Raw genomic sequence first — 50,495 nt, 5'->3', positions numbered from 1 at the left:
GCCCATCCCTCCGTCGCCGCCTGCCCCGACCAAACCGCCAGCCCCGCCAACGCCGCCTTGCCCACCGGTGGTATTGCCGAACCCGCCGCAGCCACCGACCCCGCCCACACCGAGCAGCCGGCCGCCGCTGCCGCCCATTCCTCCATCGCCTCCCAGGCTGGCAATGCCGCCCCCGCCGACGCCGCCGGCGCCACCCGTACCGCCGAACCACCCACCGGCGCCGCCGCCACCGCCGTGCCCGCCGATGCTGCTGCCTTGTCCGCCGACGCCCCCGGCACCGCCGGTGCCGAATAACCACGTGTTGCCGCCGGCCCCACCGACGCCGCCGACACCTGTGGGGTTGAGCCCACCGGTGCCGCCGGCGCCCCCGACGCCGAACAGGCCGCCGGCGCCCCCGGCCCCACCGGTGGTAGTTCCGGTACCGCCGCCGCCACCGTTTCCGCCGGAGCCCAACAGCAACCCGCCGGCCCCGCCGGCTCCACCGTTTTGCCCGGCCGCGCCCGACCCGCCGTTGCCGCCGTTGCCGACCAAGATTCCGCCTGCGTGTCCGGCCGCCCCGGTGCCCGGAGTTCCGTTGGCGCCGTTGGCAATCAGCGGACGCCCCAGCAGTGCCAGGGTCGGAGCATTGAGCGCATCCAGTGCCATCTGGAGGGGCGAAGCATTTGCGGCTTCGGCGTGGGCGTAGGCGACGCTGCTCGCAGCCAGGGCCTGGACCAGCTGGTCATGAAAAGCGGCAGCATGCGCACTCAGCGACTGGTAGCTGCTGGCATGTGCCTCAAAAAACGCGGTAATCGCGATCGATACTTCGTCCGCCCCGGCGGCGAGCAGTTGCGTCGTCTGGGGAGCCGCAGCCGCGGCGGCCGCGGTGATCGATGAACCGATGTTCGCGAGATTCGACGCTGCGCCAGACATCAACTCCGGGGATGCGAACAATATCGACACTATTGATCTTCCAATACACTCGTCAGTCCGCAATCGCAATTCGTGATCAGCAGCATAATTCCTTTTCGCGGCGCCCTTGACTTGAGCAAGAAATACAAGGGGTCAGCGAAAGAAAATGCACCGAATGTGAAATATTTTTCGCGCATCCATTGTTGACATGCCGCCAGCGGCGCTGAGCGCATCATGGCAGGCCGTTGGGCCCGTCTGAGCCGAGCAGCGTTCCGCCGGTACCCCCGAGGCCGGGTTCGCCACTGACCGGAGTGGCTTCACCAATGCCGCCACTGCCGCCACTGCCGCCGACGCAGGCAGCGCGAGCGGTCAGCAATTGTGTCGTCTTGGTAGCCCCAGCCGCGCTCGCTGTGGTCATCGAAGATCCGATGTGTGTTAAATCCGTTGCCACAGAGGTCATTAGCTCTGGCGACGCGATCATGTAGGACACCAGCTACCTTCCCATCCGCTTACGTCCATCACTGGACTGAGCAATCCCGCTCCGTGTCCTTGGTGGTCATCGATGCATTGGTAGGAGGTAGCCTAGGTCCGCCGCAACGCTGGGTGCGGCGAAATGTGCAGAATGTCCTGCAGCCGGAATGGGTCCCTTTAGCAACGTCGAATTTTCCTGGACGTGGGCTATTCGGGACTCTGGCAATGATTGCATCCGCAGCGGACAAGTCGCGGCAATGTGCGCTTTGTCCCCGGTGCCCGGAGACCGTCCCGGCCGCCGCGTTACGTTGGAATCATGCGGATGTTGGTAACCGGCGCCACCGGCTATGTGGGATCGCGACTGGTCACGGCGTTATTGGCGAACGGACACCAGGTCGTGGCCGCGACCCGAAATCCGGTTCGGCTCAAGCGCTTCGGCTGGTTCGGCGACGTCACACCGGTCCAGCTCGACGCGTCGAATCGGGCGTCAGTGCGGGCGGGAATGGCCGCCGCTGGCCCGGTTGACGTGGTGTATTACCTGGTCCACGCCCTAGGCCAAACCGGCTTTCGGCAGGCGGACAACGCCGCGGCAGCTAACGTCGCCAATGCGGCCAAGGAGGCCGGCGTGCGGCGCATCGTCTACCTGGGTGGCTTCGTACCCGAAGACGAGGGGCTGTCCGAGCACCTGGCCAGCCGGGCCGAAGTAGCGGAGGCGCTGACCATCGAGGACGGTCCGGAGCTGGTATGGCTGGGTGCGGCACTTATTATCGGCGCCGGGTCCACGTCTTTTGAGATGCTGCGCTACGTCGGCGACCGCTTCCCGCTCATGCCGATGCCGGCCTGGATGCACAATCCCATTGACCCGATCTCCATCCGCGACGTGTTGCACTATCTCGTTGCCGCGGCCGACGGGACGAAGGTTCCGCCGGGCGCCTACGACATCTGTGGCCCGGACACCACCTCTTATCGCGAGCTGCTGAAAAAGTATTCGCACATTTCCGGCCGCTGGCATGCCGCCTGGCGGGTGTACGGCATCGGCACCGCGGCCGCGTCGCTGTTCACGGCGGTGGCGCTGCCGGTGCCCCAGGGTCTGGCCGGGGACCTGGTGGAATCACTGGACCATCCGATGCGGGCATCGGGTAGCGGGCTGCAGGACCGAGTGCCCGACCCGCCCGGTGGCCTGCTCGGTGTCGACGACGCCATCGCCTTGGCGTTGTCGGGCAACCACGTGCCCCGGCCGGTCAATGAGCTGGCCGATCCCCATCACCTCGCCGACACCGACCCGATCTGGGCCGGCGGCGACGTGCTGCGCATCCGCCGACTCGCGGGGGCGGTGACACCGGCCGTCGCGCGGCCCACTCTAGGCTTGTTGGACATCGTGCCGGGCCCGCTTGCCGGTGCGCTGCGAACAAGTCTGGACATCCTGATCACCCTGAGCCCGAAGGTGCGCCCTGTATGAGCCAGTCCGCCGTTCCCTACCAGGCCAACGCTTTTCAAGAGCTGCGCCGTGCGCTCGTCAACGTTGCTGTGCCACACCATGAACCGCCCGCGATAGTGCTGCGCCGTCGTATCGTCGTTGCCATCACGCTGGTAGCCGGTGCCGTGTTGTTGGGCTATTCGCTGCGGCGGGAAGCCGGCGACGCCAACTTTTACTGGCTGACGCTGTTGCTCGCCGCAGTGTGGATCGTCGGCTCGTGGGCGTCGGGGCCGCTGCATCTGGGCGGCATCTGCTGGCGTGGCCGCAATCAGCGTCCGGTCATCACCGGCACCACGGTCGGGTTACTGCTCGGCGGCGTCTTTGTGCTGGGCGGTTTGATCGCCAGGGAGATTCCGCGGGTCGCCGAATTGATCACGCATGTGCTGAAATTCGCGAATCTGGGATCTTTTGAGCTGGTTGTGGCGATCACTTTGATCAACGGCCTGGCCGAGGAGATGTTCTTCCGCGGAGCGCTCTACACCGCGCTGGGCAGGCACTTCCCGGTGCTCATTTCCACCATCCTCTACATCGGCGCCACGATGGCCAGTGCCAACCCGATGCTGGGCTTCGCGGCGGTCATCTTGGGCACGGTCTGTGCGTTCGAGCGCCGGGCCACCGGCGGGATACTGGCGCCCATGCTGACCCACTTCGTCTGGGGCCTGATGATGGTGCTTGCGCTGCCCCCGCTGTTCGGAGTCTGAGCTTTCAGTCGGTGAAGACGGGGGAGCGGCGCTGCTGGAAAGCGACTGCGCCCTCGAGAAAGTCGTGTGCTCGCAATAGCGTGACCTGACCGTCGAATTCGCGCTGCAGGGTGGGTTCGAGTTCGGTAAGGGTGGCGGCGTTGATCGCGTGCTTGGTCTTGCCGAAGGCCACGGCAGGGCCGGCCAGCAATCTCGAAATCACTTGGTCCACTTCGGTTTCGAAGTCTTCGGCCGGATACACCGCACTGACCAATCCGTAGGACAGCGCCTCGGTGGCGGGCAGCCGCTCGGGCAATAGCGCCATCCGCATGGCACGGATTCGCCCGATCGCGGCCGCCACCAAGGCCGAGGCGCCGCCGTCGGGCATCAACCCGATTTTGGTGAAGGCAAGCATGAAAAATGCTTTCTCAGATGCCAATACGAGGTCGCATGCCAGTGCCAGCGAGACCCCGACGCCGGCTGCGGGTCCCTGCACGACCGCAACCACTGGATGCGGCAGCTTGGTGATCGCCCGTACCGTGCGGTTGATCTCGGTGATGGTCGCGATTCCGGTATCGCCGCCCGCAACGTCTTCGGCGCTCATGCCAGCCCCCGAGCTGAAGCCGCGCCCGGTGCCACCGATGCGCACCACTTTCACCCGCGGATCGGTGGCCGCCCATTCGATCGCGTCGGCGATTCCGGCCAGCACCGAGGTCGTGAGCGAATTCAGGCTTTCGGGACGGTCGATGGTCACCGACAGTACTGCGTCGGCCAGTCCCACCCGCAGTCCCGCAACGGGAGCCAGTGTGTCGATCCCGGATTCCAGCATGGGCCCCACCCTAGGTGACCGGGGTGCAGGGCCGACATCTGCGGCTGCGAAGATGCCAAGGGCGTCAAAGTGGACGAACGACCGAAGGGTTGCATCATGGCGGGACCGCTGACCGGACTACGTGTTGTCGAATTGGCCGGTATCGGGCCGGGCCCGCACGCGGCGATGATCCTGGGAGACCTCGGCGCCGACGTGGTCCGCATCGACCGTCCAACAAGCGGCCCCGGCGGCACATCTAAAGACGCCACGCTGCGCAACCGGCGCATCATCACCGCCAACCTCAAGTCCGACGAGGGTCGCGAACTCGTGCTCAAACTCGTCGCCAGGGCTGACGTCCTCATCGAGGGCTACCGCCCCGGCGTCACCGAGCGGCTGGGGCTGGGTCCCGAAGACTGCGCGAAAGTCAACGAACGGCTGATCTACGCGCGGATGACGGGCTGGGGCCAACACGGCCCGCGTAGCCAGCAGGCCGGCCACGACATCAACTACATCTCGCTCAACGGCATCCTGCACTCGATCGGCCGGGTCAACGAGCGCCCGGTGCCGCCGCTGAATCTGGTCGGTGACTTCGGCGGCGGCTCGATGTTCCTGCTGGTCGGCATCTTGAGCGCGCTCTGGGAACGCCAAAGCTCGGGCAAGGGCCAGGTGGTCGACGCCGCTATGGTCGACGGCTCCAGCGTGCTGATCCAGATGATGTGGGCGTTTCGGGCCACCGGCATGTGGTCTGACGTGCGCGGCACCAACATGCTCGACGGCGGCGCGCCCTACTACGACACGTACGAATGCGCCGACGGCCGCTATGTCGCCGTCGGCGCCATCGAACCGCAGTTCTATGCGGCCATGCTGTCGGGGCTGGGACTGGACGCCGCCGACCTGCCGGCCCAGAACGACGTCACCCGCTGGCCCGAACTGCGGGCCCGCCTCACCGAGACCTTCGCCAGCCGCGACCGCGATCACTGGGCCAAGGTGTTCGCCGATTCCGATGCGTGCGTGACGCCGGTGCTGGCGTTCGGTGAGGTGGAGACCGAGCCGCACATCACCGAACGCAACACCTTCTATGAGGTGAATGGCGGCTTGCAGCCGATGCCGGCCCCGCGGTTTTCGCGCACCGCACCGGGTCGGCCGCGGCCGCCGGACGCCGCGCAGACGGACATCGAGGCCGTACTCAGGGCCTGGGACCGATAGGGAGGAACCGAATGGAAATCAGGGACGCCGTAGCAGTCGTGACCGGTGGCGCATCGGGGCTGGGTCTGGCCACCACCAAGCGCCTGCTCGACGCCGGTGCGCAGGTCGTCGTGCTGGATCTGCGCGGCGAGGAGGCAGTTGCCGAACTCGGCGACCGCGCGCATTTCGCGCAGGCCGATGTCACCGACGAGGCCGCCGTCACCAGCGCGCTGGATCTCGCCGAATCGCTGGGCCCGCTGCGCATCGTCGTCAACTGCGCCGGTACCGGCAATGCCATCCGAGTGCTGAGCAAGGACGGCGTCTTCCCGTTGGCCGCATTCCGCAAGATCGTCGACATCAACCTGGTCGGCACCTTCAACGTGATTCGGCTGGGCGCCGAGCGGATTGCCAAGACCGAGCCCATCGGTGAAGAGCGCGGCGTCATCGTCAACACCGCCTCGGTGGCTGCCTTCGACGGCCAGATCGGCCAAGCGGCCTACTCGGCCTCCAAGGGCGGCGTCGTCGGCCTGACCCTGCCGGTGGCTCGCGACCTGGCCAGCAAGCTGATCCGGGTGGTCACCATCGCCCCCGGCCTGTTCGACACGCCACTGCTGGCAGGGTTGCCGGAACCGGCCAGGGAATCGCTGGGCAAGCAGGTACCGCATCCCTCTCGGTTGGGAAACCCGGACGAGTACGGGGCGCTGGCCGTGCACATCGTGGAAAACCCGATGCTCAACGGAGAGGTCATCCGGCTGGACGGTGCCATCCGGATGGCGCCTCGATAGGCCCCGAGAAGCAGAAAGCCCCCCGCATCAGCGGGGGGCTCACTCAGGCGGAGTCGTCACTATCGACGGAACCATCGCTTGAGGTCGGGTTCGGCCATGAGTAGCCGCGCAATTACGCCCATGGTGCTGCCTCAGCTTGCCGTCGGGAGCGGGTGCCAGTCTTCGAGCTGCTCGGAGCACTCACCTTCGACGAGCATGTCGCCGTGGTAGAGAGCCTCGAAGTCAGCCTTGATGACGTCGGCACTCGAGTCGTCGATCCACATGACACTGAGCGTAGGAGTCACCATTAAGGATTCAGTGAGTCACGATTCGGAAAATGATGGCAATTCTTACCGCTGGGTAGGTTGATGCCCCGCTGGTGGCAGCGAATGTGAACCGTCGAGCGTTCGCCCTCGTCGATAGGACGGGTCTGGTGTTTGACACCTGTAAGTTAGCGCTGATAAGTTATCGCGGATATGGTGCCGGCCCTCGGGCGAACGGCATCCGCGGTGGAGGGACGCAACATGCTTCAGGGGATTGCTCGATTTGCCATTGCGGCGCCGCGACGGATCATCGGGGTTGCGCTCCTGGTCTTCATAGCCGCCGCGGTCTTCGGCATCCCGGTCGCCGAGAGTCTGTCGCCCGGCGGCTTCCAAGATCCGAACTCAGAATCGGCAAAGGCCATCAAGGTCTTGACCGACAAGTTCGGGCAGAGCGGTCAGAAGATGCTCATCGTGCTGACCGCGCCGAGCGGCGTCAATAGCGACCAGGCCCGCAAAGCCGGCACCGATATCGCCGACCAGCTGCAACGATCGCCGTTGGTATTCAACGTCACCTCGGCCTGGACCGTCCCGCCGGCCGCCGCCGCCGATCTGATCAGCACCGACGGTAAATCCGGCTTGATCGTCGTCAACCTCAAGGGCGGCGAGAACGACGCCCAGAAAAATGCCAAAACCCTGGCCGACCAAGTCGCACACGACCGCGACGGCGTGACCGTACGCGCCGGTGGCGCCGCCATGGAGTACGCCCAGATCAACACGCAGAACCAGGACGACCTGCTGGTGATGGAGATGATCGCCATCCCGCTGAGCTTCCTGGTGCTGGTTTGGGTGTTCGGGGGGCTGCTGGCCGCAGCGTTGCCGATGGCGCTGGGAGCGCTGGCCATCGTGGGTTCGATGTCGGTGCTGCGTCTTATCACTTTCACCACCGAGGTCTCGATCTTCGCACTCAACCTCAGCACCGCGATGGGGCTGGCGCTGGCCATCGACTACACGTTGCTGATCATCAGCCGCTATCGCGACGAGCTGGCCGAGGGCAGTGACCCGCACCAGGCGCTCATCCGGACCATGGCCACTTCGGGGCGCACCGTGTTGTTCTCCGCGGTCACCGTGGCCTTGTCGATGTCGGCCACGGCGCTGTTCCCGATGTACTTCCTGAAGTCGTTCGCCTACGCCGGGGTGGCCACGGTGGCCTTCGTGGCAACCGCGTCCATTGTCATCACGCCGGCCGCGATCGTGTTGCTGGGTCCCCGGCTGGACTCCTTGGACGTGCGCCGGCTGGCGCGCCGGGCATTGCGCCGGCCGGACCCGGTGCACAAGCCGGTCGAGGAGCTGTTCTGGTACCGGTGCAGCAAGTTCGTGATGCGCCGCTGGCTGCCGATCGGAACCGCGGTGATCGGCGTGCTGGTGTTGCTCGGGTTGCCGTTCTTCACCGTGAAATGGGGCTTCCCGGATGACCGCGTGCTGCCGGCATCTGCGTCGTCGCACCAGGTTGGCGACATCCTGCGGGACGACTTCGCCCATGACCCCGCGACGGTGGTGCCCGTCGTCATCCCCGATGCCCGCGGTCTTGGCCCGGGCGACCTGGACGGCTACGCCGCCAATCTGTCGCGGGTGCCCGATGTGGCGTCGGTGACGGCACCGAGCGGAACCTACGTCGATGGCAACCGGGTCGGCCCTCCGGCCGCTGCCACCGGCATGGCCGACGGCAGTGCCTTTTTGACTGTCAGCAGCACCGCGCCGTTGTTCTCGCAAGCCTCCGACGCCCAGCTCAAGCGGCTGCGCGCGGTCGCGGGACCTGGCGGCCGATCCGTTGAGCTGGCCGGTGTCGCCCAAATCAACCGGGACAGCGTCGACGCGGTGATGGACCGGCTTCCGCTGGTGCTGGGGTTGATGGCCGTCATCACCTTCATCCTGCTGTTCCTGCTGACCGGCAGCGTGGTGCTGCCGGCCAAGGCATTGGTATGCAACATGCTTTCGCTGACCGCGGCGTTCGGCTCGCTGGTGTGGATCTTCCAGGACGGCCATCTCGGTGGGCTGGGCACCACTCCGAGCGGGACACTGGTGGCCAACATGCCGGTGCTGTTGTTCTGCATCGCCTTCGGGCTGTCCATGGACTATGAGGTGTTCCTGCTCTCCCGGATCCGCGAGTACTGGCTGGAGTCGGGGGCGGCGCGGCCGGCGCGAGTGAGCGCGGCCCAGGCGCATGCCGCCAACGACGAGGCCGTGGCGCACGGCGTGGCGCGCACCGGCCGGGTGATCACCGCGGCCGCATTGGTGATGTCGATGTCGTTCGCCGCGCTGATCGCCGCGCATGTGTCGTTCATGCGGATGTTCGGCCTGGGCTTGACGCTTGCCGTGGCCGCCGACGCCACACTGGTCCGGATGGTCGTGGTGCCGGCGTTCATGCATGTGATGGGCCGGTGGAATTGGTGGGCGCCCAAGCCGTTGGTGTGGCTGCATGAACGGTTCGGCATCAACGAGGGCGGCGCGTTCGACGCTTCCGCTGCCGCCGATATCCCCGCTGCCCGAGGGGTCGTCGAATCCGGCGACGACCGTCCCGTGCCCGCGGCGGTGACGCGCGATGGTTGACGTGTCGGTGGAGGGCCTTCGCCGGCAGCGTGCCCCGCGTGGGTCAGGTGATCGCCTCCGTCACGAAATCCTGGACGCCGCAACGGAATTGCTGCTGGAAACCGGCCAAGCCAGAGCCGTGTCGATCCGATCGGTGGCGCAACGGGTCGGCGTTACGTCGCCGTCGATCTACCTGCACTTCAAGGACAAAGACGCCCTTCTGGACGCGGTGTGCGCACGCTATCTGGCCAGGCTCGATCAGGCGATGGAGCAGGTGGCCATTGGGCAATCGTCCACCGTGGATGTACTGCGCGCCCAGGGGCTTGCTTATGTCCGGTTCGCCGTGCAAACCCCGGAGTTGTATCGGCTGGCCACTATGGGTGAGTGGCGGTCGGGAAGCAACGTCGATATGGCTCTGGACAGCACCGCTTTCAAGCACATGCGTGCTTCGGTGCAATCCCTGATGGACGAGGGTGTCTACCGGACCGACGACCCGACCACCATTGCCCTGGAGCTATGGACTGCCGCGCACGGCGTGGCGGCCCTGTTGATCGCCAAACCGCATCTGCCCTTCGGTGATGTCGACTCGTTCGCGGACCGGGTTCTCGGGGCAGTACTGTGTGGCCACATGGTGGCCGGGCTGGTTGGCTCGCAGGTCGGCGGTAAAGCTACTTCAGGACAGATGGTGGATTGGGTTATGGCGCATCGCGATTCGGCGGAATCCTCGGCATGACCGCCGCCACGGCGGGCACGGTCGACCACCCGTTCTTCGCCAGGATCTGGCCTGTGGTGGCCTCCCACGAAGTCAAGGCGATCCGCGAACTGCGCCGGGCGAATCTGGCGGGCCTGTCGGGCCGCGTGCTCGAAGTCGGTGCGGGTATCGGCACGAACTTCGCGATCTACCCCGAGTCCGTCGAGTGTGTCGTGGCCGTGGAGCCGGAACCGCGGCTGGCGGCCCGGGCCCTCACCGCAGTGGCCAGTGCGTCTGTTGAGGTCGCGCTGAGCGGGTTGACGGTGGAGCAGTTCAGCACCAGTGAGCCGTTCGATGCGGTGGTGTGCTCGCTGGTGCTGTGCTCGGTGAGCGATCCCGACGGGGTGCTGCGACGGCTGCATTCATTGCTTCGCCCGGGCGGGCAACTGCGTTACCTCGAGCATGTGGCCAGCCCCGGCGGTAGGGGCCGATTGCAGCGGTTGGCCGATGCCACCTTGTGGCCCAGGCTCTTCGGCAACTGTCACACGCATCGCGATACCGAGCGCTCGATCGTCGACGCCGGGTTCGAGGTGGGCGATTCGCGCCGCGAGCTGACCATGCCGGGCTGGTTGCCGTGGCCGGTCGCGGAATTGTTGCTGGGCCAGGCGTATCGGCCTTAGCTCTTTTCTTCTTTTCTGCTTTTCGCCGTGACGGCGCCCGGCGCGCGACTCGGCGGCTATTTGAGCAGGGCGGGCAGGCGCTCCAGCAGGCCAGGCAGGGCTTGGGAAGCCGACTCGCGGATGCTGAGCGTGACGCTTCTGGTCAGCGGTGTGGGCTCGGGGTTGACCTCGATCACCACGGTGCCGCGGGCCAGCGCCGCCTCGGGCAACCCGGCCGCCGGGTAGACGATCGCAGAAGTCCCGACCACCACCATCACATCGGCGGCTTCGGTCGCCTCGACGGCGTGCCGCCACGGGCCCTGGGGCAGCTGCTCACCGAACCACACGATGTCGGGACGGATCAGGCCGCCGCAGTGGCACACCGGCGGCTCCACTTCGATCGCCGGTTCGGCCATCTCGGGTAACGGCTCGTGGTAAGGCAAACCACAACGCGCACAACGAAATTCGAATAAGCTGCCGTGCAGGTGATGCACCGGAGCGCTGCCGGCCCGCTCGTGCAGGTCGTCGACATTCTGGGTGATGACGCTGACCTCGGCGTGCTGCTGCCACTGCGCGATCGCGCGGTGCCCGGCGTTGGGTTCGACGTCGGCTACCAGATAGTGGCGCCAGAGATACCAGCCCCAGACGCGCTCCGGGTTGCGCTCCCAGCCCTGGGTGCTGGACAACTCGTACGGGTCGAAGCGGGCCCACAAGCCGTTCTTGTCATCGCGGAAAGTGGGGACGCCGCTCTCCGCGGAGATTCCCGCGCCGGTGAGCACCGTGACTCGCATCCCACAAACATAGCCGGACTTAGTAGATACTGGTCATGTGGAGCTGCGCGATTTGCTACGGGTCGACGTCAAGGCCGGCAAGCCTTTGTTCGACCAGCTCAGAACCCAGGTCATCGACGGAGTCCGGGCCGGGGCGTTACCGCCCGGCACCCGGTTGCCGACGGTGCGCGACCTGGCCGGCCAGCTTGGCGTGGCCGCCAACACCGTCGCGCGGGCATACCGAGAGCTCGAGTCGGCGGCGATCGTCGAAACCCGAGGGCGGTTCGGCACTTTCATCTCGCGTTTCGACCCGACCGATGCCGCAATGGCCGCAGCGGCCAAGGAATACGTCGAAGTTGCCCGGGCGCTCGGTCTCACCAAGTCCGACGCGATGCGCTATCTCACCAGCGTGCCTGACGATTAACCGAACTCCAGCAGAGTCAGGCACGGACGCAGCGAGTCGAACACGCTCATGTGGTACAGCGTCGACAGCGCGACGTTGAAGATCAGGCCACGGCCCGCGGGCAGGCGCAAGTCGTGCGCCGCGACCACACCGGGCACCGTCTGCACCAGATCCGCGGCTTGAGCGACCGAAAGGCTGAACGGCATCGGCGGAATCTTGTAGCGCAGCGAGGTCCGGATCCCCAGCCGGCTCCACCTGCTGAACCAGGTCGGTGGCAGATCGAAAAGCATGCGGCCGCCGGGAAACGTTTTGGCGCACTGCGCGATCAGGCCCAGCGCCTGCTCGGGCTGCAGATACATCAGCAATCCCTCGGCGGTGATGAACACGCCGCCGGACGGGTCGACCGCGTCCATCCAGCTGTAGTCCAACGCCGACTGAGCGCACACCGACACCCGGGGTGACACCGGAAGCAACCGCCTTCTAATGTCGACCATCGGCGGCAAATCCACTGTCAGCCAACGGAATTGGCTGTCGGCGACGGCGGCGTCCAGGCGCCAGAAGGTGGTCTGCAGGCCTTCTGCCAGCGCCACCACAGTGGCCGTCGGATGCTGCCGCAGATAGGGCAGCATCTGATTGTCGAAGGCCAGCGCGCGCAGCGCGATGTCCTGGCGAGTCGGTCCGAACTTCGCGAAGTCGAAATCGATCGAATCGACCAGGGTTATTGCCATCGGGTCGTCGATGATCGGGTCGCTGCGGCGCGCCTCGTTGGCGCGAGCGTTGAGCGTCAGCAGGGCCGTCTCGGACACACCGGTGAGGTCGACCTTCACCGCAGCACCTTATCGAGGGTGCGCAGATTGCGGGTAGTGGTCGAGGACTTGTAGCGCTTCTTGCCCATCGTCTGCCCAATTGTGCTGTCCAGGGTGCCCCCTTTGGGCACCTGCCAATAAATGACACCCACGCCGCGGCTGATCTTCTCGTCCGGCCCGGCGGCCAGCGCCGCCAGCTCGTCGAGCACCGCGGCGTCGGTCACGAACGTGACGTATGACTGGTAGCCGTCGACCTCGCGCTCGAACGGATACGCCTCGGAGATATCGCGCACCGTAGCGATGTCGTAGGCCAGCACCCACGCGTCGTAGCCGAACCTGTCACGCAACGCGGCTTCGGCTTTCTTGCGTACCGTCGTGACCGCCGACGACGACTCCAGCAGTACGTTGCCGCTGGCCAGAATGGTGCGGACGTTGGTGAATCCGGCGTCGCTAAGTGCCGCGGCGACCTCGGCCATTTTGAGGTTGACGCCGCCGACGTTGACGCCGCGCAGGAATGCCGCGTATTGGGTCATGATCCGATTCCACTCCTCCGGTTCGACGGGGGGCAACGTAGGCTTTCCGGCATGGGACGCCAAGTCTTCGACGACAAGCTGTTGGCCGTGATCAGTGGGAACTCTCTCGGAGTCCTGGCAACCATCAAGCGGGACGGACGGCCTCAGCTGTCCAATGTGTCCTACCACTTCGACGCCCGGCACCTGACCATCCAGGTGTCGATCACCGAGCCGCGCGCCAAGACCCGCAACCTGCGCCGCGATCCGCGTGCTTCGCTGCTGGTGGACGCCGACGACGGGTGGTCGTATGCCGTTGCCGAGGGCACCGCGGAGCTGACGCCGCCTGCGGCCGCACCCGATGACGACACGGTCGAGGCACTGATCACCTTGTATCGCAATATTGCCGGCGAGCATCCCGATTGGGACGAGTACCGCGAGGCCATGGTCACCGACCGGCGCGTGCTGCTGACACTGCCGATCTCACATGTCTACGGGATGCCGCCGGGTAAGCGCTAGGCTTCCGCGTATGGCTGAGAACCCTCCAGAGGACGACAACAAGCGCAAGTTCAAGGAAGCTCTGGATCGCAAGATGGCGAAGTCGAGTGGTGGATCCGATCACAAAGACGGCGGCGGCAAGCAGTCACGGGCGCACGGTCCGGTGGAGAATCGCCGGGAATTCCGCCGTAAGAGCGGGTAACGCGCTGCGGCAGAGCTGAATTCGGTGTTGACCCGGTGCTGCAATTCAGGCCCGGCGGTACCGGCCTAGACTAGGCGGGTGCCGAAACTGCAGCTTGTCCAAGAACCGGCCGCCGACGCCCTGTTGGACTCCAACCCGTTCGCGTTGCTGGTCGGAATGTTGCTCGATCAGCAGGTGCCGATGGAGACGGCCTTCGCCGGACCCAAGAAGATCGCCGATCGGATGGGCGGCTTCGACGCCGCCGAGATCGCCGACTACGACCCGGATAAGTTTGCCGCGCTGTGCTCGGAAAGGCCTGCTATACACCGGTTTCCGGGATCGATGGCCAAGCGCATCCAAGCCCTGGCGCAGATCGTCGTGGACCGCTACAACGGGGACGCCGCCGCCTTGTGGACCGCAGGCGAGCCCGATGGCGCAGAGCTGCTGCGACGGCTCAAAGGACTACCCGGTTTCGGCGAGCAGAAGGCGCAGATCTTCCTCGCCCTGCTGGGCAAGCAATACGGCGTGAAGCCCAAGGGCTGGCAGGCCGCCGCCGGTGAATTCGGCAAACCCGGAACGTATGTCTCTGTCGCCGATATCGTCGACGCGCAGTCGTTAGGACACGTGCGGTCGTACAAGAAGCAGATGAAAGCAGCAGCTAAGGAAGCCAAGGGAAAGGCGGCAACGTGAAGACCCACATTACGTGTCCGTGCGGCGAAGCCATCGTCGGCAAGGACGAGGACGAACTGGTCGAATTGACCCAGGCTCACCTTGCCAGCGTTCATCCGGGCCTGGACTACGACCGCGACGCCATTCTCTTCATGGCTTACTAGCTCGCGAGGAAATAACTAGGGCACGACTGTCGAACCGATGGTCGGCATGAACTGGCATTGCCGATCCTTGGTGGTGACCTGCCCGAAGATCGTCGACATGATGCTGCCCGAGCCGGTGTCGGCGATCACCGTCAAGGTGGTCGGCCCTTCGGGGTTGATGTCGCCGCGCGGTTTGAGCGTCGCGCTACCCGACTTGCCAGTGGTCAGATTCACCCAGGTGACGTTCAACGGCAACCGTTGCACATCGGCGGGCCCAGGGGTCCCGACCGCGGTGAACACGTAAGCGGTCTGCCCCGGCCCAGGACCCGGCGCCGGGATAGTGGCCGGCCCCGCCACCGACAGTGCGGTGGCCAGCGAATTGTTCCCGTCCCCTAGGCAATTGCTGCCGATCGAGGGGTACATGAAGTCCTGCGTGGGCGGCGCGTCGGGGCCAAACCCCGGAGCGGGGGCCGCCGCCGGAGCCGGAGCCGGAGCAGGCGGGGCCGCCGCAGCCGGAGCAGGCGGCGCCGAAGCCGGAGCAGGCGGCGCCGCAGCCGGAGCCGGCGCAGGCGGGGCGGCCGCCGGAGCCGGAGCGGGCGCAGGCGGCGCGGCCGCCGGGGCCGGGGGAGTGAAACCACTAGGCGCCGGCGCCGGAGCGGGTGCGGCAACCGGAGGCGCGCCGGGTGCCGGCGGGCCCGCGGCGTGAGCCGGATCGACACCCGTCGGTAGGTGTGCAACCGTCCAAGGCTCCACACCCACCGGCGGTATGTGCGGAACCGGGCCGGTCTCGGGAGGGGTGACGGCGGCCGGCGGGGGAGCGGGATTGTTCGGTTCCGCGACGAACTGAGTCACCGACGAGGCGACGTTCTTGGATTCCGCCGGCGCCGACGGACTGTGCGCGAACGCTTGCGCTGCCGCCATCAGCAACTGCGTCGCCTGCGCCGGGTTACTGGCCGCTTGCTGAATTATCGGACTTAACTGGGTTAACGCCGGCAGGCCCGGTAGCTGCTGGGCGGGGTTGGGCGGCGGTGTCGCCGGGTCGGCTGCCGCGCTCGGTGAAAGTGCGAGCGCGGCAGCCGATGTGACGACGACAGCGGCCAAACCTTTGGACAGACTCCACGTGCTTGCCACGGTGTTCTCCCGGTCCTTAGGTGATCGTCGGCCTTTTAGAAACGTTTGCTCAGGGCAGTGCCGCGAGCAACGTCTGCGGCGGGTTCGACGGCGCAGCCGGAGCGGGGGCACCAGGGGCCGGCGCACCAGCGGCCGGCGCACCAGCGGTCGGCAGTCCGGGGATGGCGCCTGACGCCAGCCCCGGCAGCGCCGCCTGGGCTAGACCGGGGATCGCCGAGGCCAGTCCGGGCAGCGCCGCAGCGGGAGCCGCCGCCGGAGCCGCAGGCGCCAGCGGTGCGGTGACCCCCGGGATCGGCGTCGTCACCCCGGGAATGGCCGGAGTCGCAGGCGCGGGTGCGGCTGCGACCGGCGCGGTGAGCCCCGGGATCGGCGTGGTCACGCCCGGAATCGGCGGAACCGCCGCGGGTGCGGGTGCGGCCGGTGCGGCTGCGGCTGGCGCGGTGAGTCCGGGGATAGGCGTGTTGACGCCCGGAATGGACGGAACGGTCGCCGGTGACGGCGCAACTGCCGCGGGGGCGGCCGGTGTCAGGCCGGGCAGCACGCTGGCCAGGCCAGGTGCCGCGGGTGCCGGATCCGGCGTCCGCGGCGCCAGCGGCGGCGTGGCACCCAGGGCCGACGCGAGGTTTTGCAGGATCTGCGGCGCGTTGGCCGCCGATGCGATGAGCTGCTGCGGAATGTTGCTAACGGGATCCGCCGGCGCTGGTGCCGGGTCTGCGTGGGCGATACCGCCCGTCAGTAATGCTGCGGACGAGCCGACTAACACCGCGCCGGCGCGTACGTAGGTCCAGATGGTTGGCATGACTCTCCCTGCTTGTCGATGGCTGGTCCCCCACAGGACCTGGGGACGAAGCTATCGCGGTACAGATGTGACTCAAGTGACACGTGTGGCATTTATGTGATCGTTACCGATACGAGTGGCGGCAGTGACCAGGCCGCAACGCGCTCGCTAGAGTCGGGCAGATAAACACCACTTCACCCGCCCCGGCGGCACGCGCGGCGCCGTTGCTGCTGGTCCTCAGCATTGCCGCGCGATTCGCTTGGACCTATCTGGCTCCCCACGGCGCAAACTTCGTTGACCTGCACGTCTACCTTGGCGGCGGGGCCGCGCTCGACCATCCCGGCACGCTCTACAGCTACGTCTACGCCGACCAGACGCCCGACTTCCCGCTGCCATTCACCTATCCGCCATTCGCGGCGGTCGTCTTCTATCCGCTGCACCTGCTGCCGTTCGGCGTGGTCGCCTTTTTGTGGCAGTTGGCAACGATGGCCGCGCTGTACGGCGCGGTCCGGTTAACCCAGCGCCTGATGGGGGTCGCCAAGGACGACGGCCACCGCGCCGCGATGGTGTGGACCGCGGTTGCCATCTGGCTTGAGCCGCTGCGCAGCACGTTCGACTACGGCCAGGTCAACGTGTTGCTGATGCTCGCGGTGTTGTGGGGGGTCTACACCACGCGGTCCTGGCTGACCGGACTGCTGGTAGGCGTGGCGGCCGGAATCAAGCTGACGCCGGCGGTCGCCGGCATTTATCTCGTCGGGGTTCGGCGGTGGTGGGCCGCCGTGTTGTCCGCGGTCGCCTTCCTGGGCACCGTGGCGGTGTCGCTGGTGGTGGTGGGCGACCAAGCCCGCTACTACTTCACCGATCTGCTGGGCGACGCCCGCCGGGTCGGCCCGATCGCCACGTCGTTCAACCAATCCTGGCGCGGCGCGATCTCGCGGATTCTCGGCTACGACGCCGGTTTTGGTCCGCTGGTCCTAGCCGGGATCGCCGTCACCGCCGTGTTGGCCGTCCTGGCGTGGCGGGCCCTTGACGCATCGGATCAGCTGGGCAAGCTGCTGGTAGTCGAGATGTTCGGGCTGCTGGCCTCGCCGATCTCGTGGACACACCACTGGGTGTGGCTGGTGCCGTTGATGATTTGGCTGCTGCACGGGCCGCTGCGCGCGCGCCTCGGGGCTCGCATTCTGGGCTGGGGGTGGTTGGCGCTGACCATCGTGGGCGTCCCCTGGTTGCTGAGCTTTGCCCAACCAAACATCTGGCAGATCAGCCGGCCGTGGTATCTGGCCTGGGCCGGGCTGACCTACCTGGTGGCGACGCTAGCCACCCTGGGTTGGATCGCTACGGCAGGTATTCGCGGCGGAACAGCCGCCCATGGGTGCGGAACCAAATGACGTTGCCGACCGGGTCGCGGATGAAATTTGAGCGGGTGCCCGTCGGCTTGCCGTCGGCTGCGAGGTCGAGGCCGTAGTCCGGCCGGTAGAAGGCAAGGCCGAACGGGCTGCCTGGATCGGTGCCGCCGTCGTTCATGGCGCCATCCAATTGGCCGTTGCCCGAACGGAATTCGATGACTGCCCGCTCAAGATCGCCGGATTCGGGGACCAGTTCGGCGACGTATCGTCCTACATACGGCGCGAGGTCACTGGCGCCGAGGTGTTGTGCTGTGGCGGGCAGATTGCTCACCGCCGCGAACCGGCGCAGCGCCCAGTCGTCGGCGAACAGGTCGATCAGGAGCGCGGCCCCGCCTTCGGAATTGGTCAGCAGCGTCATGGCGAACTTCCGTTCGGGCACCATGAAAAACCCCGACCGTTGCCCGTTCCAGGTGCCGCCGTGCTGGACAATGGTCACGTTCTCCGCGGAGGGCCGCAGCATCCAGGCCACACCCATCCCGGTGAGTTCGACCTGTAATGTCCCGCCGGCGCCGGGGTTTGAACGCATCGCGGTCAGCGCTTGCCCGCTCAGCACCCGGGTCCCGTTCGGTGCGGTGCCGTCGCCGAGATGAAACCTTGCGTAGCGCAGCTGATCCCGGGCATTGGAGATCAGCCCGCCGGTGGGGTTGCAACTGCGCGGGAAGTGCCAAAAGCCGGTATCCACAACGGCTTTGCCGTCGACGACATTGTGTGCGGCTGCGACATTGAGGCCGATGATCTGGTCGGAGAAGTAGTGGGTGTGGCCCAGCTGCAGCGGATCGAGCAGCAGGTTCTGTACCGCCGTTTCGTAGGTCGACCCGGTGACGACCTCGATGATCCGGCCCGCCACCACCAAACCCGCATTGTTGTAGGCGAATACGGCCCCCGGCGGGTTCAGCTGCGGCAGCCGCGTCATCGACGCGACATAACGGCTGACCGCGTCGTCGCCGCGCCCGAAGTCCTCAACGTCGTCACCCAGCCAGCCCGGCGTGTGGTTGAGCAGCTGGCGTACCGTCACGCCGCCGCTAGCAACCGGGTCGGCGACGGCGAACTCCGGAAGATGGCGGCGCACCGGGGCATCCAGGTCGACCTTGCCCTCGTCCACCAGCCGCATCATCGTGGTGCCGGTGAAAGTCTTTGTGGTGGAACCGATCCGGAACATGGTGTCGGCGTCGACCGGTAGCGGATGGTCGACGTTGGTGACGCCGTAACCCTTGAGATATTCTCGGCCGTCGGCCCAGACGCCAACCGCGGCTCCCGGGATCCGGTAGGCCTTCATGCCCGCGGTGATCTTGCTGTCGAGCTCGTCGAACGCGGATGCGGGCTTAACCGGCTCAGCAGGTTTCGACGAACACGACGCCAGCCCAAGGGCCGCTGCCCCCGCCACGGTGCCGCTCAGCAGAGCCCGACGAGTCACCGTCACGGTGGTGGCGGGGCGATGACGTAGCGCGGCGGCTGCGTCGAGTTGATACAGCTGGTGTCGGGCTGTTGCGGGTTGTCGAAGAACGACGCGATGATGAGGGCACCGCAGTGGTCGGCGTAGATTCCGTGTGCGACACCGGGCACTGTCACCGAAATCGCATGCGGAAGATGCTGGGCCACATACTGTCCCGACGCCGCGCCGGTTTGTCCGTCATAGCTGCCCGACAGCGCCAGCGCCGGCATCGCCGCGACGCTGATCCCGCGCACCCAGTCCGAGGCCTTGGGCACGTTCCAGGCAGCGCATGCCTGCCGCAGGAACGGCAGTTGTGGCGCCTGTGCGCGCACCGAGTCGGGCAGCGCGGCGAAAGCCTGTCGGGCGGCACGCAGTTGGTCGTCGGCTGAGTCGAACGGAACCCATTCGCTGCACCAGACACTCAAGCTCAGGCCCCAGCCCATGACGCCCACCTTGGCGGGGTGTACCCAGGCCATCGCCCACTGCTTGGCGATCCGCGTTGGGTTGCCGTGCGCGAGTTCGTCGATGGCGGCGGGCAATTCGGCCGGAAAGTGGGTTCCCATCGGGACCATCCAGTTCAGCAGCGCGCCGCCGTCGAGCACAATCTTGGTGTCGCCCACGCCTTCGACGTTGACCGTGGTGGTCACCGGATGTGCCTCGAGTTCGTTGACCTGCCGGACGAAGGTGTCGGCAAGGTTGGGATAGTGCGCCTGGCAGTCCGGTTGGACCGTACACGCGCTCATCATGTTGTCGAACGCTTCCCGCGCGCTGCCCCAGGTCCAACTCGGACTCGAGATCGACGGCGGCGTCGACCCGTCCAATACCAGCGAGCGGATGGCCGGCGCGTCCAGCCGCGAGTAGATCAACGCCAGGTCGGTGCCGTAGGAGTGGGAGAACACATTCCACTGGTTGATGTGCAGCGCATTGCGCAAGTCGATCAGGTCGTAGGCGCTCTCGGTGGAGTTGAAGGCCGACAGGTCCGCGCCGCCTGCTAGCCGGTCGTGGCAGGTCCGCACCGCTTGTACGTACTCGTCTCCGGTGCTCGCCGCGTCGTAGACCAGGCCCGCCCGGCGCGCGACGAACTGATCGATCTCCGGGCAGGTCAGCGCGGGCTGCGACGAATGATTGCCGCGCTGGGCAAGCAGGATCAGATCGCGGTTGCGGTTGAGACCCACTCCCTCGGCGATCGGCGGGTCGATGATCGCGTCCTCACCGGGTCCACCGGTGAAGAAAACAATCGGCTCGGCGGCGGCCGGCTGGGTTTCCGACGGGACGATAGCGACTGCCAGCCGCAGCGTGCGCCCACCGGGCTTGCTGCGATTCTCCGGCACCACCAGCGTGGCGCAGTGCGCCGTGGCCAGCTGTGGCGAGGGCTGCGGCACCGTGGGGCAGGGGCCCGGCTGGTATTGCGCCGCTGGGTGCACGACCGTAGCAGGCGGGGCAGGCGCGGACGCCGACGGCGGCTGGGCGTTCGGCGGCGAATCGCGATGGGCGCACGCGACCCCTGTCCCTGCCATTGCCAGCGCTAGTGCCAGCGCGAACCTCACCGGGGCCGATCTGTGCAGCGCCATTGAAGGCAATGTTCACACAGGGGCCCGGGCTACGTCTCGACTATCCCGTTAATATCGCGCGCCATGTCGACGTCGTTCTGGGTGATGCCACCCTCGGAATGCGTCACCAGCGCGAAAGTTACTGTCCGCCAACGGATATCGATATCCGGGTGGTGATCTTTCTCCTCGGCGTGCTCGGCCACCCGCCGCACGGCGTCGATGCCGGCCAAAAAGGAGGGAAACTTGATCGATCGGCGCAGGGCGCCGTCGGCGCGCTGCCAGCCGCTGAGGTCGGGCAGTGCGGCGTCGACTTGCTCATCGGTTAACACAGCCATACCTCGACGGTATACCGTCACTGGGCATGCCGAACCTGATCGTCGTCGCCGGAGCGATCTTCTCCGGTGATGCGGTCCTGGTGGCGCAACGCGATCGGCCACCGGAATTGGCGGGTCGCTGGGAACTTCCCGGCGGAAAGGTCGCGCCGGGGGAGACCGAGCCCGCCGCGCTGGCCCGCGAGCTGGCCGAGGAGCTGGGTCTGCGGGTTGAGGACGTCGCGGTGGGCCAGCGTATCGGCGCCGACGTCGCATTGAGTGACACCACGACACTGCGTGCGTATCAGGTGAGCCTGCTGCGCGGCGAACCCCACCCGCACGACCATCGGGCGCTGCGGTGGGTCACCGCGGCCGAACTGCAAGACGTCGATTGGGTGCCGGCCGATCGTGCCTGGCTTGGCGATCTGGCGAAGGCAATGTGAATCCACAGGCCCTATACAGCAAATTTCCAGCGAGTTGTTGTCGCGATGCTGCATATGGCGGTGAACCATGGGGTATGAACGATCGTGCCGGTAGCTAAGCGCTGACCAGGGCAAGGAGGCCTATCGCTTGACCGTCACTCCCCACATCGGCGGACACCTCGAGGAACTGCTGGAGCGCAGCGGGCGCTTCTTCACGCCGGGCGAGTTCTCGTCCGATCTGCGCACGGTAACCCGGCGCGGCGGCCGTGAGGGTGACGTCTTCTACCGCGACCGCTGGAGTCACGACAAGGTGGTTCGCTCCACCCACGGGGTCAACTGCACCGGTTCCTGCTCGTGGAAGATCTACGTCAAGGACGGGATCATCACCTGGGAGACGCAGCAGACCGACTATCCGTCGGTGGGCCCGGACCGCCCGGAATACGAGCCGCGTGGTTGTCCCCGCGGAGCGTCGTTCTCCTGGTACAGCTATTCGCCCACCCGAGTGCGCTACCCCTATGCCCGCGGCGTGCTGATCGAGATGTTCCGCGAAGCCAAAGCCCGGCTCGGTGACCCGGTGCTGGCGTGGGCCGACATCCAGTCCGACCCGCAGCGCCGTCAGCGCTATCAGCAGGCCCGCGGCAAGGGCGGGCTGGTCCGGGTTAGCTGGGCCGAGGCCACCGAGATGATCGCCGCGGCGCATGTGCACACCATCAAGACCTACGGGCCGGACCGGGTCGCCGGCTTCACACCGATACCGGCCATGTCGATGGTCAGCCATGCCGCGGGCTCGCGGTTCATCGAGCTGATCGGCGGCGTGATGACGTCGTTCTACGACTGGTATGCCGATCTGCCGGTGGCCTCGCCGCAGGTGTTCGGTGACCAGACCGATGTTCCCGAATCCGGGGACTGGTGGGACGCGTCCTATCTCATGATGTGGGGCTCCAACGTCCCGATCACCCGCACACCCGACGCGCACTGGATGGCCGAGGCACGTTACCGGGGTTCCAAAGTGGTTGTGGTAAGCCCCGATTACGCCGACAACACCAAGTTTGCCGACGAGTGGATGCGCTGCGCGGCCGGCACCGACGCGGCCCTGGCCATGGCGATGGGCCACGTCATTCTTTCGGAATGCTATGTGCAAAAACAGGTTCCGTTCTTCGCCGACTACGTCCGCCGCTACACCGATCTGCCGTTCCTGATCAAGCTGGAACAGCGCGGCGACACGCTGGTGCCCGGAAAGTTCTTGACAGCCGCCGACATTGGCGAAGAGGTCGAGAACTCGGCATTCAAACCAGCGCTGCTGGACGAGGTCACCAACCGCGTGGTCATCCCGCACGGCTCGCTGGGTTTTCGTTTCGGCGAGGACGGCGTCGGAAAGTGGAACCTGGACCTGGGCCCGGTGATACCTGCGCTCAGTGTCGAAAAAGACGGCGGCGCGGCCGAACTCGTCGAGCTGCCCAGCTTTGACACCATCGACGGCCACGGCGAGACGGTGTCCCGCGGGGTACCGGTGCGCCATGTCGGCAAGTATCTGGTGTGCACGGTGCTCGACCTGATGCTCGCCCACTATGCGGTCCGGCGCCCCGGCCTGCCGGGCGCATGGCCCACCGGATACGACGACGCCACCCAGCAGAACACGCCGGCCTGGCAGGAGTCGATCACCGGAGTGCCGGCCGCCCAAGCCATCCGCATCGCCAAAGAATTCGCCCGCAACGCAGAGGAATCCGGCGGCCGGTCCATGGTCATCATGGGCGGCGGCATCTGCCATTGGTTCCACGGCGACGTCATCTACCGTTCGGTGTTGGCACTGCTGCTGCTGACCGGGTCGATGGGTCGTAACGGCGGCGGTTGGGCCCACTACGTCGGCCAGGAGAAGGTCCGTCCGCTGACCGGATGGCAGACAATGGCCAACGCCACGGACTGGGCGCGCCCGCCCCGCCAGGTGCCCGGCGCGTCCTACTGGTATGTCCACACCGACCAGTGGCGCTACGACGCCTACGGTGCGGACAAGTTGACCAGCCCGGTGGGCCGCGGCCGGTTCGCCGGCAAGCACACCATGGACCTGATGACCTCCGCGACGGCCATGGGCTGGAGCCCGTTCTATCCGCAGTTCGACCGGTCCAGTCTCGACGTCGCCGACGAGGCGCAGGAGGCGGGGCGCGACGTATCCGACTATGTCACCGAACAACTCGCGCAGCGCAAGCTGAAGCTGGCGATCACCGATCCGGACAACCCGGTCAACTGGCCGCGGGTGCTGACCGTCTGGCGGGCCAACCTGATCGGCTCCTCGGGCAAGGGCGGCGAGTACTTCCTGCGCCATCTGCTGGGCACCGACTCCAACGTGCAGGCCGAGCCTCCCGAGTTCGGCATCCCGGAGGGCAAGCTCGATCTGATGATGTCGATCGACTTCCGGATGACGTCCACGACGCTGGTGTCCGATGTGGTGCTGCCCGCCGCGACCTGGTACGAGAAGAACGACCTGTCCAGCACCGACATGCACCCCTACGTGCACGCGTTCAGCCCGGCCATCGACCCGCCCTGGGAAACCCGGTCGGATTTCGATGCTTTCGCCGCTATCGCCCGCACCTTCAGCGCGCTGGCCCAGCGCCACCTGGGCACCCGCTCCGATGTGGTGCTGACCGCGCTGCAGCATGACACCCCGGATGCCATGGCGTATCCCGATGGCACCGAACATGATTGGCTGCAGACCGGCGAGGTTCCGGTGCCGGGGCGCACCATGAGCAAGCTCACCGTGGTCGAGCGCGACTACGCCGCGACCTACGACAAGTGGGTGACGCTGGGGCCCCTGGTCGACAGGTTCGGGATGACGGTCAAGGGCTACACCGTGCACCCCTTCCGGGAAGTCAACGAGTTGGCCGCCAAGTTCGGCGTGATGAATTCCGGTGCGGCCGCCGGCCGTCCGGCGATCACCACCGCACGCCGGATGGCCGACACGATTCTGGCCCTCTCCGGCACGTGCAATGGCCGGCTGGCCGTCGAGGGCTTCCTCGAGCTGGAGAAGCGCACCGGACAGCGGCTGGCTCACCTCGCCGAGGGCAGCGAGGAAAAGCGCATCACCTACGCCGACACCCAGGCGCGTCCGGTGCCCGTGATCACCAGCCCGGAATGGTCGGGCAGCGAAACCGGCGGGCGCCGATACGCCCCGTTCACCATCAACATCGAGCACCTCAAGCCGTTCCACACCCTCACCGGCCGGATGCACTTCTATCTCGCCCACGACTGGATCGAGGAGCTCGGCGAGCAGCTGCCGGTCTATCGGCCGCCGCTGGACATGGCGCGCCTGTTCGACCAGCCCGAGCTCGGTCCCACTGAAGATGGAATCGGGCTGACCGTAAGGTATTTGACGCCGCATTCTAAGTGGTCGTTCCACTCCACATACCAGGACAACCTGTACATGCTGTCGTTGTTCCGCGGCGGGCCGACCATGTGGATGAGTCCGGGCGATGCGGCGAAAATCAAAGTGCGCGACAACGATTGGGTTGAGGCCGTCAATGCCAATGGCATCTACGTATGCCGCGCAATCGTCTCCCACCGCATGCCCGACGGTGTGGTGTTCGTCTACCACGTCCAGGAGCGCACCGTGGACACACCGCGTACCGAAACCAATAACAAGCGCGGCGGCAACCACAACGCCCTGACCCGAGTCCGAATCAAACCCAGCCACTTGGCCGGTGGCTACGGCCAGCACGCGTTCGCCTTCAATTACCTGGGCCCGACCGGCAACCAGCGTGATGAGGTGACGATAGTGCGCCGTCGTAGCCAGGAGGTGACTTACTGACCATGAAGGTAATGGCGCAGATGGCGATGGTGATGAACCTCGACAAATGCATTGGCTGCCACACCTGTTCGGTGACCTGCAAGCAGGCCTGGACGAATCGCGCGGGTACCGAATATGTGTGGTTCAACAACGTGGAAACCCGTCCGGGCGTGGGGTATCCGCGCACATACGAGGACCAGGATCGCTGGCGTGGGGGATGGGTGCGCGACACCAGGGGCCGGCTGCGGCTGCGTGACGGCGGACGCATGGCCAAGCTGCTGCGCATCTTCGCCAACCCCAAACTGCCCACCATGGACGACTACTACGAGCCGTGGACCTACGACTACGAAAATCTGACCCAGGCCCCCGCGGGCGACACCTTCCCGACGGCCGCGCCGAAGAGCGCGATCACCGGCGAACCGGTGAAGATCTCGTGGGGTTCGAACTGGGACGACAACCTGGCCGGCTCAACCGAAATCGTGCCGCAGGATCCGATCCTGAAGAAGGTCAGCGAGGAGGTCAAACTCAAGCTCGAAGAGACCTTCATGTTCTACCTGCCGCGGATCTGCGAGCACTGCCTCAATCCGTCGTGCGTTGCCTCGTGCCCGTCGGGTGCGATGTACAAGCGCACCGAGGACGGCATCGTGCTGGTCGATCAGGACCGCTGCCGGGGCTGGCGGATGTGCGTGTCCGGATGTCCTTACAAGAAGGTGTATTTCAACCACAAGACCGGCAAGGCCGAAAAGTGCACGCTGTGTTACCCGCGCATCGAGGTGGGGCTGCCCACGGTGTGCTCGGAAACGTGCGTTGGGCGGTTGCGCTATCTGGGGCTGGTGCTTTATGACGTAGACCGGGTGCTCGAGGCGGCCTCGGTGGAAAACGACGCCGACCTGTACGAGGCACAGCGCTCAATCCTGTTGGACCCCAACGACCCCGAGGTCATCGCCGGTGCCCGGGCGCAGGGTATCTCCGAGGAATGGATCGACGCGGCCCAGCGCTCGCCGGTGTACGCACTGATCAACACTTACAAGGTCGCCCTGCCACTGCACCCGGAATACCGGACCATGCCGATGGTGTGGTACATCCCGCCACTGTCACCGGTGGTCGACGCGGTCAGCCACGACGGACACGACGGCGAGGAACTGGGCAACCTGTTCGGTGCTCTGGAAGCGCTGCGCATCCCGATTCAGTATCTGGCCGAACTGTTCACCGCCGGCGACACCGAAGTGGTCGCCGGGGTGCTGCGCCGGTTGGCGGCCATGCGGTCCTATATGCGCGACATCAACCTGGGCCGGGAAACCCAACCGCACATCCCCGCAGCAGTCGGCATGACCGAAGAACAGATCTATGAGATGTACCGATTGCTGGCAATCGCGAAATACGAAGAGCGCTACGTGATTCCGACGGCCTACGCGGCGGAGCTGCCCGACGCCGGGATGGCCGACGAGATGGGTTGCTCGCTGTCGTTCGACGGCGGGCCGGGCATGTATGAGTCCGGTCCGTTCGGCGACGGCAGCGGTGTTCCGGTACCGGTCGCCGTGGAGACCTTCCACGCTCTGCGGCAACGCCAGACGAACTTGCTGAACTGGGACGGCAGGGGTAAGCCCGAGAGCCTGTTCCCGGAGACGAAGCGGGTCAAGCGATGAAGCTGTTGTCCCGCTCCTCCAGGCAACAGGGCGTTTTGCGGGACCGCCTGGTGTGGCAGGCGGCCTCGCTGCTGTTGGTCTACCCGGATGACGATCTGAGCCAGCGGCTGGACACTGTCGACGAATTGCTCAGGCACATCGGCGAACCGGCGGCGGCGCTGCTGGGTCAGACGTCCACGGCTCTGCGTGGGCGCGAGCCGATGGCCGCCGCGATGGACTACGTCGAGACCTTCGACATGCGCAGGCGCGCCACCATGTATCTGACGTACTGGACCGCCGGGGACACCCGTAACCGCGGGCGCGACATGCTCGCCTTCGCGACCGCCTACCGCGAAGCCGGCGCCGAGCCGCCCCACGACGAGGCCCCCGATTACCTGCCGGTCGTGCTCGAGTTCGCTGCCACCGTCGATCCCGCTGCCGGGCGGGCACTGCTCACCGAGCATCGCGTCCCGATCGATGTGCTGCGAAACGCGTTGGTCGAGGCCAACTCTGCCTACCAGCACGCCGTGGCGGCGGTCTGCCAGACACTACCGGTGGCCACCGATCAGGACGTGCGCCGGGCGCAACGCCTGGCCCAGGCCGGCCCGCCCGCGGAATCGGTTGGACTGCAACCCTTTACGCTTACCGTTCCGCCCAAACGAGGCACCACATGAAACTGATCGAAATCTTCTGGGACGACGTGCCATATGTCGTGCTGGCAATCGTGGTCGTCGGCACCTGGTGGCGCTACCGGTACGACAAGTTCGGCTGGACCACCCGTTCCTCGCAGATCTACGAGTCGCGATTGCTGTCGATCGCCAACCCGTTGTTCCATTTCGGCAGTCTGGCCGTGATCATGGGCCACGTCATGGGCCTGTTCGTTCCGGAATGGCTGACCCGTCGCATCGGCATGAGCGATCACCTCTATCACCTGCAGGCACTCATGCTCGGCATACCCGCCGGTATCGCGACCATCCTGGGCGTGGGGCTGCTGATCTACCGCCGTCGCACGCACGAAGCCGTCTACCAGGCCACCACCCGCAACGACAAGGTGATGTACGTGGTGCTGGCGTGCGCGTTGGTGGCCGGCTTGAGTTGCACACTCATCGGTGCGACGCACTTCGGCGAGCTGCACGACTACCGGCAAAAGGTGTCGATCTGGTTCCGGTCGATCTGGATTCTGGATCCGCGGGGGGATCTGATGGCCCATGCCGCGCCGTACTACCAGATCCACGTGTTGATTGCGCTGATGCTGTTTGCGCTATGGCCGTTCACTCGGCTGGTCCACGCGTTCAGCGCGCCGTTTGCCTACCTGTTTCGGCCCTACATCGTCTACCGCAGCCGCGATGTGGCCGACAAGCACCAGTTGGTCGGTTCGGCGCCGCGCCGCCGCGGCTGGTAGCCGCGCCAACCCGCACGTGCCAACGAGAGTGAAATCACGGCTTCGAGCGTGTGTTCAGGACCCGGCGAACCGCGTTTCGCCGCCCTGGAAGCACATCCGATGAGCTGCTCGGTTCGCTATTGACCGGTCCCCACTGCCACAATCACCGACGTGCCATTCCGCAATGTCGCCATCGTCGCGCACGTCGACCACGGCAAAACCACCCTGGTCGACGCCATGCTGCGCCAGTCCGGCGCCCTGCACGAACGCGGTGAAGTCCAGGAACGAGTGATGGACAGCGGCGACCTGGAGCGGGAAAAGGGCATCACGATCCTGGCCAAGAACACATCCGTGCACCGCCACGACGCCGACGGAACCGTCACGGTCATAAACGTGATCGACACCCCCGGCCACGCCGACTTCGGCGGCGAGGTGGAGCGCGGACTGTCCATGGTGGACGGGGTGTTGCTGCTGGTCGACGCCTCCGAGGGTCCGTTGCCGCAAACCCGGTTCGTGCTGCGAAAGGCCCTGACCGCACACCTGCCGGTGATCCTCGTCGTCAACAAGACCGATCGGCCCGACGCCCGCATCGCCGAGGTTGTCGATGCCAGCCACGACCTGTTGCTCGACGTAGCCTCCGATCTCGACGACGAAGCCGCCAAAGCCGCCGAGCACGCGCTGGGTCTGCCGACGCTGTATGCCTCCGGGCGCGCGGGCATCGCCAGTACCACCCAGCCGGCCGACGGCCAGGTTCCCGACGGCACCAACCTGGACCCGCTGTTCGAGGTGCTCGAAAAGTACGTACCGCCACCCAAGGGTGACCCCGAGGCGCCGCTGCAGGCGCTGGTCACCAACCTGGACGCGTCGGCATTCCTGGGCCGGCTCGCGTTGATCCGCATCTATAACGGCAAGCTGCGCAAAGGCCAGCAGGTGGCCTGGATGCGTGAGGTGGACGGTGTGCCCGTCATCACCAGCGCCAAGATCACCGAGTTGCTGGCCACCGAGGGCGTCGAACGCAGCCCCACCGAGGAAGCGGTCGCCGGCGACATCGTGGCGGTCGCGGGGCTGCCCGACATCATGATCGGCGACACCCTGGCCGACCCCGACCATGCCCACCCGCTGCCGCGCATCACCGTCGACGAACCGGCCATCTCGGTCACGATCGGCACCAACACCTCGCCGCTGGCCGGCAAGGTGTCCGGGCACAAGCTGACGGCACGCATGGTTCGCAACCGGCTGGACACCGAGTTGGTCGGCAATGTCTCGATCCGGGTCGTCGACATCGACCGGCCCGACGCCTGGGAGGTGCAGGGCCGCGGCGAGCTGGCGCTTGCGGTGCTGGTCGAGACGATGCGGCGGGAGGGTTTCGAGCTCACCGTCGGCAAGCCGCAGGTGGTCACCAAGACGATCGACGGACAGCTGCACGAGCCGTTCGAGGCGATGACGATCGACTGCCCGGACGAATTCGTCGGCGCCATCACCCAATTGATGGCCGGCCGCAAGGGCCGCATGGAAGAGATGACCAACCATGCCGCCGGCTGGGTCCGGATGGATTTCATCGTGCCCAGCCGCGGCCTGATCGGCTTCCGCACCGACTTCCTCACCATCACGCGCGGCACCGGCATCGCCAACGCGGTGTTCGACGGCTACCGGCCGTGGGCGGGGGAGATCCGCGCCCGGCACACCGGGTCACTGGTGTCGGATCGCGCCGGCGTCATCACGCCGTTCGCCCTGCTGCAACTTGCCGACCGCGGCCAGTTCTTCGTCGAACCAGGCCAGGACACCTACGAGGGCATGGTCGTCGGGATCAACCCGCGGGCCGAGGATCTCGACGTCAACGTCACCCGGGAGAAGAAGCTGACCAACATGCGGTCCTCGACCGCCGATGTGATGGAGACGCTGGCCAAGGCGCTTGAGCTCGACCTGGAGCAGGCCATGGAATTCTGCGCGGCTGACGAGTGCGTCGAGGTGACGCCCGAGATCGTCCGGGTCCGGAAGGTCGAACTCGATGCCACCTCGCGAGCCCGCAGCCGGGCTCGTGCCAAGGCCCGGGGTTAGCCTGAGTACCGTGCCGAGCCCAGTCCGTCGCGTCTGTGTGACGGCCGGCGCGCTGGTCTCGGTGCTGGGCATGGCGCTGTCGGCGTGTACCGTCAGCCCGCCGCCGGCCCCGCAGAGCACCGACACCCCGCACAACACACCACCGCCGCCGCCGCACCCGACCCAGATCATCATGGGCATCGACTCGATCGGCGCCGGGTTCAACCCGCATCTGCTGTCGGATCTGTCGCCGGTGAACGCCGCGATCAGCGCGCTGGTGTTACCCAGCGCGTTCCGGCCGGTGCCCGATCCCACTTCGTCGACCGGTTCGCGCTGGGAGCTGGACCCAACTTTGCTGGTATCGGCCGACGTGACCAGTGAAAGCCCGTTCACCGTGACGTACAAGATCCGGCCCGAGGCGCAATGGACCGACAACGCCCCCATCGCTGCCGATGACTTCTGGTACCTGTGGCGGCAAATGGTGAGCCAGCCCGGAGTCGTCGACCCGGCCGGCTACGACCTGATCACCAACGTCCAGTCGCTCGAGGGCGGCAAGCAGGCCGTCGTGACCTTCGCCCAGCCCTACCCGGCCTGGCGGGAGTTGTTCAGCAACATCCTGCCGGCCCACATCATCAAGGACGCCCCGGGCGGTTTCGCGGCCGGGCTGGCCCGGGCGCTGCCGGTCACCGGCGGTCAGTTCCGGGTGGAGAACATCGACCCGCAGCGCGACGAGATCCTGATCGCGCGCAACGACCGCTACTGGGGACCGCCCGCCAAACCCGCACTCATCCAATTTCGCCGGGCGGGAGCACCGGCCGCGCTGGCCGATTCGGTGCGCAACGGCGACACCCAGGTGGCCCAGGTGCACGGCGGCTCGGCCGCCTTCGCGCAGTTGTCGGCCATTCCCGACGTGCGGACCGCGCGGATCGTGACGCCGCGGGTCATGCAGCTCACCTTGCGGGCAAACGAGCCGAAGCTGGCCGACACCCAGGTCCGCAAGGCGATTCTGGGCTTGCTCGACGTCGACCTGCTTGCCGCTGTGGGTGCCGGCAGCGACAACACCGTCACCTTGGACCAGGCGCAGATACGTGCACCCAGCGACCCCGGTTACGTGCCCACGTCACCGCCGGCAATCGGCACGACCGTGGCGCTGGGCCTGCTCGAGGCGTCGGGATATCAAATCGAGAGCAACACCTCGGCCTCGCCGGCGCCCCCCGGACCTGGTTCGACCACCACGCCGGTGAGCACGGGGCCGCCGGAGGTGATCCGCGGCCGGATCAGTAAAGACGGCAAACAGCTGTCCCTGGTCATCGGCGTCGCCGCCAACGACCCGACGTCGGTGGCCGTCGCCAACACCGCCGCCGACCAGTTGCGCAACGTCGGCATCGCCGCCAGCGTGCTGGCATTGGACCCGGTAGCGCTCTACCGCGACGCGCTCAACGACCACAGCGTGGACGCCATAGTCGGATGGCATCAGGCCGGCGGAAACCTGGCCACCTCACTGGCGTCGCGCTACGGCTGCCCCGCGTTGCAGCCGACGACGCTGACGCCCACCGGCACCCTGACACCCAACGGACCCGCCGGGCCTGCTAGTCCTTCGCCCACACCGGCGGCCACCCAGCCGCCGGCAACCACCCCCACGTCCACCCAGCCCAGCCGCGCGCCCGATCCCGGCGCCCTGGTGCTGGCGCCGTCGAATCTGACCGGAATCTGCGACCGCAGCATTCAGTCCAACATCGATGCCGCACTCAACGGCAGCAAGAACATCAACGACGTGATCACCGCGGTCGAGCCGCGGCTGTGGAACATGTCGACGGTGCTGCCGATTTTGCAGGACACCACGATCGTCGCGGCCGGGCCGAGCGTGCAGAACGTCAGCCTCTCGGGGGCGGTGCCGGTCGGCATCGTCGGCGACGCCGGCGACTGGGTGAAGACCGGGCCATAACGCCCCTAATTGGCCGGGTGCCAAATTGTTATCAAATTGAGGTTTGGGAAGGCCCGGGCCGGTCTATTTCTCGCGGTACCCCGGTTCAGGGTCGGGCCTGATCGGGTCGGGGAAGCCAAGTAATGGACCGGTTGGGGAAGGGCCCGAAATGTCCTTTGTATTTGCAGTGCCTGAATTCATGGCGTCAGCCGCAGCAGACTTAACGGGAATTGGTTCAACGGTGAGCGCCGCCAACGCCGCCGCAGCGGGGTCGACAACCAGCGTGTTGGCCGCGGGCGCCGACGATGTGTCAGCCGCCATCGCAGCAATGTTCGGGGCCCACGGGCAGGCCTATCAGGCGCTTAGCGCCCAGGCAGAGCAGTTCCATGCCGAGTTTGTAAAGGCGATGAATTCGGCCACGGCAGCATATGCCGGTGCCGAGGCGGCCAATTTGCAGGCGATCCTGGGCGGGAGCCTCGCGACCAATCTTGTCAATGCAGAGCTTGCGTTCAACGGATCCCTGGTTGCCAGCGAGACAGCGCTGGGGCAGGCGGTGGGCGCCGTCAGCGGCGGTGTCAACGGTGGCGTTGCCGGCCTGCTCAACAGCGGCTTCAACACTTTCAACCAGGCCGTTGGCACGGGCGAACAATTTGTGAATACCCTTGTCGGAGCGCCGGTTCCGGCCAACTTCAACAGCAGCCTGGCGCTTGGCGGTTCATTCCAGACCGGCCAAACGCTGGTGGGCAGCTTCAACGGCGCTCTCAACGGGTTGGGCACTCAGCTCAGTGGCGCGCTGTCGGGGAACCTCGGTGGTGGTGTCGCGGCCCTTTCCGCATTAATCCCAAGCGGTGGCTCGTTGATGGGCAACATCAACGCCGGGCTATCTGGCCTGAGCGGCAGCCTCGGGGCCACGATTCCGGCATGGGCGGGCAGTTTCAATGCCGACCTGACGGCGCTCGGTGCGCAGGTCAACGCCGCTGTCAGCGGTGCGGCGAACGGTAATTTCTCCGGGCTGCGCGCGCTGGTGGACACCGCGGCCGCGCTGCCGAACGTTAGCGTGACGCAGCTGGGCCAGTTCCAAAGCGGCATGTTGACCGGACTGGTCAATGCCGAGTTGGGGTTCAACCAGGCTTTGGTCGCCAATGAGCTGGCTCTGGAAACAGCGTTGTTCGGCTCTGGCACCGCCCTCAACGGTGCGGTGAATCATGGCTTCAGCGCCGCCAACTTGCTCTTAGGCACGGGTGAGCAATTAGTCAACGCCGTGGTGGGTGCACCGGCACCGGCAAGTTTTGCAGGCAGCTTGATCGTCGGCGGATCGCTCGAGGGCGGCGTCCCAACCGGTGGCCTGGTGGGTGTCGCGCAGCAGCTGCTGTCGCTCAATGCGGCATTGGGTGGGCCGGCCATCGATGCGTCATTGCTGCAGCAGCTCGGTCTAACCCCGGCGGGCCTGGCCGGAATGCTCAATAGTCAGCTGGCGTTCAACGCGAATCTGGTGGCCACCGAAATGGCTTTGCAGCAAGGCATTTTCGGCACCAACAGTGCTCTCAACGGCACGGTCAACCATGCGTTCAACATGGTCAACTTTGCGATAGGTGCGGGCGAGCAAACCGTCAACGCCCTATTAGGTGTTCCCACGCCGGCAACCTTCACCGACAGCCTGTTCGTCACCGGCGGCGGCGATGTCTTCGGTGGTGTAACGACCGGTGGTTTGTTGGGGGCCCTGGAGCAGAAGTTCTTGATGGATGGGGCGTTCCTCAGCATGTTCGGGGTTCCCGTCCAATGGGCACTTGACGGCAATCTTGAGGCGATGCTGACCGGGACGGCCACCGGCGGCGGTGGCACCGTGGGCGGCGAGACCGGCGGCGGCACAGTAGGCGGGGAGGTCGGCGGCGGCACCGGCGGCGAGGTCGGCGGCGGGACCAACTAATCGACGAGGGTCAATTGGCTTGTGCCGCTGATTCTTTCGGGGGGATCACGGTGTCGACGATGAGCGCGAGTTCGCGGCGGTTGGGTGGCACACCGGTGAGCATGAATTGCTGGTTGATCAGCGCGGGCCCGATGCGCGATGTCAAGGAGGTCACCGTCGCCGGGTGGAGGTCGCCCTGTTGAACCGCGCTCTGCAGGATCGACTCCACGATCTTCACGCGCGGGGCCACCACGGCGTCGGCGAAGATGGCCCGCAGTTCCGGCTCGTGCAGCAGCTGGCTGACGATGACCAGCGCCGGAAAATCGGTCTTGCCGGCCAGCACATCTCGGTGCGCGGTAAACACCGCAAGCAGATTTTCCCGCGCTGAGCGGCTGGCGCGCGGTTCGGGCAGTGGCGGCACGGCGTGCAGCAGCGCGGCCAGCACTAGGTCATGCTTGCTGGCCCAACGCCGGTACAGCGCGGCCTTGCCGGTCTGGGCGCGCGCCGCGATGCCCTCCATGGTCAGTCCGCCGTACCCGACCGAAGCCAGCTCGGCTAACGTGGCTGCATAGAGCGCGCGTTCGAGCACTTCGCCTCGCCGGCGGCTGCGGTTCGGGTTGGATATAGTCTGCGAGGGCTGCGCCATTGGCCAATAGTAGCCGGTAACGTTCCTATTCGTTGCGACTCGGGATAACTGATCCGACCGCTGGCCAAGTTGACTGTCTCTATCGCCGGGCTTGTGCTTGCCCAGCTTCGCGGCACCGACAATTTGCCGACGGTACCCGCCCGCCCCAGCGCCGCGGTCACCGGAGCCGCGGTCATCGGAGTGGCGGTCACCCGAGTCGCGGTCACCGGAGTCGCGGCGTTGCTCAAGCGCTCCAACATATTTCCGACGTTCTTGCCACCGAGCGCCGCGGTGATGTACGTCGCCGGAATCGTGGCGATCCGCACCCCCAACAACGGCAGGCTTGCGATCTCCATCGCGCTGATCGATACGTGGCCCGCCGGCGCGGCGAACGGCGTCAGGGTGGACGCGGCTGCCGATGCTCCCGCGTAGCCGTACATCGCGGCGGCGTCCTGGGCCCACATCTGCCCGTACTGCGCCTCGGTCGCTGCGATCGCCGGTGTGTTCTGACCCAGAAAATTGGTGGCCACCAACGTCATCAGGACTGCACGGTTGGCGGCGATCAGCGGCGGGGGCACCGTCATCGCGAACGCCGTTTCGTAGGCCGTGGCGGCGGCCCGGGCCGCGGTTGCGGTGTGCTCGGCCAGCGCGGCGGCGGTGGTCGTCCAAGCCACCTGGCCGGCGGCCGCGGCGGCCATCGCCGCCGCCGACAATCCTTGCCAGGCCGAGTCCGTCAGGCCAGAGATCACCGCGGTAAACGAGGCGGCCGCCCGATACAACTCGGCGGACATCTCATCCCAGGCGGCCGCGGCGGCCAGCATCGGGCCGGAGCCGGGGCCGGCGTACATCCTGGCGGAGTTGATCTCTGGGGGCAGTGCTGCGAAATCCATTGCGGTACCGTCCCTTAACCAATGGCGGCGGCGTTGGCGGCCTCGGTCGCGAGGTATGCATCCGCGCCGGCGACCAAGGTCGCGACGAACCTCTCGTGAATCGCCTTGGCCTGCGCGGCAACCGCCTGGAACGTCGCCGCATGTGCGGCGAACTGCGCCGCGGTCACTGCCGACACCTCATCGGCCGCCGCGGGAAGCAATCCCGTCGTCGGGGGCAGCGTGGCGGAATTCTGGGTGCGCATCGCCGAACCGATCGCGCGTAGGTCGGCGGCGGCCTCCGCCATGATCTCGGGCTGGGTAATAACGAATGGCATGCTTGCCTCGCCTCCATATTGTAGACGGTAACGTTCACTATATGCAGGCTAGCGCAACCCGGTGAATTAGTAAACGAAATCGTCTACTAAGGCCGAATTTTCCAGCCGTCCCGCCGCGGCGGGTAGGGTGCGTCCATGTCTGAGACGCCGCGGCTGCTATTCGTGCACGCACACCCGGACGACGAGAGTCTCAGCAACGGCGCCAGCATCGCCCACTACACTGCGCGCGGCGCAGAAGTCCACGTCGTCACCTGCACGCTGGGCGAGGAGGGCGAGGTGATCGGGGAGCGCTGGGCCCAGCTGGCGGTCGATCATGCCGACCAGCTCGGCGGCTACCGGATCGCCGAGCTCACCGCGGCGTTGCACGCATTGGGCGTCAGTGGACCCGTATATCTGGGCGGCGCGGGCCGCTGGCGCGACTCCGGCATGGCCGGTACCGAGCAGCGCAGCCGGCGCAGGTTCGTCGACGCTGACGAATCCGAGGCCGTCGGCGCGCTGGTCGCGATCATCCGCGAACTGCGACCACACGTCGTGGTGACCTACGACCCGAACGGCGGCTACGGCCATCCCGACCACATTCACACCCACGCCATCACCACGGCTGCAGTCGCCGCCGCCGGCCGTGGCACCGGCGATTTCCCGGGCGAGCCGTGGGCCGTACCGAAGTTCTACTGGACCGTCCTGGCCCTGAGCTCAGTGGTTTCGGGCGTGCGTGCGCTGGGTCCTGACGATCTGCGACCCGACTGGATGCTGCCGCCCGAGGAGATCCCCTTCGCCTACTCCGACGAGGACATCACTGCCGTCGTCGCAGCCGACGCGGCTGCCCATGCCGCCAAAGTCGCGGCGCTGGCCGCACACGCGACCCAGGTCGTCGTGGGACCGACCGGCCGGGCGTGCGCGCTGTCGAACAACCTGGCCCTGCCCATCGGTGCGCAGGAACACTACGTTCTGGTCGCAGGCGCGGCGGGCGATCGTGACGAACGCGGTTGGGAGACGGATCTGCTCGCCGGTCTGGGCTTCACCGCGTCCGGCGCATAGGCTGATGATGGCTTCAAATCAGGCAGGCAATCAGGCAGGCACGGAAGGAAACTTGCATGGACCCCGACCTGGACCCCAACCTGCAGCACTGGCAGGACCGGCTAGACAGCCTGCAGTGGGTTCTCGGCTCGATACTTTCGCAGATCGACAGCGTCCCAACCTGACCGAAACGACATGGCACGCGCCGGCCGGTGAAGAGACCGGCGCGACAGATCCCGCAATTCGGTTTGTTGTCCTGGCGCTGTTAGCCGTCGACGGTGTGCTGTCGGCATTGGCCGGGGCGTTGCTGATGCCTTCCTATATCGGCTCTATCCCCTTTCCGATAAGCGCGTTGATCAGCGGCCTGGTGAACGCCGCCCTCGTGTGGGCCGCCGCGCGATGGACGAAATCCCCGCGGGTGGCCGCGCTGCCCTTGTGGACCTGGCTGTTGACTGTCGCGGGCATGAGTTTGGGCGGTCCCGGCGACGACGTCATCCTGGGTGGCCACGGAGTGATGGCCTACGGCGCGCTGATGCTCATCGTGCTGGGAGTGGCGCCGCCGGCCTGGGTACTGTGGCGGCATCGCCACCACGGCTGAAGGCCGGCTAGGGAAGCGGCGGCCACGGCGGCAGGAAGCCGCGCAGCCAGTAGTACTCGTTGTAGATGAATTGGTTAACCGACTGCGTGGTGGCCGACCAGAAATTGCTCAGCCCCGAAGCGAAGGTGATCTGCCCACTCAGCCAGTCAAGCGTATTGAACAGGCCGCTTTGGACCATGGGCTCGAACAGGTTGTAGAAGATGTTGATCTGCGGTGCCAAGATGCCGATATAGGGCACCCAGCCGGCAGCCCAGGCGGCGAGTTCGAAGCCGTACTGCACGTACGGCTCGGCGAACAGGTAGAAGTTCTCGATGGCGGTCGCCAGCGTGACGGGGATGACCGCCGCGGGTGCCGCCGCCGCGCTGCCGGCGGCGCCCGCAATGGGACTCAGCAACCCGCTCGATGCCGCGAGGGCGCCGATCCCCCCGGTGGGCGCGAGCGCCAGCGGGCTGGGCCCAAGGGCCGCCGCGACCGCACTCTGAACTCGCGCGACGGCATTGGAGGCACTGCCCACGGCGCCGTTCACGGCGGCCAGCGGCTGGCCGAGCAGCGCGGCGGCCGGCGACTTTGCCGCGCTGGCCAGGGCGTTCGCCGCGCCGGCCTCGGCGGAGGCATACGAGTTCGCGCCCGCGTTCAGGGCCGCCACAAACTGGTCGTGAAACGTCGCCAGCTTGGCGCTGATCTGCTGGTAACCCTGGCCGTGGGCCGACAAGAGGGCTGCGACCTGCGTCGAAACGCTGTCAGCGGCCGATGCCAGGACTCCGGTGGTCGGGACTGAGGCCGCAGCATTCGCCGCGGTGATGCCTGAACCGATACCGGCTATGTCAGACGCTGCCGCCGCCAGTGCTTCCGGCGTGGCGAACATGAACGACATCGGTGTAGACCCCCTGCTTAATACTGCACGGCTGCCGGAGATCGTATCGCGATCAGCGGCTTCGCGTGCCCGTACTGGCGCAGGATGGTCGATCGCGTGTTGCCGGCGGCCGGACGCTACTGTTGCCCGTATGGCACCAAAGGTTGCCGCTGTCTCACATGGTGAGACGCGCGGATGAAACCAGGTCGCGGGGAAGTTACAGCAGCGTGCCTGTGAAAGCAGAGCGATCAGAGCATGGCGCGTTGCGACGGGTGCTACGGCGGGCCCGTGACGGCGTCGCACTCAATATCGACGAGGCGGCCCTGGCGATGACCGCGCGCAGTGACGACCTGGCCGACCTGTGTGCCAGCGCAGCGCGGGTGCGCGACGCGGGCCTCGAGTCCGCCGGCCGGCACGGTCCGCACGGCCGCTTGCCGATCACCTACTCGCGCAAGGTCTTCATTCCCATCACCCATCTGTGTCGTGACAATTGCCACTACTGCACGTTCGTCACGGTGCCGGGCAAGCTGCGCGCCCGGGGAGTCGGCATGTATATGGAGCCCGACGAGCTACTCGATGTAGCTCGGCGGGGAGCCGAACTCGGTTGCAAGGAAGCACTATTCACTCTCGGTGACCGGCCCGAGGATAGATGGCCGGAGGCCCGGGAATGGCTTGGCCAACGCGGCTACGACTCCACGCTGTCCTATGTGCGGGCCATGGCGATCCGGGTCCTCGAGGAGACCGGATTACTGCCGCACCTGAACCCGGGAGTGATGAGCTGGTCGGAGATGTCGCGGCTCAAGCCGGTGGCGCCGTCGATGGGCATGATGCTGGAGACGACGTCGCGACGGCTGTTCGAGACGAAGGGTCTTGCCCACTACGGTAGTCCGGACAAGGATCCGGCGGTGCGGTTGCGCGCACTGACCGATGCCGGCCGGCTGTCCATACCGTTCACCACCGGCCTGCTGGTCGGTATCGGCGAGACGCTGGCCGAACGTGCCGACACCTTGCACGCGATTCGCAAGTCGCACAAGGAGTTCGGCCACATTCAAGAAGTGATCGTGCAGAACTTCCGGGCCAAGGAGAACACGGCCATGGCGGCGGTGCCGGACACCGGAATCGAGGACTATCTCGCCACGGTGGCGGTGGCGCGGCTGGTGCTGGGCCCCGGCATGCGGATTCAGGCGCCCCCGAACCTGGTGGCGCGCGACGAGTGCCTGGCGCTGATCGGCGCCGGCGTCGACGACTGGGGTGGTGTGTCACCGCTGACGCCCGATCACGTCAATCCCGAACGGCCCTGGCCGGCGCTGGCTGATCTGGCAGCCGTCACAGCCGAGGCCGGTTACGAACTGGTGCAGCGGCTGACGGCGCAGCCCAAGTACGTGCAGGCGGGTGCGGCCTGGATCGACCCGCGGGTGCGCGGACATGTCGTGGCACTTGCCGATCCGGCTACCGGCTTTGCCCGCGACATCAACCCGGTGGGCCTGCCCTGGCAGGAACCCGACGAGGTCGGTTCGGCGGGGCGGGTTGATCTCAACGCCGCAATCGACACCGAGGGCCGCAACACCGAAGCCCGCAGCGACCTCGAAAGTGCCTTCGGGGATTGGGAATCGATCCGTTCCCAAGTGCACGAGCTGGCGGCGCGGGCACCCGAGCGCATCGACACCGATGTGCTGGCCGCGCTTCGTTCGGCCGAACGCGACCCGGCGGGCTGCACCGACGACGAGTATCTGGCGTTGGCCACGGCCGACGGTGCAGCCCTGGAAGCTGTTACCGCGCTGGCCGATTCGCTGCGCCGCGAGGCGGTGGGCGACGAGGTGACCTTTGTGGTCAACCGCAACATCAACTTCACCAACATCTGCTACACCGGTTGCCGGTTCTGTGCCTTCGCCCAGCGCAAGGGTGACGCCGACGCGTACTCGCTGTCGGCCGCCGAGGTCGGCGACCGGGCGTGGGAGGCGCATGTCGCCGGTGCCACCGAGGTGTGCATGCAGGGCGGGATCGACCCCGAGCTGCCGGTGACCGGCTACGCCGATCTGGTGCGTGCGGTCAAGGCGCGGGTGCCCTCGATGCACGTGCACGCGTTCTCCCCAATGGAGGTCGCCAACGGGGTGACCAAGAGCGGGCTGAGCATCCGCGAGTGGCTGATCAGCCTGCGGGAAGCCGGGCTGGACACGATCCCGGGCACCGCCGCCGAGATTTTGGACGACGAGGTGCGCTGGGTGCTCACCAAGGGCAAGCTGCCGACATCGCTGTGGATCGAGATCGTGACGACCGCACACGAGGTGGGCCTGCGGTCGTCGTCGACGATGATGTACGGCCATGTCGACAGCCCCCGGCACTGGATCGGGCATCTGAACGTGCTGCGCGGTATCCAGGACCGAACCGGCGGCTTCACCGAGTTCGTGCCGTTGCCTTTCGTTCACCAGAATTCGCCGTTGTATCTGGCGGGTGCGGCGCGGCCCGGGCCGACGCATCGCGACAACCGGGCCGTACATGCCCTGGCGCGAATCATGTTGCACGGCCGCATCTCCCACATCCAGACCAGCTGGGTGAAGCTGGGCGTCGAGCGCACCCAGGTGATGCTCAACGGCGGTGCCAACGACTTGGGCGGCACGCTGATGGAGGAGACCATCTCGCGGATGGCCGGTTCCGAATACGGGTCGGCCAAGACCGTCGCCGAGCTGGTCGCGATCGCCGAGGGCATCGGACGCCCGGCGCGCCAGCGCACTACCACCTACGCACCGCGGGCGGCATAACCCGGTTCTCAAGGGGTATACCGGCGCCATGCGGCAACGCATCGATGCAGACCGATTCCCCGAGTGGCAGCCATTCCTGGACGCGGTGCAGCGACGCCGACCGGACGCGGGCACCTGGTGTGAAGCCTGGACCGTGCGCGACATCGTCATCCATCAAGCCGGAAACGCCGAAGAACTGGCCCGGGTGCTGGGCGGCCATCTGGCCGGCGAGCCCGTCGGGACCCGCGGCTTCGAAGAGCGCGAAGGGCCATTGCGCGCACTGGACGAGGCGGATCTGCTTGCGGCACTGCACGACAGGATGGCCACGTTAACCGAGGTCGCCGAGGCGGCCGATGGCGTCTCCCCGGACACCGACGTGGCATGGACCGGCCGGACGATGAAGGTCCCGTGGTTCGCCGAACACATGCGCGAGGAACTGGTCCTGCACGGCTGGGACGTCACCGGCGACTGCAATGTCCCAGCCGCCGCCCAAGCACCGCTTGCCCAGCCGTGGATGACCACGCACAGCGTCGTTGCGGTAGGGCGGCCACTGCTGGCCAAGGGCGTCAAACAGTTACGGCCCGGAGAGCACATCGAGGCGCGACTGCGCGTCGCGGACGCCGACGATGTCGTAATCAGCGCAGACGCCGACCGCGCCGCCATCGAACTCGCAGAACCACGCGGGCCAGCCACACTGGAAACAGACGCTGCAGCGCGCGTATTGCTGCTGTGGGGCCGCCGACCTCGCGACCCCGCGCGGATTTGCAGCCAGGTGGGACCGGCAGCCTTAGGACGACTGCGTCGGCTGCTCAGTGGTTACTGAGCCGGCTCAGAAGTTGTTGCAGGAACCCGCAACCGACTCGACGAGCCCGACGTACTGCCCGGCTCCCGGCATGGCCTGCAGCTGAGCGGCCATCTGCGCGCGGCGCGGCGGAGCCGCTGCCAGGAACGAGTGCAGCCAGCCCTGCGCGATCGGTGATGCGTTGAACTGCGCGGCAGCGCCGGGATCCTGAGCGTTGAGCGCCGCCATGATCTGCCCGTAATTGCAGGTGGTGTTGATGGCGATATCCAGCGGGTCCGCGGAAGCGATCCCAGAACCAACAGTCAACGACAACGCGACAGCACCAGCACCAGCGGCGGCGCTAAGTCCGGCTAACGACAGCCTCATTTGTGGACACCTTCCCCTTTATTGCACCGCCAGACAGACGGCGACGACATCTGCCCAGCGGGTTGTCGTCTGGCCAAGATTACCAGGCTCCGCGGGCTTGCTTCTATCAAACTGTTTATCGGGCAGCACCCTTGGGGCGTAACTATACGCAGGTCAGAGGCATAATTGCGGCAGTTTCGCGGTGGGTGAAATCGGTCCCGCCAGGGGGCCTAGAGTCGGGCCGCAAGCTCGGTGCCCTGCGCGATGGCGCGCTTGGCGTCCAGTTCGGCGGCCCACGCGGCGCCGCCGATGATGTGCGGATCCACGCCGTTGCGGCGCAGCTCGCTCTCCAGCTCGCGCACCGGTTCCTGGCCGGCGCAGATCACCACGTTGTCCACCGCGAGCAGCTGCGGCCGTCGCCGATCCGGACCGAAGCTGATGTGCAGGCCGTCGTCGCCTATCCGTTCGTAGTTCACCCCCGACAGCTGCTGTACGCCCTTGGCCCGCAGGGACGCCCGGTGCACCCAGCCGCTGGTCTTCCCCAGTCGCTTGCCCTGCGGCCCCTTGGTGCGCTGCAGTAGATAAACCTCGCGGGCCGGCGGCGCGGGCAGGGGAGTGGTCAGCGCTCCGCGCGCCTCGCGCGGATCTACGACGCCCCACTCAGCCTTCCAGTCTTTGATGTTGAGTGTCGGCGAATGTTCGGTGACCAGGAGTTCGCTGACATCGAACCCGATGCCGCCGGCTCCGACGACGGCCACCTTCTTGCCGACCGGCTTGGCGCCGGTGATCGCCTCGGTATAGGTCAGCACCTTGGGGTGGTCGATGCCGGGTATCGCCGGGACGCGCGGGACCACGCCGGTGGCCAACACGACATCGTCGAATTCAGGGTCAAACCTGCGCAGCTCCTCGGCGCTGACGCGGGTGGCCAGTCGCACGTCGACGCCGTGCTTGTCCAGCATGGTCGCGAAGTACCGGATGGTTTCGCTGAACTCCTCCTTGCCGGGGATGCGGCGGGCCAGGTCGAACTGGCCGCCGATGCGGTCGTTGGCCTCGAACAGCGTGACTCGATGGCCACGCTGCGCGGCGTTGAGCGCGGTGGCCAGACCGGCCGGGCCGGCACCGACGACGGCCACCGAACGGGCGCGCCGCGTCGGCGACAGCACCAGCTTCGTCTCGTGCCCGGCCCGCGGATTGAGCAGACACGACACCATCTTCTTAGCGAAGGCGTGGTCGAGGCAGGCCTGATTGCAGGCGATGCAGGTGTTGATCTCCTCGGCGCGCCCGGCCTCGGCTTTGCGCACCCACTGCGGGTCGCTGAGCAGCGGCCGGGCCATCGATATAAGCCGTACCTGGGTCTGCGCCAGGATCTGTTCGGCCGCCTGCGGCATGTTGATCCGGTTGGAGGCGACCACCGGGATGCTCACCTGTTCGGCTACGGCGTGGGAGACGTCGACGAACGCGCTGTTGGGCACCGAGGTGACGATCGTCGGCACCCGGGCCTCGTGCCAGCCGAAACCGGAGTTGATGATGGTTGCGCCGGCCGCCTCCACTTCGGTTGCCAGCGCGACGATTTCATCCCAGCTTTGGCCGTTCTCCACATAGTCGGCCATCGACATCCGGTAACAGATGATGAAGTCGGGCCCGACGGCGGCGCGGGTGCGGCGCACGATCTCGACCGGAAACCGGCGGCGATTGGCCGGTGTGCCGCCCCAGGAGTCGGAGCGCTTGTTGGTGCGCGGCGCCAGGAACTGGTTGAGCAGATACCCTTCGCTGCCCATGATTTCAACGCCGTCGTAACCGGCGTCGCGCGCCAGCTGTGCGCAGCGGACGAAGTCGGCGATGGTCGCCTCGACCCCACGGCCCGATAACGCCCGCGGGCGAAAGGGGTTGATAGGGGCCTTGATTGACGACGCGCTGACCGACATGGGGTGGTAGGCATAGCGCCCCGCATGCAGGATCTGCAGCAGGATCTTGGCGCCCCCGTCATGCACCGCCGCGGTGATCCGCCGGTGGCGGCGGGCCTGAGCCGAGGAGACCAGCTCCGAGGCGAACGGCAGCAGCCAGCCGGTCCGGTTGGGTGCGTAGCCGCCCGTCACGATCAGCCCGACGCCGCCGCGGGCGCGCTCGGCGAAGTATTCGGCGAGCCGGTCGATATGGCCTGCCCGGTCTTCCAGTCCGGTGTGCATCGAACCCATGACCACGCGATTGCGTAGCGTCGTAAACCCGAGATGCAACGGCGACAGCAAGTTCGGGTACAGATCCGTCATTGGGTCTCCTCGCGCGACGGGCGTGCCAATTGCTTGCGGTGTATGTGCTACGTCTAGTATCAGTAACCAAATGTGTCGCTGGGAAGCAGCCCCGGCGACGTGATCAGCAGCCCACTTAGCAGTACATAGAGGACACGTTGAGGAGCCGTCCGTGACGTACACGATCGCCCAGCCCTGCGTCGACATCAAGGACAAGGCATGTATCGAGGAGTGCCCGGTCGACTGCATCTACGAGGGGGCCCGGATGCTGTACATCCACCCCGATGAATGCGTTGACTGTGGCGCCTGTGAACCGGTGTGCCCGGTCGAAGCGATCTATTACGAAGACGACGTGCCCGAGCAGTGGAGCCAGTACACCCAGATCAACGCCGATTTCTTCGTCGAGCTGGGATCACCCGGCGGTGCGGCCAAGGTCGGCATGACCGAGAACGACCCGCAAGTGGTCAAGGACCTGCCGCCGCAGGGCGAAGACGACTGAGCGGGTCCCAGAGTCCACGGGCCCCACGGCCCGGCCGGCGGGTGTCGGCGTCACTGCCGGTTTTTCCCTGGGACACGTTGACCGACGCGAAAGCGCTGGCCGGGGCCCATCCCGACGGCATCGTCGACCTGTCCGTCGGCACTCCGGTTGACCCCGTCGCGCCGCTGATCCAGGAGGCCCTGGCCGCGGCCGCTTCGGCACCCGGATATCCCGCCACCGCCGGTACCGCGCGGTTGCGTGAGTCCGCGGTGGCGGCGCTGGCGCGCCGCTACGGCATCACCGGGCTGGCCGAGTCGGCAGTGTTGCCGGTGATCGGCACCAAGGAACTCATCGCCTGGCTGCCCACGCTGCTGGGCTTGGGCGGCGCGGATGTGGTGGTCGTGCCCGAACTGGCGTATCCCACCTACGACGTGGGCGCCCGGCTCGCCGGCGCGCCGGTGCTGCGTGCGGATTCGCTGACCCAGCTCGGCCCGCAAACCCCGGCGCTGATCTATCTCAATTCGCCCAGCAACCCGACCGGGCGGGTACTGGGCATGGATCACCTGCGCAAGGTCGTCGGATGGGCACGTGATCGTGGCGTCCTGGTGGCTTCCGACGAGTGCTACCTCGGTCTGGGCTGGGACGCCCAGCCGCTGTCGGTGCTGCATCCCTCGGTGTGCGACGGCGACCATACCGGGCTGCTGGCCGTGCACTCGCTGTCGAAGACGTCATCGCTGGCCGGTTACCGGGCCGGCTTCGTGGCCGGCGACGCGGAGTTGGTCGCCGAGTTGCTGGCAGTGCGCAAGCACGCGGGGATGATGGTTCCCGCCCCGGTGCAGGCGGCCATGGTCGCGGCCCTGGATGACGACGTTCACGAGAAGCTGCAGCGGGAGCGCTACCAGCGGCGGCGTGCATCGCTGCTGCCGGTGCTGCGTTCGGCGGGCTTCGAGATCGAGTACTCCGAGGCGGGATTGTATTTGTGGGCCAGCCGCGGCCAAAGCTGTCTCGACACGCTCGCCTGGTTTGCGCAGCGCGGCATCCTGGTGGCCCCCGGCGATTTTTACGGCCCACGCGGTGCGCAGCATGTGCGGGTGGCGCTGACGGCCACCGACGAGCGCATCGACGCCGCGGCCCAACGCCTCAGTTAACCGCCTCAGTTAACCGTGGGGGCCGAGGCTCCCGGTACCGCCGATTGCGCCCAGCGCTCCGTTGGCACCAGAAACGTATCCGCCACCGCCGGCACCGGGCGTGCCGGATGCGCCGCCCTTGCCGCCGGCACCACCCGCGCCAGCGTCGCCGTCGGTGCCGTCATTGCCGACCTGGCCGGGGAAGTTGGGGGTGGGACCGGGGTCGCCGGCACCGCCGGCGCCGCCGGCTCCACCTTGGCCACCGAGACCGCCGGTGCCGCCCAGGCCGCCGTTACCGGCGGCGCCGCCGGCGCCCCCGGTGCCCGCCAGCCCCAACATGCCGCCGGCGCCCGCGGCCCCGCCCGCACCGCCATTGCCCCCGGTTCCGCCGGTTCCGCCGGTTCCGCCGGTTCCGCCCGTACCGCCCGTCCCGCCGTTTCCGCCGTCGCCGCCGTTGGGGAACACGGTACTTCCGCCGGGCGTGCCGATAGGCCCGCCGATGCCGCCGGTACCGCCGCCGCCGCCGACACCGCCGATGGCACCCACTCCGCCCGTGCCGCCCGTGCCGCCCACGCCGCCGACACCGCCGTTGCCGCCAACGCCCAGCAGCGTGCCGCCATGGCCGCCGGCGCCGCCGATGCCGCCGTTGCCGCCGGTGGTGCCGGTGCCGCCGGTCGCGCCGGTGCCGCCGGTACCACCCATGCCGCCGGTGCCGCCGGTTCCGCCGTTGCCGGCCGGACCGCCGTTGCTTCCGCCGGTGCCGCCGGTGCCGCCGGTGCCGCCGGTGCCGCCGGTCGCGCCGGTGCCGCCGGTACCACCCATGCCGCCGGTGCCGCCGGTTCCGCCAGTGCCGGCTCGGCCGCCTTGTCCACCGCTGATGGCGCCGCTGTCCCCGGTGCCGCCGACGCCGCCGGTGCCACCGCTCTGGCTGCCCGAGCCGTTTCCGCCGCTTCCGCCGTTTCCGCCCGGGTGGCCGGTTGCGGTGCTGCCGAGCGGAGTTCCGGGTGTGCCGGTCGTTCCCTGCCCGCTTTGCGGTGGGTTGACTGAATTGGCGCCGAAGGTGCCGTCGCCGCCGTGACCGCCCTTACCGCCGTCGCCGCCCACGCCGATGACGCCGGAGTTGCCGCCGGCGCCCCCGTTACCGCCGGCTGCCCCGATCTGCAAAGCGTCGCCGCCGCGACCGCCGGCACCGCCGTTGCCGATTTGCACCGCATTGCCGCCGGCGCCGCCGTCGGCGCCGGTCCCGCCGTTTCCGCCGGCGCCGCCGCTGCCGTACAACATGGCGTTGCCGCCCCGGCCGCCGGCACCGCCCAGGCCGTTTGCGCCGGCCGCGCCGCCGGCGCCACCGGCGCCGCCGTCGCCGCCGTCGATGTAGGTAGAGGTGCCATCGGCGCCGCGGCCACCGGCCGCGGCGGTACCGGCCTTGCCGCCGTCGCCACCCTTGCCCCCGGCGCCGTCGGTGCCCGCGTTGGTACCCGTGCCGCCCTTGCCGCCGGTGCCGCCGTCAGCGCCGTGGCCCCCGGCCCCGCCCGCGCCACCGGCCTGGCCCGCCCCGGCATTCACCCCGGCGGTGCCATCGGCACCGGCCACACCGTTGCCGCCGGCTCCGGCTGCACCACCGGCGCCGCCGCTGCTGGCGTTGCCGCCGTTGCCGTCGGCGGCCGTGCCGATGCCATTGCCGTTGGCCCCGCCCTTACCGCCGTTACCGCCGTTACCGCCGTTGCCGCCCTTGCCGCCGTCACCGCCGGCGAACCCGGCGTTGCTGTTCGCAGCCGTGCCGTTGGCCCCGGCGGCCCCGGCACCGCCATTGCCCGCGGTACCCGCCGAACCACCGTTACCGCCGGCGCCACCGCTGCCCGCGACGCCCACCGAGCCACCGCTACCGGCCGCGCCGGCCGCACCGCCCTTACCGCCGGCGCCACCCTCGCCACCGCCGCCGGCGTTGCCGCCGGCCGTCCCGTTGCCGCCGACGCCAGCTGTCGCAGTGCCGGCAGTGCCGTCGATGCCGCTGCCGCCCTGGCCGCCGTCGCCGCCCTTACCGCCGGCCCCACCGGTGCCGCCATGGGTGCCGGCGCCGCCGCTCTTACCGCCCGCGCCGCCGTCGCCACCCTTGCCGCCGGTAAGGCCATCGGTGCCGTTCGGGTTGATGGCGTTGGTGCCGTTGTTGCCGGGCGCGCCGGCCGCGCCGTTTCCGCCGGCCCCGCCGTCGCCGCCGTTGCCGACGTTGCCGCCGTCGCCACCGGCACCGCCCGCACCACCGTTAGCGCCGGCGGTGGTGGCGTTGAAGCCGGCGCCGCCGGCCCCGCCGTTGCCGGCCGGGGCGGCGATGCTCGCGCCGTCGATGCCGTGGGCGCCGGTGCCCGAGCCGCTGCCGTTCGCGCCGCCCGAGCCGCCGGCACCGAACTTGCCGGCGTTACCGCCGTGGCCGCCGGCGCCGCCGTCGACGCTGGTTGAAATGCCGTCGGCGCCATGGCCGCCGTCACCGGGACGCCCTGCGGCCCCACCGTCACCACCGGCCCCGCCGGCGCCGGCCGTGCCCGCCGTGCCGTGTGGCGAGGCGCCGCCGGCCCCACCGGCGCCGCCGGTCCCGCCGGCCGCGCCATTGCCGCCGTTGCCGCCGGCTTGACCCGCGCCGTTGTTGACGGTGATGACACCGTCGGCGCCGTCGACGCCGGTCCCACCGGCCCCGCCTTTGGCGCCGTTGCCTCCCGCGCCACCCGTCCCGCCGTTGCCGGCGAGCGAGCCGCCGGCGCCGCCCGCGCCGCCCTTGCCGCCGGATCCGCCGACCTGGCCGTCGGTGCCGCTGTCACCGGGGTTGACGCCGTTGGTCCCGGCCATCCCGGCCGCGCCGTTGCCGCCGGCCCCGCCGTTGCCGCCGTTGCCGTAGTTGCCGCCCTTGCCGCCGTTGCCGCCGTCGCCACCGTTGGCGCCGGTGACGTTGCCCAGCGCGGCGTTGTAGCCCGCACCGCCATTGCCGCCGTTGCCGCCCGAGGTGGTAACCGTGTTGCCGGACGCGCCGTGCGCACCGATGCTGGACCCGGCGCCACCGGCGCCACCGGTGCCGCCGGCACCGTTGTTGCCCCCGTTGCCGCCGTCACCACCGCGGGGGCTACTCGCGTCCCCGGCCGCGCCGTTGCCGCCATTGCCGCCGACGCCGCCGTCACCGCCGGCACCGCCGGCCCGGCCTGCGCCTGTGTTGCCGGTGTGGCCGAACAGGCCGCCGCGACCGCCTGCGCCGCCATTGCCGCCATTGCCGCCGGCCCCGCCGACGCCGCCGTCGGTGCCGTTGCCGCCGTTACCGCTGGGGAAGGTTCCCGCAGCGCCGTCGACGCCCTTGCCGCCGGAGCCGCCGGCCCCACCCAGACCGCCGTTACCGCCGTTGCCGCCATCGCTGAACAGCAGCCCGCCGCGGCCACCGGCGCCGCCGGTCCCGCCGTTGCCGCCGGTGCCACCGGCCCCACCCGCGACGCCGTTGAGCCCGGCCCCGCCGTTGCCGCCGTTACCGCCGACGCCGCCGTTGCCGTACAGCCAGCCAGCGTTGCCACCGGTACCCCCGCTGCCGCCGTTGGCGCCCACGCCGCCGGTGCCGCCGTTGCCGCCGGCGCCGCCCGCGCCGAACAGCAGACCGGCGTTGCCGCCGAGGCCGCCGGTGCCCCCGGTGCCGATGCCGGTGCCGCCGTTACCGCCGCCCCCACCAGGGCCGTACAACCCACCGGAGCCGCCGGCACCGCCAAGTCCGCCGTTGCCCGAGTGGCCGGCACCGCCGGCGCCGCCCGCGCCGCCGGCGCTACCGGACAACCAGCCGGCATCGCCACCGGCGCCGCCGGTGCCGCCGGTGCCACCGGCCCCGCCGGCCCCGCCGGCGCCGCCGGCACCGGACAGCAGACCACCGTGGCCGCCGACACCGCCGTCGCCGCCGAAAGTCGACCCGGTACCGCCGGCGCCACCGGCGCCGCCGCTACCCAGCACCCACGCATTGCCGCCGGCGCCTCCGGCGCCCGCGGAGCCCGTCGCGGTGGTGTTCGCGCCGCCGGCGCCGCCGGCGCCGCCGCTGCCGTACAGCAATCCGGCATTACCGCCGTGCGCGCCGGCCCCGCCGCTGGCACCCGAACCGCCGGCACCGCCGATGCCGCCATTGCCCAGCAGCCAGGCCCGCCCGCCGGTCCCGCCGAAGCCGCCGGTCCCGGTTCCGCTGGTGTGCGCGCCGCCGACCCCGCCGGCGCCGCCGCTGCCGTACAACCAGCCGCCGTTGCCGCCGACCCCGCCGGCCCCGCCGTTGCCGATCGACGAGGCACCGCCGGCGCCACCGGCGCCGCCGTTGCCGATC

46 protein-coding genes are annotated in these 50,495 nt (G+C 67.8%); 27 read left to right on the top strand and 19 right to left on the bottom strand.

The annotated features are described in order from the left end of the window. Together AWC27_RS22985 and AWC27_RS22975 are read right to left on the bottom strand one after the other, a co-directional pair. A partial coding sequence (locus tag AWC27_RS22985) for a PE family protein (RefSeq protein ID WP_085672586.1) occupies nucleotides 1–942 on the bottom strand: 942 nt, incomplete at its 3' end. Between the two features lie 181 nt (nucleotides 943–1,123). Further along, a complete protein-coding gene (locus tag AWC27_RS22975) occupies nucleotides 1,124–1,372 on the bottom strand; it encodes a PE family protein (RefSeq protein WP_264079411.1) in 249 nt (82 codons plus the stop codon). A 306-nt stretch (nucleotides 1,373–1,678) separates the two neighbouring features. Between AWC27_RS22975 and AWC27_RS22970 the strand changes: the two genes are divergently transcribed. Together AWC27_RS22970 and AWC27_RS22965 are read left to right on the top strand one after the other, a co-directional pair. Beyond that, on the top strand, nucleotides 1,679–2,821 hold the full coding sequence (locus AWC27_RS22970; RefSeq protein WP_085672583.1) for an NAD(P)H-binding protein: 1,143 nt from the start codon (nucleotides 1,679–1,681) through the stop codon (nucleotides 2,819–2,821). Continuing rightward, entirely contained in the window at nucleotides 2,818–3,540 is a 723-nt protein-coding gene (locus AWC27_RS22965) for a CPBP family intramembrane glutamic endopeptidase (RefSeq protein WP_085672582.1), read from the top strand. The genes AWC27_RS22970 and AWC27_RS22965 overlap by 4 nt, the downstream gene beginning before the upstream one ends. 4 nt (nucleotides 3,541–3,544) lie before the next feature. Here AWC27_RS22965 and AWC27_RS22960 read toward each other — a convergent pair whose 3' ends face one another. After that, a complete protein-coding gene (locus AWC27_RS22960) occupies nucleotides 3,545–4,348 on the bottom strand; it encodes an enoyl-CoA hydratase (protein WP_085672581.1) in 804 nt (267 codons plus the stop codon). 96 nt (nucleotides 4,349–4,444) lie between these two features. Here AWC27_RS22960 and AWC27_RS22955 point away from each other — a divergent pair, with 96 nt between their 5' ends. Then, nucleotides 4,445–5,533, top strand: coding sequence for a CaiB/BaiF CoA transferase family protein (locus AWC27_RS22955; RefSeq protein WP_085672588.1), 1,089 nt, complete (start codon nucleotides 4,445–4,447; stop codon nucleotides 5,531–5,533). An 11-nt stretch (nucleotides 5,534–5,544) separates the two neighbouring features. Then, the gene (locus AWC27_RS22950; RefSeq protein ID WP_083115772.1) at nucleotides 5,545–6,297 is read left to right on the top strand and encodes a 3-hydroxyacyl-CoA dehydrogenase; all 753 of its coding nucleotides are present in this window, start codon (nucleotides 5,545–5,547) and stop codon (nucleotides 6,295–6,297) included. Nucleotides 6,298–6,428: 131 nt separating this feature from the next. On the opposite strand, the gene AWC27_RS32885 is transcribed toward AWC27_RS22950, so the two are convergent. Next, nucleotides 6,429–6,560 (bottom strand): hypothetical protein, encoded by a 132-nt coding sequence (locus tag AWC27_RS32885; protein ID WP_139801883.1) that lies wholly within the window; start codon nucleotides 6,558–6,560, stop codon nucleotides 6,429–6,431. Between the two features lie 240 nt (nucleotides 6,561–6,800). Here AWC27_RS32885 and AWC27_RS22940 point away from each other — a divergent pair, with 240 nt between their 5' ends. Genes AWC27_RS22940 through AWC27_RS22930 form a run of 3 tightly spaced genes read left to right on the top strand, consistent with a single transcriptional unit; the run spans nucleotide 6,801 to nucleotide 10,496 of the window. Next, on the top strand, nucleotides 6,801–9,146 hold the full coding sequence (locus tag AWC27_RS22940) for an MMPL family transporter (RefSeq protein WP_085672587.1): 2,346 nt from the start codon (nucleotides 6,801–6,803) through the stop codon (nucleotides 9,144–9,146). After that, nucleotides 9,139–9,858: a TetR/AcrR family transcriptional regulator gene (locus AWC27_RS22935; protein WP_085672580.1), complete on the top strand. Its 720-nt coding sequence runs from the start codon at nucleotides 9,139–9,141 to the stop codon at nucleotides 9,856–9,858. The genes AWC27_RS22940 and AWC27_RS22935 overlap by 8 nt, the downstream gene beginning before the upstream one ends. Beyond that, complete coding sequence (locus AWC27_RS22930) at nucleotides 9,855–10,496, top strand: class I SAM-dependent methyltransferase (RefSeq protein WP_085672579.1); 642 nt, start codon at nucleotides 9,855–9,857, stop codon at nucleotides 10,494–10,496. Before AWC27_RS22935 ends, AWC27_RS22930 begins: the two co-directional genes overlap by 4 nt. A 56-nt stretch (nucleotides 10,497–10,552) precedes the next feature. Here the strand turns inward: AWC27_RS22930 and AWC27_RS22925 are convergent, their stop codons facing one another. Beyond that, nucleotides 10,553–11,266: an NAD-dependent deacylase gene (locus AWC27_RS22925; RefSeq protein ID WP_085672578.1), complete on the bottom strand. Its 714-nt coding sequence runs from the start codon at nucleotides 11,264–11,266 to the stop codon at nucleotides 10,553–10,555. A 37-nt stretch (nucleotides 11,267–11,303) separates the two neighbouring features. Between AWC27_RS22925 and AWC27_RS22920 the strand changes: the two genes are divergently transcribed. Further along, nucleotides 11,304–11,669, top strand: coding sequence for an Rv1152 family transcriptional regulator (locus AWC27_RS22920; protein WP_083115776.1), 366 nt, complete (start codon nucleotides 11,304–11,306; stop codon nucleotides 11,667–11,669). Here AWC27_RS22920 and AWC27_RS22915 read toward each other — a convergent pair. Then, complete coding sequence (locus AWC27_RS22915) at nucleotides 11,666–12,475, bottom strand: class I SAM-dependent methyltransferase (RefSeq protein ID WP_085672577.1); 810 nt, start codon at nucleotides 12,473–12,475, stop codon at nucleotides 11,666–11,668. The genes AWC27_RS22920 and AWC27_RS22915 overlap by 4 nt on opposite strands. Next, on the bottom strand, nucleotides 12,472–12,987 hold the full coding sequence (locus AWC27_RS22910) for a DUF1697 domain-containing protein (RefSeq protein WP_085672576.1): 516 nt from the start codon (nucleotides 12,985–12,987) through the stop codon (nucleotides 12,472–12,474). The genes AWC27_RS22915 and AWC27_RS22910 overlap by 4 nt, the downstream gene beginning before the upstream one ends. 51 nt (nucleotides 12,988–13,038) lie before the next feature. Between AWC27_RS22910 and AWC27_RS22905 the strand changes: the two genes are divergently transcribed. From AWC27_RS22905 to AWC27_RS22895, 4 genes are all read left to right on the top strand, one after another. Further along, nucleotides 13,039–13,482 (top strand): PPOX class F420-dependent oxidoreductase, encoded by a 444-nt coding sequence (locus tag AWC27_RS22905; protein ID WP_083115779.1) that lies wholly within the window; start codon nucleotides 13,039–13,041, stop codon nucleotides 13,480–13,482. A 10-nt stretch (nucleotides 13,483–13,492) separates the two neighbouring features. After that, nucleotides 13,493–13,663 carry a DUF5302 domain-containing protein gene (locus AWC27_RS31320; protein WP_169726842.1) on the top strand — a complete coding sequence of 57 codons (171 nt, stop codon included), beginning with the start codon at nucleotides 13,493–13,495 and terminating at the stop codon, nucleotides 13,661–13,663. 78 nt (nucleotides 13,664–13,741) lie between these two features. After that, on the top strand, nucleotides 13,742–14,332 hold the full coding sequence (locus AWC27_RS22900; protein WP_085672575.1) for an HhH-GPD-type base excision DNA repair protein: 591 nt from the start codon (nucleotides 13,742–13,744) through the stop codon (nucleotides 14,330–14,332). Further along, on the top strand, nucleotides 14,329–14,475 hold the full coding sequence (locus tag AWC27_RS22895) for a hypothetical protein (RefSeq protein WP_063892814.1): 147 nt from the start codon (nucleotides 14,329–14,331) through the stop codon (nucleotides 14,473–14,475). Before AWC27_RS22900 ends, AWC27_RS22895 begins: the two co-directional genes overlap by 4 nt. A gap of 15 nt (nucleotides 14,476–14,490) precedes the next feature. On the opposite strand, the gene AWC27_RS22890 is transcribed toward AWC27_RS22895, so the two are convergent. Next, the gene (locus AWC27_RS22890) at nucleotides 14,491–15,585 is read right to left on the bottom strand and encodes an Rv1157c family protein (RefSeq protein WP_085672574.1); all 1,095 of its coding nucleotides are present in this window, start codon (nucleotides 15,583–15,585) and stop codon (nucleotides 14,491–14,493) included. Nucleotides 15,586–15,634: 49 nt separating this feature from the next. Next, nucleotides 15,635–16,384, bottom strand: coding sequence for a hypothetical protein (locus AWC27_RS22885; protein WP_085672573.1), 750 nt, complete (start codon nucleotides 16,382–16,384; stop codon nucleotides 15,635–15,637). A 161-nt stretch (nucleotides 16,385–16,545) separates the two neighbouring features. Here AWC27_RS22885 and AWC27_RS22880 point away from each other — a divergent pair, with 161 nt between their 5' ends. Further along, nucleotides 16,546–17,751: a mannosyltransferase gene (locus tag AWC27_RS22880; protein ID WP_085672572.1), complete on the top strand. Its 1,206-nt coding sequence runs from the start codon at nucleotides 16,546–16,548 to the stop codon at nucleotides 17,749–17,751. Here the strand turns inward: AWC27_RS22880 and AWC27_RS22875 are convergent. From AWC27_RS22875 to AWC27_RS22865, 3 genes are read right to left on the bottom strand one after another with little or no spacing between them, the layout of a single operon-like run. Beyond that, entirely contained in the window at nucleotides 17,699–19,129 is a 1,431-nt protein-coding gene (locus tag AWC27_RS22875; RefSeq protein WP_245847442.1) for a serine hydrolase domain-containing protein, read from the bottom strand. The two genes, AWC27_RS22880 and AWC27_RS22875, sit on opposite strands and share 53 nt — an antisense overlap. Before the next feature lie 56 nt (nucleotides 19,130–19,185). Next, the gene (locus AWC27_RS22870; RefSeq protein WP_085672570.1) at nucleotides 19,186–20,772 is read right to left on the bottom strand and encodes an alpha/beta fold hydrolase; all 1,587 of its coding nucleotides are present in this window, start codon (nucleotides 20,770–20,772) and stop codon (nucleotides 19,186–19,188) included. Nucleotides 20,773–20,801: 29 nt separating this feature from the next. Continuing rightward, nucleotides 20,802–21,086, bottom strand: coding sequence for a 4a-hydroxytetrahydrobiopterin dehydratase (locus AWC27_RS22865; RefSeq protein WP_085672569.1), 285 nt, complete (start codon nucleotides 21,084–21,086; stop codon nucleotides 20,802–20,804). 26 nt (nucleotides 21,087–21,112) lie between these two features. Between AWC27_RS22865 and AWC27_RS22860 the strand changes: the two genes are divergently transcribed. From AWC27_RS22860 to AWC27_RS32880, 8 genes are all read left to right on the top strand, one after another. Continuing rightward, nucleotides 21,113–21,505 (top strand): (deoxy)nucleoside triphosphate pyrophosphohydrolase, encoded by a 393-nt coding sequence (locus AWC27_RS22860; protein ID WP_085672568.1) that lies wholly within the window; start codon nucleotides 21,113–21,115, stop codon nucleotides 21,503–21,505. A gap of 127 nt (nucleotides 21,506–21,632) precedes the next feature. Continuing rightward, complete coding sequence (locus AWC27_RS22855; protein ID WP_085672567.1) at nucleotides 21,633–25,283, top strand: nitrate reductase subunit alpha; 3,651 nt, start codon at nucleotides 21,633–21,635, stop codon at nucleotides 25,281–25,283. A 2-nt stretch (nucleotides 25,284–25,285) separates the two neighbouring features. Next, nucleotides 25,286–26,908 (top strand): nitrate reductase subunit beta, encoded by a 1,623-nt coding sequence (narH, locus tag AWC27_RS22850; protein WP_085672566.1) that lies wholly within the window; start codon nucleotides 25,286–25,288, stop codon nucleotides 26,906–26,908. After that, a complete protein-coding gene (gene narJ, locus AWC27_RS22845; protein WP_085672565.1) occupies nucleotides 26,905–27,561 on the top strand; it encodes a nitrate reductase molybdenum cofactor assembly chaperone in 657 nt (218 codons plus the stop codon). The genes narH and narJ overlap by 4 nt, the downstream gene beginning before the upstream one ends. Beyond that, entirely contained in the window at nucleotides 27,558–28,289 is a 732-nt protein-coding gene (gene narI, locus AWC27_RS22840) for a respiratory nitrate reductase subunit gamma (protein WP_085672564.1), read from the top strand. The genes narJ and narI overlap by 4 nt, the downstream gene beginning before the upstream one ends. Before the next feature lie 150 nt (nucleotides 28,290–28,439). After that, nucleotides 28,440–30,326 (top strand): translational GTPase TypA, encoded by a 1,887-nt coding sequence (typA, locus tag AWC27_RS22835; RefSeq protein WP_085672563.1) that lies wholly within the window; start codon nucleotides 28,440–28,442, stop codon nucleotides 30,324–30,326. Further along, nucleotides 30,277–32,250 (top strand): ABC transporter family substrate-binding protein, encoded by a 1,974-nt coding sequence (locus AWC27_RS22830; RefSeq protein ID WP_085672562.1) that lies wholly within the window; start codon nucleotides 30,277–30,279, stop codon nucleotides 32,248–32,250. The genes typA and AWC27_RS22830 overlap by 50 nt, the downstream gene beginning before the upstream one ends. 148 nt (nucleotides 32,251–32,398) lie before the next feature. Further along, nucleotides 32,399–34,156 (top strand): PE family protein, encoded by a 1,758-nt coding sequence (locus AWC27_RS32880; protein ID WP_085672561.1) that lies wholly within the window; start codon nucleotides 32,399–32,401, stop codon nucleotides 34,154–34,156. A 10-nt stretch (nucleotides 34,157–34,166) separates the two neighbouring features. Here the strand turns inward: AWC27_RS32880 and AWC27_RS22820 are convergent, their stop codons facing one another. From AWC27_RS22820 to AWC27_RS22810, 3 genes are read right to left on the bottom strand one after another with little or no spacing between them, the layout of a single operon-like run. Next, nucleotides 34,167–34,781: a TetR/AcrR family transcriptional regulator gene (locus AWC27_RS22820; protein ID WP_085672560.1), complete on the bottom strand. Its 615-nt coding sequence runs from the start codon at nucleotides 34,779–34,781 to the stop codon at nucleotides 34,167–34,169. Then, a complete protein-coding gene (locus tag AWC27_RS22815) occupies nucleotides 34,691–35,650 on the bottom strand; it encodes a PPE family protein (RefSeq protein ID WP_085672559.1) in 960 nt (319 codons plus the stop codon). Before AWC27_RS22815 ends, AWC27_RS22820 begins: the two co-directional genes overlap by 91 nt. Before the next feature lie 14 nt (nucleotides 35,651–35,664). Beyond that, nucleotides 35,665–35,964: a PE family protein gene (locus AWC27_RS22810; protein ID WP_085672558.1), complete on the bottom strand. Its 300-nt coding sequence runs from the start codon at nucleotides 35,962–35,964 to the stop codon at nucleotides 35,665–35,667. A 135-nt stretch (nucleotides 35,965–36,099) separates the two neighbouring features. Between AWC27_RS22810 and mshB the strand changes: the two genes are divergently transcribed. After that, nucleotides 36,100–37,002 (top strand): N-acetyl-1-D-myo-inositol-2-amino-2-deoxy-alpha-D-glucopyranoside deacetylase, encoded by a 903-nt coding sequence (gene mshB / locus AWC27_RS22805; protein ID WP_085672557.1) that lies wholly within the window; start codon nucleotides 36,100–36,102, stop codon nucleotides 37,000–37,002. A 115-nt stretch (nucleotides 37,003–37,117) separates the two neighbouring features. Beyond that, nucleotides 37,118–37,579 carry a hypothetical protein gene (locus tag AWC27_RS22800; RefSeq protein WP_085672556.1) on the top strand — a complete coding sequence of 154 codons (462 nt, stop codon included), beginning with the start codon at nucleotides 37,118–37,120 and terminating at the stop codon, nucleotides 37,577–37,579. A 7-nt stretch (nucleotides 37,580–37,586) separates the two neighbouring features. Here AWC27_RS22800 and AWC27_RS22795 read toward each other — a convergent pair whose 3' ends face one another. Further along, on the bottom strand, nucleotides 37,587–38,453 hold the full coding sequence (locus AWC27_RS22795; RefSeq protein ID WP_085672555.1) for a PE family protein: 867 nt from the start codon (nucleotides 38,451–38,453) through the stop codon (nucleotides 37,587–37,589). A 158-nt stretch (nucleotides 38,454–38,611) separates the two neighbouring features. Between AWC27_RS22795 and AWC27_RS22790 the strand changes: the two genes are divergently transcribed. Then, nucleotides 38,612–41,191: a bifunctional FO biosynthesis protein CofGH gene (locus AWC27_RS22790; RefSeq protein WP_085672554.1), complete on the top strand. Its 2,580-nt coding sequence runs from the start codon at nucleotides 38,612–38,614 to the stop codon at nucleotides 41,189–41,191. 28 nt (nucleotides 41,192–41,219) lie between these two features. Further along, the gene (locus AWC27_RS22785) at nucleotides 41,220–41,993 is read left to right on the top strand and encodes a maleylpyruvate isomerase N-terminal domain-containing protein (RefSeq protein WP_085672553.1); all 774 of its coding nucleotides are present in this window, start codon (nucleotides 41,220–41,222) and stop codon (nucleotides 41,991–41,993) included. 6 nt (nucleotides 41,994–41,999) lie between these two features. On the opposite strand, the gene AWC27_RS22780 is transcribed toward AWC27_RS22785, so the two are convergent. Together AWC27_RS22780 and AWC27_RS22775 are read right to left on the bottom strand one after the other, a co-directional pair. Next, a complete protein-coding gene (locus AWC27_RS22780) occupies nucleotides 42,000–42,338 on the bottom strand; it encodes a hemophore-related protein (RefSeq protein WP_085672552.1) in 339 nt (112 codons plus the stop codon). A gap of 209 nt (nucleotides 42,339–42,547) precedes the next feature. Next, nucleotides 42,548–44,584, bottom strand: coding sequence for an NADPH-dependent 2,4-dienoyl-CoA reductase (locus AWC27_RS22775; RefSeq protein WP_085672551.1), 2,037 nt, complete (start codon nucleotides 44,582–44,584; stop codon nucleotides 42,548–42,550). Between the two features lie 151 nt (nucleotides 44,585–44,735). On the opposite strand from AWC27_RS22775, the gene fdxA reads away from it, so the two are divergent. After that, complete coding sequence (gene fdxA / locus AWC27_RS22770) at nucleotides 44,736–45,062, top strand: ferredoxin (RefSeq protein WP_085672550.1); 327 nt, start codon at nucleotides 44,736–44,738, stop codon at nucleotides 45,060–45,062. 41 nt (nucleotides 45,063–45,103) lie between these two features. Then, the gene (gene dapC / locus AWC27_RS22765) at nucleotides 45,104–46,189 is read left to right on the top strand and encodes a succinyldiaminopimelate transaminase (protein ID WP_085672549.1); all 1,086 of its coding nucleotides are present in this window, start codon (nucleotides 45,104–45,106) and stop codon (nucleotides 46,187–46,189) included. A gap of 9 nt (nucleotides 46,190–46,198) precedes the next feature. On the opposite strand, the gene AWC27_RS31315 is transcribed toward dapC, so the two are convergent. Further along, the gene (locus tag AWC27_RS31315) at nucleotides 46,199–50,494 is read right to left on the bottom strand and encodes a PE family protein (RefSeq protein WP_425437506.1); all 4,296 of its coding nucleotides are present in this window, start codon (nucleotides 50,492–50,494) and stop codon (nucleotides 46,199–46,201) included. Nucleotide 50,495: the final 1 nt, after the last annotated feature.

Source organism: Mycobacterium szulgai, assembly GCF_002116635.1.
Taxonomy (GTDB): Bacteria; Actinomycetota; Actinomycetes; order Mycobacteriales; family Mycobacteriaceae; genus Mycobacterium; species Mycobacterium szulgai.
This window is presented reverse-complemented; position numbering and strand designations above follow the sequence as displayed.

Bases quoted from the DNA above. Each gene is read 5' to 3' on its own strand.
- AWC27_RS22975 (WP_264079411.1), bottom strand. From the start codon at position 1,372: ATGATCGCGTCGCCAGAGCTAATGACCTCTGTGGCAACGGATTTAACA.
- AWC27_RS22970 (WP_085672583.1), top strand. From the start codon at position 1,679: ATGCGGATGTTGGTAACCGGCGCCACCGGCTATGTGGGATCGCGACTG.
- AWC27_RS22965 (WP_085672582.1), top strand. From the start codon at position 2,818: ATGAGCCAGTCCGCCGTTCCCTACCAGGCCAACGCTTTTCAAGAGCTG.
- AWC27_RS22960 (WP_085672581.1), bottom strand. From the start codon at position 4,348: ATGCTGGAATCCGGGATCGACACACTGGCTCCCGTTGCGGGACTGCGG.
- AWC27_RS22955 (WP_085672588.1), top strand. From the start codon at position 4,445: ATGGCGGGACCGCTGACCGGACTACGTGTTGTCGAATTGGCCGGTATC.
- AWC27_RS22950 (WP_083115772.1), top strand. From the start codon at position 5,545: ATGGAAATCAGGGACGCCGTAGCAGTCGTGACCGGTGGCGCATCGGGG.
- AWC27_RS32885 (WP_139801883.1), bottom strand. From the start codon at position 6,560: ATGTGGATCGACGACTCGAGTGCCGACGTCATCAAGGCTGACTTCGAG.
- AWC27_RS22940 (WP_085672587.1), top strand. From the start codon at position 6,801: ATGCTTCAGGGGATTGCTCGATTTGCCATTGCGGCGCCGCGACGGATC.
- AWC27_RS22935 (WP_085672580.1), top strand. From the start codon at position 9,139: ATGGTTGACGTGTCGGTGGAGGGCCTTCGCCGGCAGCGTGCCCCGCGT.
- AWC27_RS22930 (WP_085672579.1), top strand. From the start codon at position 9,855: ATGACCGCCGCCACGGCGGGCACGGTCGACCACCCGTTCTTCGCCAGG.
- AWC27_RS22925 (WP_085672578.1), bottom strand. From the start codon at position 11,266: ATGCGAGTCACGGTGCTCACCGGCGCGGGAATCTCCGCGGAGAGCGGC.
- AWC27_RS22910 (WP_085672576.1), bottom strand. From the start codon at position 12,987: ATGACCCAATACGCGGCATTCCTGCGCGGCGTCAACGTCGGCGGCGTC.
- AWC27_RS22905 (WP_083115779.1), top strand. From the start codon at position 13,039: ATGGGACGCCAAGTCTTCGACGACAAGCTGTTGGCCGTGATCAGTGGG.
- AWC27_RS31320 (WP_169726842.1), top strand. From the start codon at position 13,493: ATGGCTGAGAACCCTCCAGAGGACGACAACAAGCGCAAGTTCAAGGAA.
- AWC27_RS22885 (WP_085672573.1), bottom strand. From the start codon at position 16,384: ATGCCAACCATCTGGACCTACGTACGCGCCGGCGCGGTGTTAGTCGGC.
- AWC27_RS22870 (WP_085672570.1), bottom strand. From the start codon at position 20,772: ATGGCGCTGCACAGATCGGCCCCGGTGAGGTTCGCGCTGGCACTAGCG.
- AWC27_RS22865 (WP_085672569.1), bottom strand. From the start codon at position 21,086: ATGGCTGTGTTAACCGATGAGCAAGTCGACGCCGCACTGCCCGACCTC.
- AWC27_RS22860 (WP_085672568.1), top strand. From the start codon at position 21,113: ATGCCGAACCTGATCGTCGTCGCCGGAGCGATCTTCTCCGGTGATGCG.
- narH (WP_085672566.1), top strand. From the start codon at position 25,286: ATGAAGGTAATGGCGCAGATGGCGATGGTGATGAACCTCGACAAATGC.
- narJ (WP_085672565.1), top strand. From the start codon at position 26,905: ATGAAGCTGTTGTCCCGCTCCTCCAGGCAACAGGGCGTTTTGCGGGAC.
- narI (WP_085672564.1), top strand. From the start codon at position 27,558: ATGAAACTGATCGAAATCTTCTGGGACGACGTGCCATATGTCGTGCTG.
- AWC27_RS22830 (WP_085672562.1), top strand. From the start codon at position 30,277: ATGCCACCTCGCGAGCCCGCAGCCGGGCTCGTGCCAAGGCCCGGGGTT.
- AWC27_RS32880 (WP_085672561.1), top strand. From the start codon at position 32,399: ATGTCCTTTGTATTTGCAGTGCCTGAATTCATGGCGTCAGCCGCAGCA.
- AWC27_RS22820 (WP_085672560.1), bottom strand. From the start codon at position 34,781: ATGGCGCAGCCCTCGCAGACTATATCCAACCCGAACCGCAGCCGCCGG.
- AWC27_RS22815 (WP_085672559.1), bottom strand. From the start codon at position 35,650: ATGGATTTCGCAGCACTGCCCCCAGAGATCAACTCCGCCAGGATGTAC.
- AWC27_RS22810 (WP_085672558.1), bottom strand. From the start codon at position 35,964: ATGCCATTCGTTATTACCCAGCCCGAGATCATGGCGGAGGCCGCCGCC.
- mshB (WP_085672557.1), top strand. From the start codon at position 36,100: ATGTCTGAGACGCCGCGGCTGCTATTCGTGCACGCACACCCGGACGAC.
- AWC27_RS22795 (WP_085672555.1), bottom strand. From the start codon at position 38,453: ATGTCGTTCATGTTCGCCACGCCGGAAGCACTGGCGGCGGCAGCGTCT.
- AWC27_RS22790 (WP_085672554.1), top strand. From the start codon at position 38,612: ATGGTGAGACGCGCGGATGAAACCAGGTCGCGGGGAAGTTACAGCAGC.
- AWC27_RS22785 (WP_085672553.1), top strand. From the start codon at position 41,220: ATGCGGCAACGCATCGATGCAGACCGATTCCCCGAGTGGCAGCCATTC.
- AWC27_RS22780 (WP_085672552.1), bottom strand. From the start codon at position 42,338: ATGAGGCTGTCGTTAGCCGGACTTAGCGCCGCCGCTGGTGCTGGTGCT.
- AWC27_RS22775 (WP_085672551.1), bottom strand. From the start codon at position 44,584: ATGACGGATCTGTACCCGAACTTGCTGTCGCCGTTGCATCTCGGGTTT.